This is a genomic window from Micromonospora sp. NPDC049529 (assembly GCF_055586685.1).
On the sequence record NZ_JBVJHT010000010.1, the window covers coordinates 263698 to 319107 of the forward strand.

Annotated in this window: 54 protein-coding genes and 1 pseudogene (2 of these 55 cut by a window edge); 31 read left to right on the top strand and 24 right to left on the bottom strand. The window is 71.0% G+C overall.

Annotated features, from left to right (window positions below):
- On the bottom strand, positions 1-933 hold the 5' portion of the coding sequence (otsB, locus tag ACZ6QQ_RS19500) for a trehalose-phosphatase (RefSeq protein ID WP_465877979.1). The gene continues 1641 nt to the left of window position 1, outside the view; only the first 933 of its 2574 coding nucleotides appear in the window; the start codon lies at positions 931-933; its stop codon lies beyond the left edge, outside the window.
- 26 nt (positions 934-959) lie between these two features.
- A complete protein-coding gene (locus ACZ6QQ_RS19505) occupies positions 960-2360 on the bottom strand; it encodes a trehalose-6-phosphate synthase (protein WP_396815277.1) in 1401 nt (466 codons plus the stop codon).
- Between the two features lie 311 nt (positions 2361-2671).
- Between ACZ6QQ_RS19505 and ettA the strand changes: the two genes are divergently transcribed.
- The 4 genes from ettA (at position 2672) to ACZ6QQ_RS19525 (ending at position 6309) form a co-directional block, all read left to right on the top strand.
- Positions 2672-4348 (top strand): energy-dependent translational throttle protein EttA, encoded by a 1677-nt coding sequence (gene ettA / locus ACZ6QQ_RS19510; RefSeq protein ID WP_465877840.1) that lies wholly within the window; start codon positions 2672-2674, stop codon positions 4346-4348.
- Positions 4341-4805: an acyl-CoA thioesterase gene (locus ACZ6QQ_RS19515; protein ID WP_465877842.1), complete on the top strand. Its 465-nt coding sequence runs from the start codon at positions 4341-4343 to the stop codon at positions 4803-4805. Before ettA ends, ACZ6QQ_RS19515 begins: the two co-directional genes overlap by 8 nt.
- Complete coding sequence (locus ACZ6QQ_RS19520; RefSeq protein WP_465877844.1) at positions 4802-5557, top strand: DUF8185 domain-containing protein; 756 nt, start codon at positions 4802-4804, stop codon at positions 5555-5557. The genes ACZ6QQ_RS19515 and ACZ6QQ_RS19520 overlap by 4 nt, the downstream gene beginning before the upstream one ends.
- A 149-nt stretch (positions 5558-5706) precedes the next feature.
- Positions 5707-6309: a type III secretion system chaperone family protein gene (locus ACZ6QQ_RS19525; RefSeq protein WP_465877845.1), complete on the top strand. Its 603-nt coding sequence runs from the start codon at positions 5707-5709 to the stop codon at positions 6307-6309.
- Between the two features lie 31 nt (positions 6310-6340).
- On the opposite strand, the gene ACZ6QQ_RS19530 is transcribed toward ACZ6QQ_RS19525, so the two are convergent.
- From ACZ6QQ_RS19530 to ACZ6QQ_RS19540, 3 genes are all read right to left on the bottom strand, one after another.
- Positions 6341-6805, bottom strand: coding sequence for a globin (locus tag ACZ6QQ_RS19530; protein WP_465877846.1), 465 nt, complete (start codon positions 6803-6805; stop codon positions 6341-6343).
- 33 nt (positions 6806-6838) lie between these two features.
- A complete protein-coding gene (locus ACZ6QQ_RS19535; protein WP_465877847.1) occupies positions 6839-8224 on the bottom strand; it encodes an MFS transporter in 1386 nt (461 codons plus the stop codon).
- A gap of 269 nt (positions 8225-8493) precedes the next feature.
- Positions 8494-9552, bottom strand: a complete 1059-nt coding sequence (locus ACZ6QQ_RS19540; RefSeq protein WP_465877848.1) for a mechanosensitive ion channel family protein — start codon at positions 9550-9552, stop codon at positions 8494-8496.
- Positions 9553-9920: 368 nt separating this feature from the next.
- On the opposite strand from ACZ6QQ_RS19540, the gene ACZ6QQ_RS19545 reads away from it, so the two are divergent.
- Complete coding sequence (locus ACZ6QQ_RS19545; RefSeq protein WP_465877849.1) at positions 9921-10457, top strand: HNH endonuclease; 537 nt, start codon at positions 9921-9923, stop codon at positions 10455-10457.
- 134 nt (positions 10458-10591) lie between these two features.
- On the opposite strand, the gene ACZ6QQ_RS19550 is transcribed toward ACZ6QQ_RS19545, so the two are convergent.
- The 3 genes from ACZ6QQ_RS19550 to ACZ6QQ_RS19560 form a co-directional block, all read right to left on the bottom strand.
- The gene (locus tag ACZ6QQ_RS19550) at positions 10592-11431 is read right to left on the bottom strand and encodes a class F sortase (protein WP_465877850.1); all 840 of its coding nucleotides are present in this window, start codon (positions 11429-11431) and stop codon (positions 10592-10594) included.
- A 13-nt stretch (positions 11432-11444) separates the two neighbouring features.
- The gene (locus ACZ6QQ_RS19555) at positions 11445-11981 is read right to left on the bottom strand and encodes a hypothetical protein (protein ID WP_465877851.1); all 537 of its coding nucleotides are present in this window, start codon (positions 11979-11981) and stop codon (positions 11445-11447) included.
- Between the two features lie 137 nt (positions 11982-12118).
- A complete protein-coding gene (locus tag ACZ6QQ_RS19560; RefSeq protein ID WP_465877853.1) occupies positions 12119-12592 on the bottom strand; it encodes an Lrp/AsnC family transcriptional regulator in 474 nt (157 codons plus the stop codon).
- A 147-nt stretch (positions 12593-12739) separates the two neighbouring features.
- On the opposite strand from ACZ6QQ_RS19560, the gene ACZ6QQ_RS19565 reads away from it, so the two are divergent.
- The 4 genes from ACZ6QQ_RS19565 (at position 12740) to ACZ6QQ_RS19580 (ending at position 15937) form a co-directional block, all read left to right on the top strand.
- Positions 12740-13618, top strand: coding sequence for a tryptophan 2,3-dioxygenase (locus tag ACZ6QQ_RS19565; RefSeq protein ID WP_465877854.1), 879 nt, complete (start codon positions 12740-12742; stop codon positions 13616-13618).
- A 48-nt stretch (positions 13619-13666) separates the two neighbouring features.
- Positions 13667-14938 carry a kynureninase gene (gene kynU, locus ACZ6QQ_RS19570; protein ID WP_465877855.1) on the top strand — a complete coding sequence of 424 codons (1272 nt, stop codon included), beginning with the start codon at positions 13667-13669 and terminating at the stop codon, positions 14936-14938.
- A gap of 269 nt (positions 14939-15207) precedes the next feature.
- Complete coding sequence (gene ctaJ, locus ACZ6QQ_RS19575) at positions 15208-15519, top strand: aa3-type cytochrome oxidase subunit CtaJ (RefSeq protein WP_465877856.1); 312 nt, start codon at positions 15208-15210, stop codon at positions 15517-15519.
- On the top strand, positions 15506-15937 hold the full coding sequence (locus ACZ6QQ_RS19580) for a DUF5130 family protein (RefSeq protein ID WP_465877857.1): 432 nt from the start codon (positions 15506-15508) through the stop codon (positions 15935-15937). The genes ctaJ and ACZ6QQ_RS19580 overlap by 14 nt, the downstream gene beginning before the upstream one ends.
- Positions 15938-16067: 130 nt before the next feature.
- Here ACZ6QQ_RS19580 and pepN read toward each other — a convergent pair whose 3' ends face one another.
- The gene (pepN, locus tag ACZ6QQ_RS19585) at positions 16068-18617 is read right to left on the bottom strand and encodes an aminopeptidase N (protein ID WP_465877859.1); all 2550 of its coding nucleotides are present in this window, start codon (positions 18615-18617) and stop codon (positions 16068-16070) included.
- A 240-nt stretch (positions 18618-18857) separates the two neighbouring features.
- On the opposite strand from pepN, the gene ACZ6QQ_RS19590 reads away from it, so the two are divergent.
- From ACZ6QQ_RS19590 to ACZ6QQ_RS19605, 4 genes are all read left to right on the top strand, one after another.
- Positions 18858-19463 carry a mycothiol-dependent nitroreductase Rv2466c family protein gene (locus tag ACZ6QQ_RS19590; protein ID WP_465877981.1) on the top strand — a complete coding sequence of 202 codons (606 nt, stop codon included), beginning with the start codon at positions 18858-18860 and terminating at the stop codon, positions 19461-19463.
- A 179-nt stretch (positions 19464-19642) separates the two neighbouring features.
- Positions 19643-19909, top strand: coding sequence for a hypothetical protein (locus tag ACZ6QQ_RS19595; protein ID WP_465877861.1), 267 nt, complete (start codon positions 19643-19645; stop codon positions 19907-19909).
- Between the two features lie 87 nt (positions 19910-19996).
- A complete protein-coding gene (locus ACZ6QQ_RS19600) occupies positions 19997-21196 on the top strand; it encodes a DUF1015 family protein (RefSeq protein ID WP_465877862.1) in 1200 nt (399 codons plus the stop codon).
- A gap of 84 nt (positions 21197-21280) precedes the next feature.
- On the top strand, positions 21281-21751 hold the full coding sequence (locus tag ACZ6QQ_RS19605) for a ribose-5-phosphate isomerase (protein ID WP_465877863.1): 471 nt from the start codon (positions 21281-21283) through the stop codon (positions 21749-21751).
- A 120-nt stretch (positions 21752-21871) separates the two neighbouring features.
- Here ACZ6QQ_RS19605 and ACZ6QQ_RS19610 read toward each other — a convergent pair whose 3' ends face one another.
- Positions 21872-25924, bottom strand: a complete 4053-nt coding sequence (locus tag ACZ6QQ_RS19610; protein ID WP_465877864.1) for a S8 family serine peptidase — start codon at positions 25922-25924, stop codon at positions 21872-21874.
- A gap of 342 nt (positions 25925-26266) precedes the next feature.
- Positions 26267-26452: pseudogene (locus tag ACZ6QQ_RS19615) on the bottom strand (hypothetical protein); the annotation flags it as partial.
- A 614-nt stretch (positions 26453-27066) separates the two neighbouring features.
- On the opposite strand from ACZ6QQ_RS19615, the gene ACZ6QQ_RS19620 reads away from it, so the two are divergent.
- Positions 27067-27606, top strand: a complete 540-nt coding sequence (locus tag ACZ6QQ_RS19620) for a hypothetical protein (protein ID WP_465877865.1) — start codon at positions 27067-27069, stop codon at positions 27604-27606.
- Between the two features lie 110 nt (positions 27607-27716).
- Here ACZ6QQ_RS19620 and ACZ6QQ_RS19625 read toward each other — a convergent pair whose 3' ends face one another.
- Positions 27717-28202: a RidA family protein gene (locus ACZ6QQ_RS19625; protein WP_465877867.1), complete on the bottom strand. Its 486-nt coding sequence runs from the start codon at positions 28200-28202 to the stop codon at positions 27717-27719.
- A 299-nt stretch (positions 28203-28501) separates the two neighbouring features.
- Here ACZ6QQ_RS19625 and ACZ6QQ_RS19630 point away from each other — a divergent pair, with 299 nt between their 5' ends.
- A complete protein-coding gene (locus ACZ6QQ_RS19630) occupies positions 28502-29596 on the top strand; it encodes a glycosyltransferase family 2 protein (protein ID WP_465877868.1) in 1095 nt (364 codons plus the stop codon).
- Here the strand turns inward: ACZ6QQ_RS19630 and ACZ6QQ_RS19635 are convergent.
- The gene (locus tag ACZ6QQ_RS19635) at positions 29562-30350 is read right to left on the bottom strand and encodes a polysaccharide deacetylase family protein (protein WP_465877869.1); all 789 of its coding nucleotides are present in this window, start codon (positions 30348-30350) and stop codon (positions 29562-29564) included. The genes ACZ6QQ_RS19630 and ACZ6QQ_RS19635 overlap by 35 nt on opposite strands.
- A gap of 320 nt (positions 30351-30670) precedes the next feature.
- On the opposite strand from ACZ6QQ_RS19635, the gene rpmG reads away from it, so the two are divergent.
- The 4 genes from rpmG to ACZ6QQ_RS19655 all read left to right on the top strand — a co-directional run bounded on the left by rpmG (position 30671) and on the right by ACZ6QQ_RS19655 (position 32552).
- Complete coding sequence (gene rpmG, locus ACZ6QQ_RS19640) at positions 30671-30802, top strand: 50S ribosomal protein L33 (protein WP_465877871.1); 132 nt, start codon at positions 30671-30673, stop codon at positions 30800-30802.
- Positions 30802-31107, top strand: a complete 306-nt coding sequence (gene rpsN, locus ACZ6QQ_RS19645; protein WP_465877872.1) for a 30S ribosomal protein S14 — start codon at positions 30802-30804, stop codon at positions 31105-31107. Before rpmG ends, rpsN begins: the two co-directional genes overlap by 1 nt.
- A 210-nt stretch (positions 31108-31317) precedes the next feature.
- Complete coding sequence (locus ACZ6QQ_RS19650; protein WP_465877982.1) at positions 31318-31719, top strand: Fur family transcriptional regulator; 402 nt, start codon at positions 31318-31320, stop codon at positions 31717-31719.
- A complete protein-coding gene (locus ACZ6QQ_RS19655; protein WP_465877873.1) occupies positions 31716-32552 on the top strand; it encodes a TIGR02452 family protein in 837 nt (278 codons plus the stop codon). The genes ACZ6QQ_RS19650 and ACZ6QQ_RS19655 overlap by 4 nt, the downstream gene beginning before the upstream one ends.
- Here ACZ6QQ_RS19655 and ACZ6QQ_RS19660 read toward each other — a convergent pair.
- From ACZ6QQ_RS19660 to ACZ6QQ_RS19670, 3 genes are all read right to left on the bottom strand, one after another.
- Positions 32512-33366 carry a helix-turn-helix domain-containing protein gene (locus tag ACZ6QQ_RS19660; RefSeq protein WP_465877875.1) on the bottom strand — a complete coding sequence of 285 codons (855 nt, stop codon included), beginning with the start codon at positions 33364-33366 and terminating at the stop codon, positions 32512-32514. The two genes, ACZ6QQ_RS19655 and ACZ6QQ_RS19660, sit on opposite strands and share 41 nt — an antisense overlap.
- 636 nt (positions 33367-34002) lie before the next feature.
- Positions 34003-35052: an SMP-30/gluconolactonase/LRE family protein gene (locus ACZ6QQ_RS19665; protein WP_465877876.1), complete on the bottom strand. Its 1050-nt coding sequence runs from the start codon at positions 35050-35052 to the stop codon at positions 34003-34005.
- Between the two features lie 113 nt (positions 35053-35165).
- Positions 35166-35630, bottom strand: a complete 465-nt coding sequence (locus tag ACZ6QQ_RS19670) for a MarR family winged helix-turn-helix transcriptional regulator (RefSeq protein ID WP_465877877.1) — start codon at positions 35628-35630, stop codon at positions 35166-35168.
- A gap of 79 nt (positions 35631-35709) precedes the next feature.
- Between ACZ6QQ_RS19670 and ACZ6QQ_RS19675 the strand changes: the two genes are divergently transcribed.
- From ACZ6QQ_RS19675 to ACZ6QQ_RS19685, 3 genes are all read left to right on the top strand, one after another.
- A complete protein-coding gene (locus tag ACZ6QQ_RS19675) occupies positions 35710-36243 on the top strand; it encodes a hemerythrin domain-containing protein (protein WP_465877878.1) in 534 nt (177 codons plus the stop codon).
- Positions 36244-36311: 68 nt separating this feature from the next.
- The gene (locus ACZ6QQ_RS19680) at positions 36312-36950 is read left to right on the top strand and encodes a hemerythrin domain-containing protein (protein ID WP_465877879.1); all 639 of its coding nucleotides are present in this window, start codon (positions 36312-36314) and stop codon (positions 36948-36950) included.
- 209 nt (positions 36951-37159) lie between these two features.
- Positions 37160-38050, top strand: coding sequence for a hypothetical protein (locus ACZ6QQ_RS19685; protein WP_465877880.1), 891 nt, complete (start codon positions 37160-37162; stop codon positions 38048-38050).
- A gap of 67 nt (positions 38051-38117) precedes the next feature.
- Here ACZ6QQ_RS19685 and ACZ6QQ_RS19690 read toward each other — a convergent pair whose 3' ends face one another.
- From ACZ6QQ_RS19690 to ACZ6QQ_RS19700, 3 genes are read right to left on the bottom strand one after another with little or no spacing between them, the layout of a single operon-like run.
- The gene (locus ACZ6QQ_RS19690) at positions 38118-38393 is read right to left on the bottom strand and encodes a hypothetical protein (RefSeq protein WP_465877881.1); all 276 of its coding nucleotides are present in this window, start codon (positions 38391-38393) and stop codon (positions 38118-38120) included.
- Positions 38394-38433: 40 nt separating this feature from the next.
- Complete coding sequence (locus tag ACZ6QQ_RS19695) at positions 38434-38661, bottom strand: hypothetical protein (RefSeq protein ID WP_465877882.1); 228 nt, start codon at positions 38659-38661, stop codon at positions 38434-38436.
- Between the two features lie 49 nt (positions 38662-38710).
- On the bottom strand, positions 38711-38875 hold the full coding sequence (locus ACZ6QQ_RS19700) for a hypothetical protein (RefSeq protein WP_465877883.1): 165 nt from the start codon (positions 38873-38875) through the stop codon (positions 38711-38713).
- 68 nt (positions 38876-38943) lie between these two features.
- On the opposite strand from ACZ6QQ_RS19700, the gene ACZ6QQ_RS19705 reads away from it, so the two are divergent.
- Positions 38944-39594 (top strand): hypothetical protein, encoded by a 651-nt coding sequence (locus ACZ6QQ_RS19705; RefSeq protein WP_465877884.1) that lies wholly within the window; start codon positions 38944-38946, stop codon positions 39592-39594.
- A 230-nt stretch (positions 39595-39824) separates the two neighbouring features.
- Positions 39825-40193, top strand: coding sequence for a YciI family protein (locus tag ACZ6QQ_RS19710; RefSeq protein ID WP_465877885.1), 369 nt, complete (start codon positions 39825-39827; stop codon positions 40191-40193).
- A 114-nt stretch (positions 40194-40307) separates the two neighbouring features.
- Here ACZ6QQ_RS19710 and ACZ6QQ_RS19715 read toward each other — a convergent pair whose 3' ends face one another.
- The gene (locus ACZ6QQ_RS19715; protein WP_465877887.1) at positions 40308-41885 is read right to left on the bottom strand and encodes a GNAT family N-acetyltransferase; all 1578 of its coding nucleotides are present in this window, start codon (positions 41883-41885) and stop codon (positions 40308-40310) included.
- A 266-nt stretch (positions 41886-42151) separates the two neighbouring features.
- Between ACZ6QQ_RS19715 and ACZ6QQ_RS19720 the strand changes: the two genes are divergently transcribed.
- Positions 42152-44398 carry an MMPL family transporter gene (locus ACZ6QQ_RS19720; protein WP_465877888.1) on the top strand — a complete coding sequence of 749 codons (2247 nt, stop codon included), beginning with the start codon at positions 42152-42154 and terminating at the stop codon, positions 44396-44398.
- Between the two features lie 114 nt (positions 44399-44512).
- Here ACZ6QQ_RS19720 and ACZ6QQ_RS19725 read toward each other — a convergent pair whose 3' ends face one another.
- Positions 44513-45388, bottom strand: a complete 876-nt coding sequence (locus ACZ6QQ_RS19725; RefSeq protein ID WP_465877889.1) for a DedA family protein — start codon at positions 45386-45388, stop codon at positions 44513-44515.
- Positions 45389-45642: 254 nt separating this feature from the next.
- Between ACZ6QQ_RS19725 and ACZ6QQ_RS19730 the strand changes: the two genes are divergently transcribed.
- Genes ACZ6QQ_RS19730 through ACZ6QQ_RS19740 form a run of 3 tightly spaced genes read left to right on the top strand, consistent with a single transcriptional unit; the run spans position 45643 to position 49433 of the window.
- Positions 45643-46164 carry a (2Fe-2S)-binding protein gene (locus ACZ6QQ_RS19730; RefSeq protein ID WP_465877983.1) on the top strand — a complete coding sequence of 174 codons (522 nt, stop codon included), beginning with the start codon at positions 45643-45645 and terminating at the stop codon, positions 46162-46164.
- Positions 46151-47173: an FAD binding domain-containing protein gene (locus ACZ6QQ_RS19735; RefSeq protein ID WP_465877890.1), complete on the top strand. Its 1023-nt coding sequence runs from the start codon at positions 46151-46153 to the stop codon at positions 47171-47173. The genes ACZ6QQ_RS19730 and ACZ6QQ_RS19735 overlap by 14 nt, the downstream gene beginning before the upstream one ends.
- 22 nt (positions 47174-47195) lie before the next feature.
- Positions 47196-49433, top strand: coding sequence for a xanthine dehydrogenase family protein molybdopterin-binding subunit (locus ACZ6QQ_RS19740; RefSeq protein WP_465877891.1), 2238 nt, complete (start codon positions 47196-47198; stop codon positions 49431-49433).
- A 21-nt stretch (positions 49434-49454) separates the two neighbouring features.
- Here ACZ6QQ_RS19740 and ACZ6QQ_RS19745 read toward each other — a convergent pair whose 3' ends face one another.
- On the bottom strand, positions 49455-50030 hold the full coding sequence (locus tag ACZ6QQ_RS19745; protein ID WP_465877892.1) for a MarR family winged helix-turn-helix transcriptional regulator: 576 nt from the start codon (positions 50028-50030) through the stop codon (positions 49455-49457).
- Between the two features lie 158 nt (positions 50031-50188).
- Here ACZ6QQ_RS19745 and ACZ6QQ_RS19750 point away from each other — a divergent pair, with 158 nt between their 5' ends.
- Positions 50189-50848, top strand: a complete 660-nt coding sequence (locus tag ACZ6QQ_RS19750; RefSeq protein ID WP_465877893.1) for an FMN-dependent NADH-azoreductase — start codon at positions 50189-50191, stop codon at positions 50846-50848.
- A gap of 118 nt (positions 50849-50966) precedes the next feature.
- Here the strand turns inward: ACZ6QQ_RS19750 and ACZ6QQ_RS19755 are convergent, their stop codons facing one another.
- Positions 50967-52166, bottom strand: coding sequence for a low temperature requirement protein A (locus ACZ6QQ_RS19755; RefSeq protein WP_465877894.1), 1200 nt, complete (start codon positions 52164-52166; stop codon positions 50967-50969).
- A gap of 221 nt (positions 52167-52387) precedes the next feature.
- Between ACZ6QQ_RS19755 and ACZ6QQ_RS19760 the strand changes: the two genes are divergently transcribed.
- Both ACZ6QQ_RS19760 and ACZ6QQ_RS19765 read left to right on the top strand, forming a co-directional pair.
- The gene (locus ACZ6QQ_RS19760) at positions 52388-52975 is read left to right on the top strand and encodes a SigE family RNA polymerase sigma factor (RefSeq protein WP_465877895.1); all 588 of its coding nucleotides are present in this window, start codon (positions 52388-52390) and stop codon (positions 52973-52975) included.
- Entirely contained in the window at positions 52905-54041 is a 1137-nt protein-coding gene (locus ACZ6QQ_RS19765) for a hypothetical protein (RefSeq protein ID WP_465877896.1), read from the top strand. The genes ACZ6QQ_RS19760 and ACZ6QQ_RS19765 overlap by 71 nt, the downstream gene beginning before the upstream one ends.
- Positions 54042-54133: 92 nt before the next feature.
- Here ACZ6QQ_RS19765 and ACZ6QQ_RS19770 read toward each other — a convergent pair whose 3' ends face one another.
- On the bottom strand, positions 54134-55410 hold the 3' portion of the coding sequence (locus ACZ6QQ_RS19770) for a glycosyl hydrolase family 18 protein (RefSeq protein ID WP_465877897.1). Its footprint extends 124 nt past the window's final position; the window shows 1277 of its 1401 coding nt (coding positions 125-1401); its start codon lies off the right edge, out of view; it ends in the stop codon at positions 54134-54136.

The window sequence follows — 55410 nt, forward strand, 5'->3', positions numbered from 1 at the left end:
GTGTCCGGCCGGCGGGCCGCCGACCAGGTCGGCGAAGATCGCCGAGGCGTCCGGCTTCGGGTGGCAGAGCCAGGTGACCTTCGCCTCCGGCGTGAGCAACGCGACGGTACGGCCGTTGGCCAGCATCGAGTGCCGCTCGATCGGCACCGCCCGCTCGCCGAACAGCCAGGTCCGGCGGACCTGGAGCAGCAGGCCGAGCACCCGGGCGGCCTCGATCGGGTCGGCGACCCGGTAGGTCGCCTGGGTCTCCCCGCTGCCGATCTTGATGCCGACGTCGGGGCCGTGCAGGTTGGCGAACGCGTTCTCGTCGGTCACGTCGTCGCCCATGAAGAGCACGGCGCTGGCCGAGATCTGGGTACGCAACTGGTCGACCGCGGTGCCCTTGTGGGTGGGGATCACCGACAGCTCGATGACCTCCTTGCCCTGAGTCACGGTCACCCCGGTCCAGCTCGCCGGACCCTCCTGCACCGCCTTGACCACCCGGCTGGCCACCTCGGGCTTCGCCCCCCGGGTGTGTACGGCGATGCTGGCCGGCTTGCTCTCCAGCCGTACGCCCGGCTGCTCGGCGACGATCCGGCGCAGTTCGTTGCGCAGCCGGGTACGGACCTCGACCAGCTCGGGTGCGAGCCGCTCCACGAAGCCGATGTCGAACTCGGATCCGTGGCTGCCGACCAGGTGCACCTCGCTCGGCAGCCGGGACAGGGTGGCCAGGTCACGCAGCGCCCGGCCGGAGACCACGGCGACCGTGGTCTGCGGCAGAGCGGCCAGCGCCCGGACCGCCGCGACCGACTCCGGCAGCGGTACGGCCTTGCTCGGGTCCTCCACGATCGGCGCGAGTGTGCCGTCGTAGTCGCAGGCGACCAGTAGCTGGGGTGAGCGGGCGATCCTGCCGATCGCGTCCCGCAGCACGGGATCGATCGAGTCCAGGGCCATGGCCCCGGTGTCCAGTACGGACGTGCTCACACTGCCTCCGTTTCGGGCACGCCCAGCTCGTTCAGGAAAGACCGGGCCCAGTGTTCGACATCGTGGGTACGCAGGTGGCGCTGCATGATCCGCATGCGCCGCCGTGCTTCCACCTTGTCGACGTGGACCGCGCGCAACAGCGCGTCCTTCACCCCGTCGGGGTCGTGCGGGTTACAGAGGAAGGCCTGGCGCAACTCGGTGGCGGCGCCGGCAAACTCACTGAGCACGAGCGCGCCGCCAGAGTCGGCGCGCGAAGCAACGTACTCCTTGGCCACCAGGTTCATTCCGTCTCGCAGTGGGGTCACCATCATCACATCTGCCGCGCAGTAGAGCGCGGCAAGTTCACTGCGACTGTACGACTGGTGCAGATAGTGAACAGCAGGCACGCCCACACGGCCAAATTCCCCATTTATCCGGCCAACTTCGCGCTCGACCTTCACGCGTAGTGCCTGGTAGTGCTCGACCCGTTCGCGGCTCGGCGTGGCCACCTGCACCATAACGGCGTCGGGAACTGTCAACTTTCCGTCAGCGAGAAGCTCGCGGAACGCCTTCAGTCGAAGCTCGATGCCCTTGGTGTAGTCGAGCCGGTCGACGCCGAGCACGACGGTCTTCGGGTCGCCCAGTTCGGCCCGGATCTGCTTGGCTCGCGCCTGCACCGCCGGGTCGGCGGCCATCCGCTCCATCTCGGCGACGTCGATCGAGATCGGGAACGCGCCGGCCTTCACCTGGCGGCCGTCGACCTGGATCATCTGGCCCTCGTACCGAAGGCCCAGCAGGTGCCGGGCCAGCCGGACGAAGTTCTGGGCGGCCAGCCGCTGCTGGAACCCGACCAGGTCGGCGCCGAGCAGTCCGCGCAGCACCTCGGCGCGTAGCGGCATCTGCATGAACAGCTCGATCGGCGGGAATGGGATATGAAGGAAGAAACCTATCCGTAGGTCCGGGCGGAGCTCGCGCAGCATCGCCGGCACGAGCTGAAGCTGGTAGTCCTGTACCCAGACGGTGGCGCCCTCGGCGGCCACCTCTGCGGCGGCCTCGGCGAACCGGGCGTTGACCAGCCGGTACGCCTCTCGCCAGCGGCGTTTGTAGGCGGGGGTTTCCACGGCATCGTGGTAGAGCGGCCAGATGGTGGCGTTCGACTGGCCCTCGTAGTAGCGCTCAAGTTCCTCGGCGCTCAGCGGGACCGGGTGCAACCCGATGCCGTCGAGATCGAACGGTTCCGGGGCGGCGCCGACACCACCGGCCCACCCCACCCAGGTGCCCTGGTGCTGCACGAGGACCGGGTGCAGGGCGGTGACCAGGCCTCCCGGACTCCGGCGCCATTGTCGTCCCTCTGGGGTGGTTACCTCGTCGACCGGCAGACGATTCGCCACGACCACGAACGAGCTACGTTCCGTCACGATCTGTGCACCTCCGGTGATTCCGCAGTCCACCGCTGAGCGTACTGAGCGTAGCTGTGGCTACTACCTCGCGGTGCCACTCTTACTGCCCTGCGGGACGGCGTGGGCAAACCGACAAGTGATCTTGACAATATCGTTCCCTTTCGTCCCTCGTCGGGTGCTCCGGCGGGGTGATGTGGGCGGACCGCGCTCCACCTGTCAGGATTGACGACGGCCCGCGCGGCGTTGACCGTGGCTCGCGCCCCGCGCCCGCAGGCTCCCGGGGCTCGGGCGAGCTCCCTGTTCCGCAGACTCTGGAGGTAGGCCGCACCGTGGCCCAGTACATCTACGTTCTGGAAAAGGCGCGCAAGGCGCACGGCGACAAGGTCGTGCTCGACAACGTGACGCTGAGCTTCCTGCCCGGGGCCAAGATCGGTGTGGTCGGCCCGAACGGCGCCGGTAAGTCCAGCCTGTTCAAGATCATGGCTGGGCTGGACCGGCCGAGCAACGGCGAGGCCCGGCTGATGCCCGGCTACACCGTCGGCATGCTCGCCCAGGAACCGCCGCTCAACGACGCCAAGACCGTCCTCGGCAACATCGAGGAGGCGGTCGCGGAGACCAAGGCCAAGCTGGAGCGGTTCAACAAGATCGCCGAGCAGATGGCCACCGACTACTCCGACGAGCTGATGGAGGAGATGGGTCGGCTCCAGGAGGAGTTGGACAACGAGGACGCCTGGGACATCGACTCCAAGCTCGAACTCGCCATGGACGCCCTGCGCTGCCCGCCGCCGGACGCCGACGTCGTCCAGCTCTCCGGCGGTGAGCGCCGCCGGGTCGCGCTCTGCAAGCTGCTGCTGGAGGCGCCGGACCTGCTGCTGCTCGACGAGCCGACCAACCACCTGGACGCGGAGAGCGTGCAGTGGCTGGAGCAGCACCTGGCCAAGTACGCCGGCACCGTCATGGCGATCACCCACGACCGGTACTTCCTGGACAAGGTGGCCGGCTGGATCCTGGAGCTGGACCGGGGCCGGGCCATCGGGTACGAGGGCAACTACTCCACCTACCTGGAGAAGAAGGCCGCCCGGCTGGCCGTCGAGGGTCGCCGCGACGCCAAGATGAAGAAGCGGCTCACCGAGGAACTGGAGTGGGTCCGCTCCAACGCCAAGGCCCGGCAGACCAAGTCCAAGGCGCGGCTGGACCGCTACGAGGAGATGGCCACCGAGGCGGAGAAGACCCGCAAGCTCGACTTCGAGGAGATCCAGATCCCGCCGGGCCCGCGCCTGGGCAACACGGTGATCGAGGCGAACGACCTGACCAAGGGCTTCGGCGACCGGACCCTGATCGAGCACCTCAGCTTCAGCCTGCCGCGCAACGGCATCGTCGGCATCATCGGCCCCAACGGCGTCGGCAAGACCACCCTGTTCAAGACCATCGTCGGGCTGGAGCAGCCGACCGACGGCGGGGTCAAGGTCGGCGACACCGTGAAGCTGTCGTACGTCGACCAGAACCGGGAGGGGCTCGACGGTGACAAGACCGTCTGGGAGGTCGTCTCCGACGGGCTCGACTACCTGATGGTCGGCAAGGTCGAGATGCCGTCCCGGGCGTACGTGGCGGCGTTCGGCTTCAAGGGCCCGGACCAGCAGAAGCCGACCAAGGTGCTCTCCGGTGGCGAGCGCAACCGGCTCAACCTCGCGCTCACGCTCAAGATCGGCGGGAACGTGATCCTGCTCGACGAGCCGACCAACGACCTCGACGTCGAGACGCTCTCCTCGCTGGAGAACGCGCTGCTCGAATTCCCCGGCTGTGCCGTGGTCATCTCCCACGACCGGATGTTCCTGGACCGGGTGGCGACGCACATCCTGGCCTGGGAGGGCGACGACGAGAACATGGCCAAGTGGTTCTGGTTCGAGGGCAACTTCGAGGCGTACGAGAAGAACAAGATCGACCGGCTCGGGGCGGACGCGGCGCGACCGCACCGGGTGACCTACCGCAAGCTCACCCGTGACTAGTCCGGTCGCGGCCGAGCACCCGCCGGCAGCCCGGTACGTCTACCACTGCGCGCTGCGCTGGTCCGACCTGGACGCGTACGGGCACGTCAACAACGCCCGCTTCCTCACCCTGTACGAGGAGGCCCGGGTGGCGTTGATGTTCGTCGGCGGGCGGGCCTGGGGGCTCAGCTCGTTCGCCGACGGCGTGGTCATCGCCCGGCACGAGGTGGACTACCTGCGCCCGGTCGACTACGCCCTCGGCCGGGCCACCGCCGAACAGGCGCCGACGGTCCGGATCGAGCTGTGGGTGGAGGAGATCAAGGCGTCCAGGTTCACCATCGGCTACGAGCTGTTCGACGGCACGGTGCTGGCCAGCCGGGCCCGGTCGGTGCTGGTGCCGTACGACCTCGAACGAGGGCGGCCGCGCCGGCTGACCGAGGACGAGAGCGCCTTCCTGCGGCCCTACCTGATGCCGTGAACTCCTCCGCCGAGTCCGGCCCGGTGTCGGCCGATGCGCTGCCGGCCGGGCACGGGCTGACCGGGGTGGCCGACGCGGGTGCCTTCCTGGCCCGGCTGACCCGGCTCGACCCGGCGGCGGTGGTACGCCTGCGTTCGGCGGGTCCGGCCGGCCGTACCACGCTCTGGGCCCGCCTGCCGTGGGCGGTGCTGGTCAGTCGTACGGTGGCCGGGGCCGGTCCGGGGGACGCCACGGTCGCCGCCGACGCGCTCCTGGCCGAGTTGGCGCGGGGTGGCGCCGGGTTGCCGGCCCGCCGCGACGCCGACTGGAAGTGGCCGCTGCCCGGCTCGACCGGCCAACTCGTCGAGACGATGCCGGGCGCCGACGTACGCCGGATCGCGGCGGCGGCGGCCGGCACCCTGCGCGACGCGGCGGATCACGGTGTCGCGGGCCGGGCGGTGGGGCAGCGGGTGCTCCGGGACGCGCTGCTGGACCACGTGGCGGTGGTGGTCACCGACTCGGCGCAGGTCGCAGCGACCGGCCGGATCGAGGTGCCGCAGCGACTGGTGCAGGCGGTGGTCCGGATGGGCTTCCTCGGGCCGGCCGGTCCGGTCGGGCCCGTCGGCGCCGATCCGGTGCAACCGGGGCGGGACCGGGTGGCCGAGGCGGATCTGGTGCAGGTGCGGGTCGCCGGCCGGTGGACCGGGCTGTCCGCGCCGTACGGAGCCGCCTGGTCACTCAAGGCGAGTCCCTTGTCGATCACGCCGGTCTGAGATCCGCTGAACGGCTGATGCTATATAGTTCCTCTGGTCATGGGCATCCGGTGGGGGGATGCTTCCGAACGGCTATCCGGGTACCGTCGTCCCTCGGATCCAACGCACCGTAGGCGACTGGATCCGCTGGGGAGCGAGGTGCGCGAGCAATGCCGTGGTGGTCATGGCGCCCCGGTCACACCGCCGCGAGCGGTGAGCCGGAGACTCGAAGCAGGATCTCCGTGGACGAGGCCGTCCGGGTAGGACCGCCCGCCCCACGGGAGCCGGAGCACGATTCCGATCAGACCGAGTTGTCCGGGGCAACCGAGCTACCCGCACCGGTCGCGCCCGCGATCGTCGCACCGGTGACCCTGCGCCGGCTCGGCGACGCACTCGACCTGCTCGACGTGCGCTACCTCGCCGACGGCGACGGCAGCCTGCTCGCCATGTGGGAGCGGCACGCGGTGCTGTTCACCCTGGAGGGTCCGGAGGACGAGATCCTGGTGATGCGCGCCCGGCCGTACTCCACCGTGCCGCCGGACTGGGCCGACCGCGCCTACCGGGTGGTCAACGAGTGGAACCACGCCCAGCGGTTCGCCAAGGCGTACGTGGGCGACCCGACCGAGCGCGGCCAGTTGCCGATCTACGCCGAGATGCAGGTGCCGATGCGGTCCGGGGCGCACGACGCACTGCTGGTCGAGGTGCTCGACTGCGGCGCCGCGATGGCGACCACGTTCGTGGACTGGTTGCACGACGAGGGCGCCCTGCTGTAGTCCGGGGGCCCCACCGGGCCCGGTCGGCGGCTCAGCCGATCCGCGGCGGGGTGGCCGGCTCCCCGTCGTCCGTGTTCACCATGAAGTACGCCGCCCGCTCCAGGTAGTCCCAGAGCGTCTGCTCGTACTCCCGGGGTAGGGCCAGGCTGTCGACCGCCCGGCGCATCGCCCGCAGCCAGGCGTCCCGCTCGGCCGGTCCGACCCGGAACGGCGCGTGCCGCATCCGCAGCCGCGGGTGTCCCCGCTGCTCGGAATAGGTGCTCGGGCCGCCCCAGTACTGCATCAGGAACAGCGTCATCCGGTCCGCCGCCGGCCGGAGATCCTCTTCCGGGTAGAGCGGGCGCAGCAGCGGGTCGCTGGCGACGCCGACGTAGAACTCGTCGACCAGCTTGCGGAAGGTCGGCTCGCCGCCGATCGCTTCGAACAGGGTCGCCGGGGTCTGCGCCCGGTCGCCCTCACCTGGAGACGTCACCGTTCCATCCTGCCAGGTCCGCATCGACCGGTCGCGGCGTGGTCGACGCGGCCTCGGTCACAGCGTGCTGACGCCGGTGGGTGACGCGGGGGACGTACCGCTCGCCCGGTCGCCTGCCGGGCGCGGCGGGGACTGTGCCCCGGCGCCCGCCGGGGACTTCCGGCCGGCATCCGCGATGGCGGCGTTGAACTCGTCGGTGCTGGGCCACTTGGTGGCGACCACCAGCATCAGCAGTACCCCGCCGACGCTCCACAGACCGACCACGAGCGGGATGCTGAACTGCCCGGCCAGGACCCCGGTGACCAGTACGGCACCGCCCTGGAGCACCTGCATCCCACTGCTCATCACACCGAACGCCCGAGCCCGGAAACCGGGCGGCAGCGCCTGCACGAACAGCCCGTTGGCGACCGGTAGCAGACCCGCCACGGCGAAGCCGCTGACCAGTGCCATCAGCGCGACCAGCGGCGGGGTCGGATTGAGCAGCGCCGGCACCAGGGCGAGCGGGGCCAGGACCGCGAACGGGCGGATCAGCGTGCGGCGCAGCGCCGGACGCAGGCCCCGCCCGATGGTCAGGCCGCCGAGGATGAAGCCGAGCGGGCTGGCGATCATGATCATGGCCTGGGTCAGCCCGCGTTCGGAGTGTTCGGCGTCCGAGAGCTTCGCGAAGTCGGCCGCCCAGCCGGCCGCCAGGCCCTCCGGCACGATCGCGAAGAGCATCGAGGCGAAGACCACGATGGCGATGGCCCGCAGCACCGGGGTGCCGAAGACCAGTCGGAAGCCCTCGGCGGTCTCCTGGAGCAGGTGACTGCGGTGCTCCTCGGTCATCGCCGCCGGTCGCTGCCGCACCCGGAACCGGATCAGTATGGCGGAGAGTGCGAAGGTGCCGGTGTTGATCAGCAGCGCGACGCTCGGGTTCAGCGTGGCGGCGGTGGCGCCGAGCATGTACCCGACGATCTGGGCGGCCTGGCCGGTGCTGGTGCTCACCGCCAGGCCCACCACCAGCCGGTCGCCGGTGAGCAGCATCGGCATCAACGCCGACCGGGCCGCCTGGCTCGGTGGGTTGGCCAGGGTGATGCCGAAGAGCAGGAGCAGGATGATCGGGACCGGCAGGCCGGGGATCGCGATGATCCCGATCAGCACCATCCGGGTGAGGTCGCAGACCACCATCACGGTCCGGTACGGATGCCGTTCCGCCACCGCGGCGAGCAACGGCCCACCGACCAGCCAGGGCAGGTAACTCACCGCGAAGGCGGCGGCGGAGAGCGTCACCGACCGGGTTTCCTGGAAGACGAGTACGGTGACGGCCGCCCGAGCCAGATAGTCGCCGAGCCACGAGAACGCGTTGGCCGTGTAGAGCGCCCGGAACTCCGGCTGCGCGAACACCTCGCGGAAGGTAGCCGGCCCTTCGGGCGTACGTGTCGCGTCGGACACGGGGGCCTCCATCGTTCTCGACCGCTGACCACTCAGGATGGAGCCGTCGGGGAACGTTTGTCAGACGTAGGGGGCAACGTGCTCGTTACGCTCCGAGAGGAGCTTGTCCCGGATTCTGCCCGATCGTCAGACATCTGGCTAGGGTGGATGGGTAGATCGTCGCATCGTTGACTGAACGAACGGACGATACCTGACCACCCGTGTGGTTCGCGACCCCCGCTCGCCGGCGACCTGACCCCCGTTTTCGGTAATCACCCCGTGAACGCCCGCGAAACCGCTGCTCAGGTGGCACCACCCTGGCCGGTCTCGGTGCCCTCCGGCGGCGGTGACGGCGACCGCAGGTACATCCGGGAGGCCGCGATCTGCGCGGTGATGCCCGAATTTTCGAGCGCCTCGGCCAGCCGCCGACGCAGTTCGCGTCCGACCGGCAACTGACCGTCCGCGGTCGTCTTGACCACCGTACGGATCACCGCTCCGTCCACCGTGACCTGTTCGACGCCGAGCACCTCCGGTGCCTCCACGATCTCCGGCGCGAGCTCCGGATCCAGCGCCACCGCCGCCGCCGCGGTACGCAGCACCGCGGTCGCCTCCTCCGTACCGGCGAAGCCGATCGGCATGTCGACCACCACCATGGCCCAGCCCTGGCTCTTGTTGCCGACCCGGATGATCTCGCCGTTGCGGATGTACCAGAGCACGCCCCGGCCGTCCCGGATCGTGGTGATCCGCAGCCCGACCGCCTCGACCACGCCGGTGGCCTCGCCGAGGTCGACCGTGTCACCCACCCCGTACTGGTCCTCCAGCAGCATGAACAGCCCCGCGATCAGGTCCTTGACCAGCGTCTGGGCACCGAAGCCGAGCGCCACCCCGGCGATACCCGCGCTGGCCAGCAGGGGCGCCAGGTCGAAGCTGAGCTCACTGAGCACCAGCAGCACGGCGATCCCGAAGACCACGGCCGTGACCAGGCTGCGCAGCACCGAGCCGATCGCCGCGGCCCGTTGACGCCGCCGTTCCGGCACCACCAGCGAGGGATCGACCGCCGCCGTCGGGATCCGCTCGCGCAGCGGCTTCAGTACCGTCGGCACCCCCTCGGCGGTGGCGTCGACCAGCCGACTGATGGTCCGGTGCAGCAGCCACCGGATCAGCATCGCGACGAGCACGATCGCGATGATCCGCAGCGGCTTGACCAGGATGTAGTAGCTGCCCTCGGCGAACCAGGTGGTGTCGGTCGCGTCCAGCACCGCCCGGCACAGGAAGCTGTCCAGGCAGCTCTGGCTGGGACGCGGGGTCGAGGTCACCGACGGGCTCGGTGTCGGTACGGCGAGCAGGAGCGCGAGATTCACGCCTGCTTTCGTACCGCACCGGCGGGTACGGCTGCCCGGCGCCCCGCCGCGCGACGCCGCCCGCCGATGTGTCCGGGTACGGGTCCGGGCCGTCGCAGGGTCGACCCGGCCGGCGACGGCACTCGGGTCCAGCCCCGGGCGACGCTCGGGTTAACCGGACGGAACCGGTCATCCTGCCACAGGACACAAAAGCTTCATGAGGGACCCCGGATTAGTACGTGCAATCGGGGGTCCCATCGGGGACTATTGGCGCACGGACGCCGGTGATCTGCCGGCGTCGGCCGCGGTCGGTGACGAACCGCGCCGTCGGTCGACACACGGCAGATGACAGGAGCGGGGCGTCAGACACAACCGGAAGGGTGATCGCGATGCCTGACATACGACCCACGGTGGGCTCCGGCTCGTTGGTGCTCAACGCTACGTATGAGCCGCTGTGTGTCGTTTCGGTGCGTCGAGCCGCGATCCTCGTCCTGTCCGCGAAAGCGGTCTGTGTCGCCGACGGCGAGGGCATGCTGCACAGCGCCCGCAACTCGTTGCCGGTCCCGTCGGTGGTCCGCCTGACCCGCTTCGTCCGGGTCCCCTACCGCAGCCACGTCGGCCTCTCCCGCCGGGCGATCTTCGCTCGGGACGGCTGGCGGTGCGCGTACTGCCGGGGGCCGGCGGAGACCATCGACCACGTCTTCCCGCGCAGCCGGGGCGGCCGGCACGCCTGGGAGAACGTCGTGGCGGCCTGCGCCAAGTGCAACCACAGCAAGGGCGACAAGACCCCGGCCGAGCTGGGCTGGCGGCTGCACGCGCTGCCGGCCCCGCCGAAGGGCACCGCCTGGCGGGTGCTCGGCCACCGCGCCCCCGACCCACGCTGGGCGGACTGGCTAGACCTCCGCGACGCCGACCTGGCCGCCTGACCACCCCCTCCACCCCCTCCACCCACTCACCCCACCCCGAACAGCCCGCACACTTTCAGAGAAAGAGTGCTTATTCCGTCGTGGATAGGCACTCTTTCTCTGTATTGGTGGCGCGCCCTCGGCGGGGAGAGGGGTTATGGCGGGCGGGCGGAGACGAGGGAGGCGAAGACGACCACGTTGTCGGCGTACCCGGTCGCGCCGCCGACCCAGCGGCCACCACAGGTGATCAGGCGCAGGCCGGGGCGGTTGAAGTCGTCGAACACCCGGTCGGTCGGCAGCTCCGACTTGTCGAACCGGTTGACCGAATTGACCTCGAAGACGGCCACCGACCGGTCCATCCGGGTCACCTCGATCCGGGCACCGGGCCGGATGTCGGCCAGATCGTGGAAGACCGCCGGCCCGGTCCGGGTGTCGACGTGGCCGACGATCACCGAGGGGCCGTACTGGCCGGGGGTGGGACTCTGGTCGTACCAGCCGGCCTCCTGGTAACGGTCGGGTGGCGGTACGGCGATCGAACCGTCCGGTGCGATCCCGACCCGGTGCACCCGGGCCCGTACGTCCAGCGACCCGATCGAGATGGCGGTCGGCGGGCTCGGCTCCAGCACCGGGAACTTGCGCGGCGGCGGCCGGCTGCCGGAGCTGAATCCGGGCAGGAAGTTCGTGCCGGTGACGTACTGCACCCCGAACCCGGTGATGATCAGGCCCATCAGCACGATGACGATCGGGATCGGTCCAGGACGTCGCCGTACCCCGGAACGGACGCGGGTGACCCGCTGGCCGGGCGGCGCGACGGTGCTGGCCGCCCGCGCGGTGCCGACCGCACGGTCCGAACCGGGTCGCAGCGTTCCGGGCGCGGTACGGTCGGCGGTGTCCGGGGTGACGATGCTCGCCGCCGACGCCTCGACGGCGAGCCGCCGGGCGAGGCGGCACACCCGGCTGTGCGCCGCCCGGACCGGCGCGAGGCGCTCGCTCATCGGCCGGGGTGGCTCAGGGTCCCGTCTCGGGCCGGCGCCGCGCGCTGAGCAGCCAGAGTCCACCGCCGAGCACGATCACGGCGAGGCCGCCGGCGAGCACGAGGGGGCCGCCGAAGCCGCCGGCCGTACCGCCGCCACCGGTGGCCGGACCCTGGGTCGGCTTGCTCATGTTCACCACGGTCAGGGTGGTGTGTGCGGTGTTGCCGTTCGGGCAGTTCAGGTTCACGTCGAAGGTGCCCGGTGTCCGGTTGCCGGGGATCGTCACCGCGCCGGTGAGGAAGCCGTTGTTCGGGCGTACGACAACCCGGCCGAACGCCTGCGAGTCCACCGTCGCCTGGTTGTTGTTCGCCTGGTCGCAACTGGCCCGGATGTTCACCCGGGTGCCCGGTTGGGCGGTGTTCGGGGTGACCTCGACGAACGCGTTGCCGCTCTGCGTCGGGGTCGGGACGACCGGTGTCGGGGCCGCCGCCGCCGGTGCTGCCGGCGTGGCCAGCGCGATCACTCCGGCCGTCGAGACGAGTGCCCGACGGACTGCTGCGCCACCCTGCATGACCTCCCCCTTCCGGCCGTCCGGCCGGCCACCGCGTGGTCCGCGTCGCCCACGGTGTTCCCACCCGGCTCCGCGAATCACGCCCGATCGCCGGCCGGGTGCGATTCCGGTCCGGTCCGGCTCCGGGGTCGAGCGGCTCAGGGGTGACCGGCTGCGGGGTCGACCGGCTCGGGTGGCGGCAGCGGGGTGACCGGGTGCCAGTTCAGCGGGGACGAGAGGACCATCGTGCTCGACGGCTGCCCGTACGGGGCGAGCCGGTCGATCACCTGCTCGAACGCGTCGATCGACCCGGCGGCGACCTTCAGCACACTGCACGCGTCACCGGTGATCCGGTGGATCTCCAGCACCTCGGGCCAACCCGCCACGGACGGGTCGCGCAGGATGCACCGGGGGCCGTAACAGGACATCCGGATCAGCGCCACGACGGCGCGGCCGGCCCGAGCCAGGTCGACGTGCGCGTGGTAGCCGGTCACCACGCCGGCCTCCTCCAGCCGCCGGACCCGCTCGGCGACCGCCGGTGGGGACAGGTGCACCCGGCGGGACAACTCGCTGTACGACAGCCGGGCGTCGGCCTGTAGTTCGCGCAGCAGTGCCCAATCCATGTCGTCCACGCCACACACCTTTCCTTCGTGAGGTGATTTTCCAAACTAGCCGCAGAACTAGATGGTCGAAACGGTCAGGTGCCGTTGGTTCGGCATTCCCCGCCCGGCTGCCGAGAGAGATCATGACGTTGTGCCGATGGACGGAAGGGGACGGCGATGACACACGACGCGGTGATCCGTGCGGTGAACGCGGACGAGCGGGCCGCCCGAGCCGAGGCGAACGCGGGCGAGCCGACGCTGGAGTTCGCCGACCGTACGCCGTACGACGCGTACGTGCACGCCAGCACGTTGCACACGTTGCAGCAGACGCTGAGCAAGGATCCGGGCGAGATGTCGTTCCTGATGGTCAGCCAGATCATGGAGCTGTACTTCGGCCTCACCTGCTTCGAACTGCGCGAGACCCGGCAGCGGCTGCGCGACGACGACGTCTGGGGTGCGCTGCCCCCGCTGCGCCGCGCGGCGCTGCACCTGGAGGGGCTCAACGCCGCCTGGCGCGGCCTGCGCTGGATGACCCCGGCCGACTTCAACAAGTTCCGGGACCTGCTCGGCGAGGGCTCCGGCTTCCAGTCCGCGATGTACCGGCAACTGGAGTTCCTGCTCGGCCTGAAGACCGCCTCGCTGGTCCGCCCGTTCCGCCGCCAGCCGGCCGTGTACGAGGCCCTGGTCGACGCCCTGAACGCACCGAGCCTCTGGGACGAGACGCTGACCCTGCTCGCCCGCCGGGGCTTCGCCCTGTCCGCCGCACCGCTGGACCGGGACCTGACCGAGCCGGCCGAGCCGGACCCGGCGGTCGAGCTTGCCTGGGTCGAGATCTACCGGGACACCGGCCCGGACAACCTGCTGCGCCCGCTCGGCGAGGCGCTGGCCGAGGTCGCCGAGCAGTTCGGCGACTGGCGTTACCAGCATCTCAAGGCCACCCAGCGGGCGATGGGCGCGAAGGCCGGCTCCGGCGGCTCCGGCGGTGTGACCTGGCTGCAACGGAGCATGGCCCGTACGGTCTTTCCCGAGCTGTGGTCGGCCCGCACGCTGATGTGACACCCGACCGGGACCCGGAACCACCCCTTTCGTGAAGTGGACGAACCGATGCACGCTGCCGAAGAAGAAGCCCACCGTCTCGACGCCGCCGACCCGGGGCACCGGGACCTGTTCCTGGTTCCGCCCGCCGAGGGCGGCCGGTACGCCGACAGCGCCTACCTGGTCGGCAACTCCCTCGGCCTGCAACCCCGGGCGACCCGCACCGAGCTGCTCCAGGAGCTGGACACCTGGGCCCGGCTGGCGATCGAGGGCCACTTCGAGGGCGACCGCCCCTGGACCCCGTACGTCGGGTTGCTCACCGAACCGGCCGCGCGACTGGTCGGCGCCCTGCCGGCGGAGACCGTGGTGATGAACACCCTCACGGTCAACCTGCACCTGCTGATGGTCTCGTTCTACCGCCCGTCCGGTGACCGGTTCCGGATCGTCATCGAGGACACGGCGTTCCCCTCGGACAGTTACGCGGTCCGCAGCCAGGCCGCCTTCCACGGGCTCGACCCGGACGACGCGGTGGTCCGGCTGCGGGCCCGGCCGGGCGAGGAGAACCTGCGCACCTCCGACGTGCTCGACTACCTCGACCGGGAGGGCGACCGGGTCGCGTTGGTGCTGCTCGGCGGGGTCAACTACCTGACCGGCGAGCTGATGGACATCGAGGCGATCACCCGCGCCGGTCGGGCGGCGGGCGCCGTGGTCGGCTGGGACCTGGCCCACGCCGCCGGCAACGTGCCGCTGCGGCTGCACGACTGGGATGTGGACTTCGCCGCCTGGTGCACGTACAAGTACCTGAACTCGGGGCCGGGGTCGGTGGCCGCCGCGTTCGTGCACGAGCGGCATCTCGGCAACCCCGACCTGCCCCGGTTCGACGGCTGGTGGGGCAACGAGCCGGCGACCCGGTTCGAGATGACGCCGCGGATCCGGCCACCGGCGACCGCCGACGCCTGGCAGGTCTCCAACCCGCCGATCCTGGCGATGGGCCCGGTCCGTACCTCGCTGGAACTCTTCGACAAGATCGGCATGGCCGCGCTGCGCGAGCGGAGCGTCCGGTTGACCGGGTACGCCCAACGCCTGCTCGACGAGGTCGTCGCGACCCGGCCGCTGACCCTGCTGACCCCGCGTGACCCGGACCGGCGCGGCGCCCAGCTGTCGCTGCGGATCGGTCGGGGCGGTGCCGCGGAGCTGGCCCGCCGGCTGCGCTTCGAGCACGGGGTGCTGACCGACTCGCGTGAGCCGGACGTGATCCGGGCCGCCCCGGTCCCGCTCTACTCGACGTACCACGACTGCTGGCGGCTCGCCGACGCGCTCGCCCGTACCGTCGGGGAGTAGCCCGGCCGGGTGGTATGGCGCCGTCCGCCGGGCGGTGTCCGGTTGTCCGCGATGCGGCGAAACCCGTTCGCGGTACGGCGACAACGGCCGATCCACGCTGTCGTCGCCGTACCGGGCGCAGGTCAGCGGGGGGTGGGATCGCCACCCCGAGATACGCGGCGCGCCGCACTCCGATACCGTTGACAGCGTCTGAGTCGGAGCGGACCGGCAGCCTGGCCGCCCACCCTGGGCCGGGTGTTTGGTCCCTATCACGCCTGGGAGCGTTGAGGTTGTCTGCTACCGAGCAGTGGACGGTTACCGACACCTTGCTGTATTTCGTCGGGATCCCGGCTGCCGTGGTGTTGGTGATCGCCGTACTGGCGCTCGCCGGCAGCGGCCGGAGCACCCGGCGGTATCGGCCGGGGCGGCCATTCGACTTCACCCCGGTCTGGTTCCTGTCCGCGCCGGAGAACCTGGCCGGTTCCGCCGCCGCCGCCCTGCGGGGCAGCGGCCGGACCGCCGAGCTGACCGGCGCGGAGACCGAGTCCACGGGTACGCCGAGTCAGGCGGGCACAACGGGAGGCGCAAGTGACCGCTGGTGAGCAGACCATGACGGAGTTCAGCCCGGCGCAACCGGAGCAGACCGGTCATCCGGACGTGCTCGACGGTCCGTTCTCGACCCGGCAGCTGCTCCGCATCGACGAGGCGCTGCGCCTCGCCGACCAGGGCAGCGAGCTGGTCTTCACGGTCTACGTCGGCGCCCTCGACGAGCCGACCCGCGAGCACGCCGTACGGCTGCTGGAGCAGCTCGCCGAGCCGGCCCGTTCGGTGCTGATCGCCGTCTCGCCAAACCAGCGGCTGCTGGAGGTCGTCACCGGTGCCGAGGCCCGCAAGCGGATCCCGGACCGGGACGCCAAGCTGGCCGCACTGTCCATGGTGGCCGCCTTCGGTGGTGGCGACCTGGCCGGCGGCATCATCAGCGGTCTCGACCAGCTCGCCAGCCGCGCCGGCAAGGCGTAGCGCAACGGCCGCTGTCGAGGCGTAGCAGGCGGCGCACCGCCGCCACGTTGACACGAAGCCGCCACGTCGACCCGAAAAAGCCGGCCCCGGCACCGAAGCGAATCGGTGCCCGGGCCGGCTTTCGACGTACTCAGGCGCTGGCGGCGTCCCGGGCGCGGGCATTGATCGCCCGGACCACACCGTCGCGGCCCTCGGACACCAGCCGGCGCAGCGGTGCCGGGTGCCCCGGCTGGGCCAGCCACTCGTCGGTGGCGGCGATCGTCTCCGGGCTCACCTGGTAGGCCGGGTAGGCGAGGATGACGAACTCCTGCGCGGGCTCGCTGTCCCGGCTCGCCCAGACCCGGCTGAGGGTCTCGAAGTACCGACTCGTGTACGGCGCCGTCAGCTCCGTCTGCGCCGGGTGCTGGAAGCCCTGCAACAGTGCCCGACTGCGCCAGTTCGGCAGGATCTCGTCCCCGGTCAGCGCCGCCCAGACCTCGGCCTTGTGCTCGGCCGTCGGCACCAGCGCGCGGGTCAGCGCCGCCTCCCGCTCACCACTGGCGGTCCGGTCCCCGGCCAACTCGGCGTCGATCTCGGCGACCCCGGCGGCACCACCGGCGACCAGGGCCCGCAACACGGTCCAGCGCAGCTCGGTGTCGATGGCGAGCCCGTCCGGCACCTCGACGCCGTCGAGCCAACCGCGCAGCGTGGCCAGGTCCTCCTCGGACCGGGCCGCCGAGGCGTAGGTACGGGCCCAGGCGAGTTGTAGCCCACTGCCCGGCTCGGCCAGCCGGACCGCGGTCCTGGCCGTACGCGCCAGGTCCGCCCAGCCGGTCGGCGCCCAGTCCGGGTCGGCGTACATGGCCAGCGTGCTGGCGGCCTGCCGCAGGGTCTGGGTGACCAGGTTGATGTCACTCTCGGCGGGCAGCCCGGCCAGCACCAGCGCGACGTAGTCACGGGCGGACAGCTCGGCGTCGCGCACCATGTCCCAGGCGGCGGCCCAGCACAGGGCCCGGGGCAGGGACGACTCGAACGCGCTGACGTGCTGCACCACCGTCGCCATCGACCGCTCGTCGAGGCGCAGCTTGGCGTAGGTCAGGTCGTCGTCGTTGAGCAGCAGCACGTCCGGCGCCGCCACCCCGGCCAGCTGCGGCAGCTCGGTCGCCTCACCGGCGACGTCGACCTCGATCCGGTCCCGCCGGACCAGCCGGCCGTCGCGCAGGTCGTACAGGCCGACGCCGATCCGGTGCGTACGCAGGGTCGGGTAGTCGGCGGGTGCCTCCTGCCGGACGACCACCCGCTCGTACGTGCCGTCGGCGGCGATCGTCACCTCCGGGCGCAACGTGTTGACCTGCGCCGTCTCCAGCCACTGGGCGGCGAACTTGCGCAGTTCCCGGCCGGACGCCGACTCCAGTTCGGAGAGCAGGTCGTCGAAGGTGGCGTTGCCCCAGGCGTAGCGGGCGAAGTAGCTGCGCAGACCGTCCCGGAACGGCTCCTCGCCCACGTACGCGACGAGCTGCTTGAGCACGCTGGCACCCTTGGCGTACGTGATGCCGTCGAAGTTGACCTCGACCGCCTCCAGGTCCGGCATCTCGCAGTAGACCGGGTGGGTGGAGGAGAGCTGGTCCTGCCGGTAGCCCCAGTTCTTCCGGATGGACAGGAAGGTGGTCCAGGCGTCGGAGAACCGGGTGGCGTGGGTGTTGGCCCAGTGGCTGGCCCACTCGGCGAACGACTCGTTGAGCCACAGGTCGTTCCACCACCGCATGGTGACCAGGTCGCCGAACCACATGTGGGCCAGCTCGTGCAGGATCGTGTTCGCCCGCTGCTCGTACTCGAAGTCGGTGACCTGGGAGCGGAAGATGTAGTGCGTCTCCGAGTGGGTGACGCAGCCGAAGTTCTCCATCGCCCCGGCGTTGAAGTCGGGCACCCAGAGCTGGTCGTACTTGGGCAGCGGGTAGCGGACCCCGAACTGCTCGTGGAAGAAGTCGAAGCCCTGCGTGGTGATCAGGTGCAGGTCGTCGGCGTCCATGTGCTCGGCCATGCTGGCCCGGCAGTAGTAACCCATGCTGATGCCGTCGTGGCTGTACCGGACCTCGTGGTACGGGCCGGCGCAGAGCGCGGTGATGTAGCTGCTCATCCGGGCCGACTCGGCGAAGTGGACGGTCTTCGTCGGGCCGCCGTCGGTCTCCTCGGCGGTCACCGGCATGTTGGAGATCGCCCGCCAGTGCACCGGGACGGTGGCGTGCCAGGTGTAGACGCTCTTCAGGTCGGGCTGGTCGAAGCAGGCGAAGACCCGCTGCGCGTCGGCCGTCTCGAACTGGCTGTACAGGTAGGTCTCGCCGTCCACCGGGTCCACGCTGCGGTGCAGGCCCTGCCCGCTGGCCGAGTAGAGGAAGTCGGCGTCGACGACCAGGGTGTTCTCGGCCGCCAGGTCGGTCAGGGTGAGGCCGTTCTCGGCGGACCAGGTGCCGAGGTCGACGGGCGTCCCGTTCAGGGTGGCGGTCCGGACCGAGTCCGCGGCCACCTCGATGAAGGTGCTGGCCCCCGGCTCGGCACAGCGGAACCTGACCTCGGTCACGGACCGGAAGGTGCGGTTGTCGGCGGCCAGGCCGCCGGAGGTCAGGTCCAGGCTGATGTCGTACCCGGCGACGTCGAGCAGGCGGGCCCGCTCGGTCGCCTCGACCTGGGTAAGGTTACGCACTCCCGGCACGTCATATCTCCATCTTCAGCTCGCGCTGTCCCCACTGACAGCGAAGATCCACCCCCGGTGGCTCCCGGTCGAGTGTTTCACGTGCGGGAGCGGGCGGGGGTGGTCCAACTCACGGTCTCATCTCCGTGCTGTCCCGGTGTTCCCGGGGTGAAGATTTGCTGAGGTGGATTGCAATTCGCCTCATCTTGGATATTGAAGGGAGTCGCCGTGCCCGAGCGCGCGCGCGTCACGATGTACTTCGACCCGGCCTGTCCCTGGGCCTGGATGACCTCCCGCTGGCTGCTGGAGGTGGAGCAGGTCCGCCCGGTCGACGTCGAGTTCCGGGTGATGAGCCTGGCGGTTCTCAACGAGGGCCGCGACGAACTGCCGGAGCGATACCGGGAATTCCTCAAGACCGCCTGGGGTCCGGTGCGGATCTGTATCGCCGTCGAGCAGAAGTACGGCCAGCAGGCGGTGCGGGACCTCTACACCGCGCTCGGCACCCGGATCCACCCCGGCGGCGAGCAGCGCGGCCCGGAGCTGTACGCGGCGGCGCTCGCCGACGTCGGCCTGGACCCGGCCCTGGCCGCCGTGGCCGACTCGACCGAGTACGACGAGGCGCTGCGGGCCAGCCACGAGGCCGGGATGCGGCCGGTCGGCACCGACGTCGGTACCCCGGTGATCCACGCCCCCGGCCCGGTCGACGGTGAGACGGTCGCCTTCTTCGGCCCGGTCGTCACCCCGGCCCCCAAGGGCGAGGCCGCCGCCCGGCTCTGGGACGGCGTGCTCCTGGTCGCCGGCACCCCCGGGTTCTACGAGCTCAAGCGCTCCCGGACGATCGGCCCGATCTTCGACTGACCGGTTCCGGACCGGTCCGATCTCCGACCGACCGATTTTCGGCTGATCGGTCCGGGCCGGCAGCACCGGGCGGCCCGGCGGTACGGCGTGACCGGGCGGCGGCTCCGCTCGTTGGACCAGCGTCCGTCGCGGCGGTGCCAGCGGCCGCTCGGTCACGTCGACCCACCGGAGAGGCCCACATGCCGAAGCACCACCGCGACCGTGAGCAGCAGCCCGCCACCACCACCCCGGAGGCGGTGGCCCGGAACCTCGGCGGCGCCTACTGGTCGGTGGACGACTGCCGGTGGCCGGCGCTGCACCCCGGTCTGCCCGAGCACCTGGCCGACCTGGTCGCCCCGCCGATCGTGGTCGGGGCCGCGCCGGTGCCGGCCAGCGCACTGGTCGCCACGGCACCGGTGGTACGCCACCGGACCGGTCGGCACCGCCGTACCACGTCGGCCGGCTGAGCGCCGGTCGCGGCACCCGTCCAGCCGGTGGACACGCGCGGGGGATCCAGGCTCCGTGCTCCCGGTGGCCCGGTAGCGTCACCGGGCATGACGGTCGTACACCCGATCAACCGGGCCTGGATCACCACCGGTGGCACCGGTGCGCAGAACTACGACGAGTTCGCCGACGACGCGGAGATCACCGCGATCATCGAGGCGAATCCGCACAGCGCACTCGCCATCGAGATGCCCCACCGGGCGCCGGAGAGCCTCGGTCGCTCCTTCGTCGAGGCCCTGCCCGACGCGGTGGCCCGGCTGACCGAGGCGAAGGCCGACGGCAGCTACACCCCGGCCGACCGGGTGGTGGTGCTGTACCGGATCAGCTCACCGCTCGACGAGCCCGCTTACGGGATGTTCGCCCTGGTCGACACCGACGAGATCTCGACCAGCGCGGACGAGCCGGGCCTGGTGATCCGCAACGAGGACGTCTTCATCGCGAAGGTCCGGGAGCGGGTGGCCCTGGCCGAGGCGACCGGGCACCTGCTCTCACCCGTACTGCTGCTCCAGACCGGGCGCGGCGACGAGCTGCACGCCGCGCTCGCGGCGGCGACCGACGCGGCCGGGGCGCCCGCCGCGACCGACACCGACCAGGCCGGCCGGACGCACGCCATCTGGTTGCTCGGTCCGGGGGCGGCGCAGGACGAGCTGTGCGCGCTCGCCGGGGCCGGTGAACTGGTCGTCGCGGACGGCAACCACCGCAGCCTGGCCGCCCAGACCGGCGGCCTGCCCCGCTTCCTCGCTGTGATCACCACCCCGGCCTCGGTGGCCATCCAGCCGTACAACCGGCTGGTCAGCGAGCTGACCAGCAGCCCGCAGGAGCTGCTCGGCCGGCTCCGGGAGGCGGGTGCGCGGGTCGAACCGGTGGCCGGGCCGCCCGCCGTGCCGGCGCCCGGTGAGCCGGTCCTGCTCTACCTCGCCGGGCAGGCGTACGCGGTCAGCCTGCCGGCCGGGTCCGGCGCGGTGGTGGAGAACCTCGACCACGCCCTGGTCGAACGGGTGCTGCTGCGCGACGCGCTCGGACTGGATCCGGGCGACAAGCGGATCACCTACGTCGGCGGCGACTACCCGGCCGGCTGGCTGGCCGGTGAGGTCGACTCCGGTCGGGCGGAACTGGCCGTCCTGATCGCCCCGGTCACCGTGGACGACTTCGTGGCGGTGAACCTGGCCCGGCAGAAGATGCCCCGCAAGAGCACCTGGTTCACCCCGAAGGCCCGTGGCGGCCTGGTGCTGGCGGAGCTGAAGGCATGAGCCGGCCGGGCCCGGATGTGAGCAACACCGGGTTGTCGACGCCTGCGCGTCGCCCCGTCGGGGCCGGCTGAGAGACTGCCTGTCATGCGCGTCTACCTGGGATCCGACCACGCCGGCTTCGAGTTGAAGGTGCACCTGGTCAACCACCTGGCCAAGCAGGGCTACGAGGTGGTCGACGTGGGTCCGCACGTGTTCGACCCGGACGACGACTACCCGGCGTTCTGCCTGCACACCGGCGACAACGTGGTGGACGACCCGGACAGTCTCGGGGTCGTCATCGGCGGCTCCGGCAACGGTGAGCAGATCGCCGCGAACAAGGTCACCGGGGTCCGCGCGGCCCTCGCCTGGAGCGTCGAGACGGCTCAGCTCTCCCGGCAGCACAACGACGCGAACATCGTCGCGGTCGGCGCCCGCCAGCACACCCTGGACGAGGCGGCCGCGATCGTCGAGGCGTTCCTGACCACGCCGTTCTCCGGCAACGAGCGGCACGCGCGGCGGATCGCCCAGGTCACCGAGTACGAGGAGACCGGCGCCCTGCCGCACCTGCCGTCCTGACCCGCACGGCCGGGGACACCACACCGGCCGCGATCACGTTCGAACCGGAACCGGTGGCCGTCGGAGCTGTGGAGCCCCGGCGGCCACCGGCGGTCGCGGACCGGCTCGGGAATCCGTTGGTCAGAGGCCGCCGACCCGGGTTCCGCAGGGGCGTACCGGTTCGAGGGTCACGTCGACCGTCGAGACCAGGCCGGGCGTGATGGACACCGGCTGGACCTGCGGCTGCCAACCGTCCCGGGCGACGATCATCTCGTACCGGCCGTGGGGCAGCCAGATGGCGTACCGGCCCTGGTCGTCGGCGCGGAGCGAGTGGTCGGTGCCCGGATCGACAGCCGCGTTGACCTGCACGGTCGCCGGCACCGGCACCGGGTCACCCGTACACGGCTTCCCCCGCACCGTCCCCTGGAGCTTGCCCCAACTCGGCGGCGGCGCGACGTTCGTCCGTACCGCCACGGTCGGTGTCGGGTACGGCACGGCGGCCCGTACCCCGACCGCCGCCGCGTACGCGCCCGGCTGGTCGACCCCGTTGCCGGCGGTCGCGGTCAGGGTGACCGTGACCGCCCTCGACTCGCCCGGTGCCAGGGTGAACGCGCCCGGCACCAGGGCCAGCCACCGTACGTCCAGCGCCTCGTCGCAGGACTCCAGGCCGTCGAGCAGTTCGGACTCCACCGACGGGGCCCACGCCTCCGGCATGCCGCCGAACTTGTACGCCCCGCACGCGCCGGCACCCCGATACTGGGCGAACTGCGACGCTGGCAGGTCCCGCCAGCTGTTCAGCACCGGGTCGTAGGCGATGGTCCGGTTCGTGATGGCGTCCTGGTCGGCGAGGATCCCGCCGTTGATCACGAGCAGGCCACCGGCGGCGGCGTACTGGGAGCCCCAGAGCGCCACCGGCGGCGCCGGCAGCGGTGACCAGGTGTCGGTCGCCGGGTCGTAGACGTACGCGTCGTTGGTCGGCTCGTCGGCGCTGCCACCGGCGCAGTAGACCTTGCCGTCGATGCCGCCGCAGGACACCCAGGAGACCTCGTGGGGATAGTCGGCGCCGGTGCTGAACCCGCCCGTGACCGGGTCGAAGACCACGAGGTCGACGGATTTCGTGCAGACGGCGTCGACGCAGCCGCCGACCAGGTAGAGCTTGCCGTCGGCGACGGCGGTCCCGGCCGCCGCCCGGGGCGCGGGGTTGACCACCCCGGCCAGCCGCTGCCAGGCCCCGCCGGTGGCCAGGTCGTAGGTGACGACGTCGGGCAGCGGGGGAGCATCCCAGTCGTCCTCGTCCTCCTCCCAACCGCCGACCACGAAGATCGTGTCGCCGGAGATCGTCACCGACGCCTTGGCCCGCCCGACCGGCAGGTCCGGCAGCGGACTCCAGGCGTTCGTCGCCGGGTCGTACACGTCCGCCCGGCGGGCGGTGCCGATCCCGATGCCGCCGCCGACGGAGTAGACCTTCCCGTCCCGGACCGCCGCCGAGTTGTCGAACGAGGCCGAGGGGAGATCGGCGATCCGCTGCCAGCTCTCGTCGGCGGCCGTGCTCCCCGCCCCGGACCCCGCCACCGAAGCCGGCAGGGGCGCCGGTGCGGGTGCCGGTACGGGTGCGAACGGACCCGGTCGGGTCGGTCGGGAGGCCGTACTGACACCGCTGACCTGGCGTTGCACGAGTGCCCCGCCGGGGCGGGAGAGCAGGTCGAACGAACCCGGCCGCTCCAGTAGTTCCACCTCCGCCGGGGCGGTACCGGTGTTGCGTACGGTGACCGTGGCGGTGCGGGTGCTGTCGTACGGTTGGTGGATCTCGACACTGCCGGGGCTGACGGTGAGCCGCCCGGCCGGCAGCGCGAAGTCGGCCCGACTGACGCCGTCCGCGACCACGGTCACCGCCCCGCCCGCGGTCGCGTATGCCGCCCGGCTGGCCCGGAACTGGAGGCTGCCGACCCGGTCGGAGAAGAGCCAGTAGAACCCGTCCGGCCGGTTCGGGTCGTCCGGGGTGGGAGCCGACAGCCCGTACGGGTGTCCCGCCGCCCAGTCGGCCCGGACCACCCGGACGGCGTTCAGTGCCGTACCCGTGTTGTGGTCGGTGGTGAAGCCGGCGACCAGGCCGCCGGGCACCGGCGTGCAGCGGCCGTCGGTGGCGCGGTAGCCGGGGGCGGTGCAGTCCGCCCCGACCGGTACGGCGATGTTCGTGGTCGTGCCGGTGGCGCCGAGCGTCAGTTCGGTGGGGACCGGCGGGTAGCCGGGGTACCGGGCGGTGGTGGTGAGCTGGTAGGTCGTGCTGCCGGGCACGGTGAAGCTGAACTGTCCGGTGATCGGGTCGGTGAAGACCGGCCCGCCGGGTCGGCCGGCGATCTCGATCGCGGCGTAGAGCGGCCAGCGGTGGCCGGAACCGTCGACGACCCGGCCGGTGACGGTCACGGTCGGCGCCGCGACCAGGGCGAAGTTGACGGTGACCACACCGTCGGCGGGGACGGTCACGGTTTCGGTCCGGGCGACGTAGCCGTAGGCGGCGGCGGTCACCGGGTGTCGGCCGGCCGGCAGGGTGAGCGTGTACCGACCGTCGGGACCGGTCGTGGTGGACCGGCCGGCGGCGCTGACCGTGGCGCCGGGGATCGGGGCGCCACCGGCCGCGGCGGTCACCGTGCCGTCGACCTGACCGGCCGGTCCGCGCGGGGCGGCCTTGACCGCCTGGTACGCGTTCAACCGGCCCTCGCCGAAGGTGTTGTTGTCGTCCACGGTGCCGCCGCACTCGACCGCGTCGACGTCGGTCGCGGTGTTGTCGAGCAGCGCCTCGGTGCCGGCCGGGTCCCCGCGCAGGGTCGGCGCCGCCGACCAGATCAGCGCCACCGTGCCGGCGACGTGCGGGGCCGCCATCGAGGTGCCGCTGAACACCGCGTACGTGTTGTCCGGTGTGCTGGAGCGGATCTCCTGCCCCGGCGCGGCGACGTTCGGCTTGGTGCCGCCGTCGACCGCCGACGCGCCCCGGCTGGAGAATTCGGAGATGCTGTTGTCGGCCGCGTACGAGCCGGCGGCGTAGGAGCCGGGGTAGTCGCCGGGGGAGCCGGCGGTGCCGCAGTCGGGGCCGGCGTTGCCGGTGGAGAAGCTCGGGAAGATGCCGGCCGCCCGCCAGGCGTCGACGGTGTCGGCGTACCAGCGGTCGCCGGAGCCGCCGCCCCACGAGTTGTTGACGATGTCGGCGTGCAGGTCGGGGCGGGGATTGCGGCCGTCGCGGTCGGTCGGGGCGAGCACCCACTGGCCGGCGGCGAGCAGCGAGGTGTCGGAGCAACTGCTGTTCTCGCAGCCCTTGGCGGCGATCCACTTCGCGCCCGGCGCCACCCCGATCTGGTTCTCCGGGCCGTCGTCGCCGACCATGGTGCCCATCGTGTGGCTGCCGTGCCCGTCGTTGTCGCAGGGAAGGCCGTCGGGGCAGACGGCGGCCGGGTCGTACCAGTTGTAGTCGTGGTCGAAGGTGCCGTCGCCGAGGTTGCCCCGGTAGCTGCCGACCAGTGCCGGGTGTTCGTGGTCGACGCCGGTGTCGATGTTGGCGACCACCACGTCCGCCCCGCGTACGCCCAGTTCGGTCCAGACGCGGGGCGCTCCGATGCTGGTCAGGCCCCACTCGGGGGCGTTCACCCCGGAGCGCGCGACCGGCTTGGCCGGCTTCGGCCGGACGAGTTCGTAGCTGCGTGACGGGGTGATCCGTTCGACCTCGGGGCGGGCCGCGATCGCGTCGACCAGTGCCCTGTCCCCCTCGACCCGGACAGTGTTGCTGATCCAGTACGCGGTGTGCCGCGCCTTGCGTCCGGTCAGCTCGGCGAGCAGGTCGCGCTGGCTGCGGCGGGCGGTGTCGGTCAGTCGGCGGTGCACCTCGGTGGCCCGCGCGTCGGAGCCGCCGAGCCGGGCCGCGCCGGTCAGGTCGGCCCGCTCACGCAGGTAGACCAGGAAGCTGGTGCTGGTACGCGTCTTCAACGCCGCCGACACCTCGGGGCTGACCGGTGCGGGTGCGTGCCGGGTTCCGGTGGCCGCCGTACGCGCGGTGCCCGCCTCGGCGGCGCCCGTACGGCCGCCCGGTTGCGCGGCGGCCTGCGCCGGTTGCGCGGTGCCGGCGAGTACGACGGCCAGCATCACGGCGAGTGAGCGCCAGCGTCTGCTGCCGTTCTCGCCGACGTTGGGTTGTGGATCCGACATCCGTGCCCCCTGCCTGAGCCCCCGGCCCGGGGTGCCGGTTGCGGGGTGCCGATCAGGCCCGGAGAGTGACCACCGTTGGCACGCCGTAATGTCCGGCTCGGACGGGCTTGGGACATAGTCCTGTGCGGAACGTACGGATCGGATTTACGCAGGGTTACCATGCGGGCGGCAACACGAGTGACCGATCTACGACAGTCACCCGGTCCGATCGGTGGGCGTGCTCCGGCGACCGGTTGCCACGGGCCACCCGATCGCCCGCGTGTTGCAGCCCGTCCCCGACGACCGCGCCGGCTACCCGATCACCCAAAGCGACGGTTCGCCGCACCCGGAATCCCGGTACGATCAGCGGCCGTTGCGGGGCAGGTCCTCGCGCGGCACCCAGTTGCGCCGGATCACCACCACCCGCTGTTCGGCCTCGGCCAGGTCGGCCTCGGTCGGCCGGGACGCGTCGCGGGCCCGCATCGCCGCACTGACGCCGACCTGCGAAGCCCCCGAACCGACCAGTCCGCGCAGGCCACGCTCACTGTCCCGATCGTCGCCCCCACCATGACCGCCCCCGCCGTGGCTGGCTCCACCGTGACCGCCCCCGCCGTGACTGGCCCCACCTTGACCGGAGCCGCCGTGACCGCCCCCACCTTGACCGGAACCCGCATGACCGGACCCGCCCTGGCTGGCTCCGCCGTTACCGGAGCCGCCGTTACCGCCACCGCTGCCGGGATGCTGGCCGGCGGGACCGGACCAGCGGCGGGGAGTTTCCCGTTCCGGAGTCGGGTCGTGCACCTCCGAGGTGGCCGCCGTCCGACCCTCCGGAGTCGGGTCGTCGCCACCGGGTTGGTGTCGCAGCCGGCGCCGCCGACGTTCGGGATCAGCCATCTGCCGACCGTACCCGCCCGGCGGCCGACCCGGGCGACTCCGCGGCCCCGGCCCGGACCGGATCTCGTCCACGAGAACCCGCCGGACGGTAGGAACCGGCGGAGGAAGTAGGAACCGGCGGAGGAAGCCGGCCGAATAGCCCGCGCGGACCGGTTCGCGCGACGGCTCGGAAGCGCCGCCGATCGATGCCGGCGCGGCGGATGGTTCGCCGGCTGGTTACCCTCGAATCGGGACGGGTCACCGGCCCCGATCGGGGAGGACAGGGACAGATGGCAGACCAGACGCAGCCGTGGGCCGAGAGGACCGTCGAGGTACCACCGCAGCGGGACGGCTTCCGTCGCGGGGTGGCCGCGGTCGGCCCTCGGGCCCCGCGCACCGAACGGAGCACCGAGTCGTTTCCCGTCGCTCCGCACGAGGAGACCGGGACCGGCTGGCCGGTGGTCGACGACGAGCCACGGCAGCGGATGCCGCTCGCGTACCACCTGCGGCAGTTGCGCATCGGCGGGCACTGGAGCGCGCTCGGTGGGCTGTTCGCCTTCGTCTGCTGGGGGATCTGGGCGATCTCGGCCCGTGGCGACTTCACCAGCCCGGTGGTCGCCTTCCTGCTGACGCTGCTGGTGGCGGTGGGCCTGTTCGCTCTGGCCCGGCTGCTCGGCCGGGTCGTGCTGGAACGGCAACTGGGCCGGGTCCGGCGCAGCGCCCGGGGCGCCCACCTGCTCGCCGGGGTGTTCCTGACCGGCGTGGGCGTGGCCTACCTGCGCCAGACCGAGTGGGTGGTCGACGCCTGGAACTGGATCGCCGGCCTCTGACCCGACCGACCCGGCTGCCCCACCCGGCTACCCGACCTGGGTGACCCAGCGCTGACCCGACCGCCCCAGACCTGGCCGGACCAGGCCGGTCCGCTCCGGGGCGCGGCGGGTCAGGGGTGCAGGGCGACCTCGGCCTCGATCTCCACCGGGATGCCGAACGGTAGCTCCGCCATGCCGACCGCGCTGCGCGCGTGCGCGCCGACCTCCGGCCCGAAGACCTCCAGGATGAGGTCGGAGCAACCATTGATCACCGCCGGCTGCTGGCTGAAGTCGGGTGCGCTGCGGACCATGCCGAAGATCCGTACCCAGGCCCGGATCCGGTCCAGGTCACCGAGGGCGCGGTGCAGGCTGCCCAGCATCGACAGTGCGGTGAGTCGGGCCGCCTCGTATCCGGCCGGTATGTCGAGGTCGAGGCCCACCCGGCCGAGCGGTCCGCCGATCGACCCGTCCGGGTTCTGCGGCGAGTGCCCGGAGATCACCGCCCGGTCGCCGAGGATCCGTACCGGCCGGAAGGGCAGCACCACGCCCGGCGGGGGCTGCATCGCCGGTGGCAGGACAAGTCCCAGCGAGTCGAGTTTGCGCTGCACATCGCCCATCCCGTCGTACCCCGTCCCGATCACCCCAACAGATGACCATGAACCTACCCGCCCCTCGACCGCCCCCCACCACAAGAGACCGCACTAATACAGAGAATGTGGCCCTAGCCGACCGTGGATAGGGCCACATTCTCTGTATTTGGGCGGGGCTTTGTGGGTGGTGGGGTGGGGTGGGTGGAGGCGTCCTCGGGGTTTCGGTCGCGCGACGACCCGAGGTCCTGGGTCGTTGACCAGGTGCCTGGTTCCAGGCCGGTCGGGGCCCGCCGATCCCGGCCCGTGCTCCCCGGAGGTCGAGACCGGTGGCTCTGCTCAGTGTGGTGATCCCGGTCTACCGGGTCGAGGAGTACCTGACCCGGTGCCTGGACTCGGTCCTGCGGCAACCGTTCACCGATCTTGAGGTGGTCGCCGTCGACGACGCCTCGGACGACGGCTGCGCCGCGATCCTGGCCCGGTACGCGGCCACCGAACCCCGGCTCCGGATCGTCACCCTCGACCAGAACCGGGGGCTGGGTGCCGCCCGCAACGCAGGCCTGGCCCGCGCGACCGGCACGTACGTCTGGTTCGTGGACAGCGACGACTGGCTGCCCGACGGCACCCTGGCCGAGGTCGCCGACCGACTCCACCGGACCAACCCCGACCTGCTGGTCACCGGTTTCAGTCGGGTCTGGCGGGACGGGCGGGTCCGGACCGAGTCGGTCGCCCGCGCCGCCGGCCCGCCCGGCTCCCCGCCGGTGTTCGCGCTCCGGGACCGGCCGGTGCTGCTCTCGGTGCTGCACATCGCCTGCAACAAGGTCGTCCGGCGTCGCTTCCTCGCCGACCTGGGCCTCACCTTCGCCGACGGCTGGTACGAGGACGTCTCGTTCAGCTTCCCGCTGATGCTCGCGGCCGAGCGGATCAGCGTGCTCGACCGGACCTGCTACGTCTACCGGCAGCGCCCCGCCGGCGGGATCACCCACACGGTCAGCGGTCGGCACTTCGAGCTCTTCTCCCAGTGGGACCGGGTCTTCGCCTTCATGGCCGCCCGCCCGGAGATCCCGGACGGACTGCGCGGGCTGGTCTTCCAGCGGATGATCTGGCACTTCCTCCAGGTTCTCGGGCACGCCCAGCGGGTGCCGGCCGCCTATCGCCGGGAGTTCTTCGTCCGGATGGTCGAGCGGTTCCGTCGACACCGGCCGGTGACCGGCCACCCGGTGCCACCGGGCGCCGCCGGGATCAAACACCGGCTGGTCGCGGGTGGGGCGTACCGGCTGTTCGAGGCGTTGCGCCGGGCGAACCGGGTCGGCGGCGTGCTGGCCCGCCGACGTACGCCGGTGCGCGGCGGTGCCGGCGTACATCCGGGTTCGGTGCCCGGAAAGAAGGTCAATCCCGGCGAGGTGCCGGACCGGGTGCGCTGACCCGAGCGGTACGTTGTCCGTCCGATGCCGAGGGGAGGCGCGACCCGTCCCGCCCCGGTCGGCGCGGTGGCAGCCCGTGCTCGCCGAGCGGCCCCACCCGCCACCCCCGCCGGGCACACTCGTCCAGGAGGTACGGCAGCGCCGCCAGGCTCGACCGCCAGGAACCGGGTGCGGAGGCGCAGTCGGAGTCGTGCAGCAGAATGGTGCCGCCACCACCGAGTCCCGAACGCAGCGTGGCGAGCACCGAGGCCGGCGTCGCCGTACGGGTCCAGTCCCGCCCCCAGCAGGTCCAGAGCACCGGGCTCAGCGCCAGCCGACGGGCCGCCAGCAGGGCTGCCGCGCTCAGCACCCCGTACGGCGGGCGGTAGAAGCGGGGCGTCTGCCCGGTGGTCTCCTGGACCAGGTCCCGGGCCCGAGCCAGATCGTGATGGGTCGAGTACGGCCCGCGCAGCAGCAGGTTCCGGTGCGCCCACCCGTGTACGGCCACCTCGTGACCGGCCGCCGCAAGGTCCCGCCCGACCGAGGGTGCGTCGGCGAGGGTGGAGCCGAGCATGAAGAACGTCGCCCGTATCCGGTGGGCGGCGAGCGCCTCGGCGAACCGTGGCGTGGAGGCCGGGTCCGGCCCGTCGTCGAAGGTGAGCGCCACATGGTCGGTGGCGCCGAAGCCGCTGAGCCGGGGAAAGAGCCGCAGTCGCAGGCTGGGTAGCACGGTGACCGCCGGTACGGCGTTCGCCACCGCCCCGAGGGTCGCCATCAGCGCCGCCCGTCGCCCCGACCGATGCGTCTGCCCGTTCACGCTGTCGGCCCGCCGGGCCCGGGGGTGGCACCGGGCCCGGAGTCAATCGCCGCGGAGCGCCCTGCGGCGACCCCACCAGTCGTCCTCCACCAATCCACGCCGCTCCTTACCCGCTCCCCACCCCCGTACACCTCCCCGCTACTGAACCCGTTGATCATGAAGTTGGCGACCGTTCCCGGCGCCGGATCCTGTGCCAACTTCATGATCAACGGCATCGATCAACGGCATCGACCAACGGCATCGACCAACGGCGGTCAGCGGTTGTGGCGGGCGTATTTGTGAATAGCACCGCCGGCACCGGCTACACGTACGTCACCCGGCGCAACCGCCGCAACAACCCGGATCGCCTGGTCCTGCGCAGGTACGACCCGCTCGTCCGCCGGCACGTCGACTTCCGCGAGGAACGCTGATGGCACGGCGTGGCCTCGTCAACCGGCAGATCCGGCGGGCCGACCTGGTGACCCGCTACGCCGACCGGCGGGGCACACTGAAGCGGGCGATCAGCCACGCCGACACCGACCCGGACCAGCGGGCCGAGGCGGTACGGGGACTCAACCGGCTGCCCCACGACACCAGCCCGGTCCGGTTGCGTAGCCGCGACCAGGTCGACGGCCGTCCGCGCGGGGTGCTGTCCCGGTTCGGACTGTCCCGGGTCCGGTTCCGGGAGCTGGCCCTGCGCGGCGAACTGCCCGGCATCCGCAAGGCCTCCCGGTAACCCGACCGACCGAGCAAAGGAGAGGACATCGCCTTCAGCAACTATTTGCTGCTGGAGGCGCAGTCCGTGGTCAGGACACTCGATGCCGACCGTCGATCCGGTCGACAGGGTCCGGCGCGCTCGACGTGAATCACGCCACGGCGGGACCCGTACACTTGGCGGCGCTCGTACGCCGGAGTCGGGGGAAGGTGTCCACTCGTGATCAATTCCATGCCCGGGGCGACTCGTCACACCCGGCAGCGGGGCGAGGTCGTCGCCCTGCTCGGTGAGGTCACCGAGTTCCGCAGCGCCCAGCAACTCCACGCCGACCTGCGGCAACGTGGTGTCGGGGTTGGACTGACCACGGTCTACCGGACCCTGCAGACACTGGTCGACGCGGGCGAGATCGACGTCATGCGGCTGCCGAACGGGGAGCAGCTCTACCGCCGGTGCAGCCCGACCCATCACCACCACCTGGTGTGCCGGCACTGCGCCCGTACGGTCGAGGTGGCCGGACCGGCGGTCGAGACCTGGACCAAGCGGGTCGCCGACGAGCACGGCTTCACCGAGGTCGGGCACACGCTGGAGATCTTCGGCACCTGTGCCCAGTGCGCCGCCCAGCGACAGGGGTGAGCGGTCGACTCGCCGAGATCGCCCGGCAGACCGTCGAGATCGCCGAAGCCGGTTCCTACACCAACCCCGCCGGTGTCCGGATCGACATCGCCGAGGCCGTCACCGCCGCGGTCGCCGGCACCCGGCACTACCTGCCCGAGACCCCACTGCCCCCGCCCGCGCCATCGCTGGACCCGGTGGCGGGGCCGGTCGTGACGGTCACCCGTGAGTCGAGCCTGGTCGCCGCCGCCCGGCTCGGCCCGGACGTGGCCTGTCTGGTGTTCGCCTCGGCGAAGAATCCCGGCGGTGGTTTCCTCGGCGGCGCGAAGGCGCAGGAGGAGGACCTTGCCCGCGCGTCCGCGCTCTACCTGTGCCAGCGCACCGCGCCGGAGTTCTACGAGTTCCACCGGGGTCGGGGGGACCTGCGCTACAGCGACCGGGTGATCTACTCACCGGGGGTGCCGGTGTTCCGGGACGACCGGGGCAACCTGCTCGACCGGCCGTACCGGACGACGTTCCTGACCTCGGCCGCGCCCAACCTCGGCGCGATCCAACGCAACCAGCCGGCGTACGCCGCCGACGTGCCGGCGGTGCTGCGGCGACGGGCGGAGCGGGTGCTCCGGGTGGCGGCGGCGCACGGTCACCGCCGGTTGGTGCTCGGCGCCTGGGGCTGCGGGGTGTTCCGCAACGATCCCGGCACGGTGGCGGGCGCCTTCGTCGAGGCGCTGCGCGTGGTCGACCGGTTCGACGAGGTGGTCTTCGCGATCTACGACCGGCTGCCCGGCACCCCGGTCCACGCCGCGTTCGACGAGGTCATGCGGGGGTGGTCAGACCGGCCAGGGTTGCCTGGATGAGTTCGCGGGCGTCCTCGCCGTGCCGGGCCACCTCGTGCAGCCGGTCGAAGATCCGGCCGAACCGCTGGGCGTCGGCCGGGGTCTGCCAGGTCTGTTCCTCGGCCCAGGTCTCCACCGTGACGGTGTCGTCGAACATGACGAAGCCGTGCAGCGGGGCGAGCGGCAGCCGGGCCGTGGTGGGGATGACGCCGAGCTCGACGTTGCCCATGCCGGTCAGCGCGGTCAGCCGGTCGAGCTGCCCGCGCATCACGTCGACCGGGCAGAGCGACATCCGCAGTACGGACTCGGTCACCACGAACCGGAACTGCTTGCTGGAGTCGTAGAGCACCTGCTGGCGCTGGATCCGCAGCAGGAGCGCGTCCTCCAGGTCGTCACCGGGTGCCCCGTGGAACTCGACGTTCTCGGCGAGCCGGACGCGGGCGTAGTCGGTGGTCTGGAGCAGGCCGGGCACCACCCCGAGTTCGAAGTTGCGGACCAGGGTCGCCTCGGCCGCCAGCTCCATCATGGAACGTTGGGTGCCGGTCTGGGCCGCGTCGGCGGCACCGCGCCGCCAGGCGATGTGCTCCCCGCGCAGTTCCCGCAGCTGTCGCAGCAACTCGTCCAGCAGGGGCTCGTCGGCGCCGATCACCGCACCCCAGGCCCGCACGTCGTCCTCGGTGGGCAGTTGCCGGCCGGTCTCGATCCGGGAGACCTTCGACTGGACCCAGCCCAGCCGGCTCGCCAGACTCACCCCGGAGATGCCCTCGCGGGCGCGAAGCTCCCGGAGCCTGGCCCCCAGCGCCCCTCGGTCGCTGCCGGTCTGGTTGCTGGACATCACCCGCTCCTCAGCTGCGCTTCGGGTAGGCGTCACCGTACCGCTCACACACCGTCACAGGTGGTAGAGCCGCCGCGTTGACCGGCCGGTGTCGGGTCGCGCCGACCGGGTACGGCATCGGCCCGGTGGCGGATCCTGCGCTCCAGCTTAGGGCGATCGGCTCACCGGCGGGTCCCCGGCCGGCACGGGTACCCCTGGTCGGTGAGCCGATCTCCGGTGATTACAGCGACTTCGCGATCTCCGCCAGTACGTCGACCGGAACCTCGACCACTGTCTCGTGCGCGGGTACGTCGAGCTGCGCCAGGGCTTCGGGATCCGACACCCGCCATCCCTGGACGACGAAGGTGTCTCGGTCGGTGCGATATAGGGACGGGCAGTTGTTCACCTGAGACAACGCAGTCTTGCGAACGAAGGTGAGCTTCACGACTCCACCTCTCACTCTAGGTATGTCGCTTTTGGCCGGATGGCTGGCGACCTGCGTTGCATTATGCGTCTGCGCGATCCGTGGCTAACCCACTTTAGGGCGCGACACGGCATCAAAACTGCCTTAACTTTGGCTCAGGCGAACATATCCGACACGTACTTCTTTCATGCATGATCCATTCGTGCCGCACCATGCATGATTCGCGCATCGGATCAGTGATGATCGTTCGGCGCGGGCGCGGCACCAACGTGCATTTTGTAGATCCACACCGGATACTCGACCGCCTGCACGCCCCCGTTGAAGCCGGCGGTGCGGTTGATCTGGGGCACCGGGATCCACAGGTCGCCGGCATGATCGAGCCACATCGCGTCGGCCCAGACCAGGCGCGGATCGGCGACCACCGTCTCCACCTCGCGGTCCGGGCTGATCGCCAGCACCCGCCGCTGGTTGGTGTCGCTGAGGTAGATCACGCCGTTCGCGTCGATCGCCGTCCCGCCCGTGGTCGGCGTGTCCAGCCACTCCTCCACCTGGTCGGCCAGCTCGCCCGGCGTGACCGAGGGATCGTCCAACCACCGGGTGCCGATCCGGGACATCGGTCCGGACGCCGGCTGGTAGTACAGATGCCGGCCGTCGGGGGAGACCTCCAACTGGTCGGCGTGGACCAGCAGGTCGTCCCCCTCCGCGCTGCGGGCCTTGCGGTGGTCGGCGTAGAGCGGGCGCTGGTCGGTGGTGCTGGGATGGTCGTCCAACAGCCGGCGGAGCTGGCCGGTGCTCAGGTCCAGCACGATCAGTCCCGGCTCCCCGGCGTCGGTGACGTAGATCCGGTCACCGTTGAACCGCAGGTCGTCGAGGTAACTGCGGGGTCGGGTCGCCGGACTGAGGTCGTAGACGTCGCTGACGGTGTCGGTGGTCAGGTTCACCACGATGAGCCGGGCGGCGCCCGCAATCGTCGGCCGACCGACGCCGGGCGCGCCCGCGTCGATGATCCAGAGCCGCCCGTCCGGCCCGATCCGCAAGCCGTTGACCTGGACGAACGCGCCTTCCGGGTCGTGGTCGTCCCGGACGGCGTTCCAGGCGGCGTTCGGGTACGGCACGTGCTGGCCGTCGGGACCGAGCTCGGCCACCTGGATTCCGGGCCGGTCGGCGTTGGGGAAGCTGACGAAGACCCGCCCGTCGCCGCTGGTGGTCACACCGCTCCAGACCCGGTCGGAGCGGTACGTCGCCTCCAGGCGAGGGTCCTCCTCGGTCGGTAGCTCGATCATCGCGCCGGCTCCTCCCCGTACGACCGGAGCGCTCGGCGCGGCCCCGGTGCTCGTCGCTGGGGCGTACCCGCTGTGGGTCGGCGTACCCCTGGGGCGCGGGTGGGGTGGGCGGGTCAGTGCTCGCGGCAGGCGTCGTCGTCGACGGCGGTGTTGATCCGGATCAGCAGCGCGTGCAGGGTGGCGATCTCGTCGGCGTCGAGATCGGTGAGAAGTTCCCGCTCCACCGCCGCCATCACGGCGTCGACCCTGGTCAGGGCCGAGGTGCCGGCCTCGGTGAGCACGACGATGTGCCGGCGCCGGTCGGCCGGGTCGCGGCGCCGTTCGACCAGGTTGTCCCGTTCGAGGTCGTTGAGGATGGCGACCAGGGCGCTGGGATCGACACCGAGTGCCTCGACGAGCGCCTGCTGCCCGATCGGGCCGTTCTCGGCGAGGTGCATCAGGGTGATGCCGGCGCGGGTGCTCAGGCCGGTAGCCTCCAGCGCCTGGCGCATCCGGGCGTTGCTGATCCCGCCGTGCCGCGCCAGCAGCAGGCCGATGCGGTCCACCGCCCGCCGGGACCGGGTCTGCTCGACCGTCATGCGGTTATGTTAGCAGAGGCAAAATGATTTACCACACCTAATTATTGGTACGCATCAACGATCTGGTACGGTCGGGCCCATGAGTCGCGCACACGCTCCCCGGTCGGGCGCTTCCCGACCGGCGCCGGGGGAGCACCTGGTCGCCGAGCTGAAGTGGATCCACGGCGTGCTGCGCCGTGACCTCAACCAGCTCCGCAAGCTCGCCGACCAGGTCGGCCGGGGCGCGTCACCGGACCGGGTCCGCTCGACCGTGCGCGCGTTGCAGACCCGTGGCCCGCTCTGGCAGCTCCGCACCAACTGCCTGACCTGGTGCCGCCTGGTCCACTCGCACCACGGCAACGAGGACGTCCGACTCTTTCCGGCCGTGCGCCGGTCCAATCCGGCGCTCGCCCCGGCGGTCAAGCGGCTGGAGGCCGACCACCGCCGGATCTCCGACCGCCTCGACCAGGTCGAGGCGCTGGCCGACCTGCTCGGCGGCGACGACCGGCCGGAGACCAGGAAACGCCTGATCGCCGCCTTGCGTGAGGTCGGTGACGACCTGCTGGCCCACCTCGACTTCGAGGAGAAGACCATCGGTCCGACACTGCGACAGTGGCGGAACTGGCCCCGCTGACCGTGTTCGCGAGCCGATTCACACCGCAGAGACGCGAGCTGATTCACACCTCAGAGACAGGAAGACCCGTGACCGACACCGACCACTGGGTGACCAGCCGTACCGGACTCACGCCCACGCCGCCGCCCCGGACCCGGCACAGCAGCACCGAGGTCTGGGACGAGAGCACCCGGCCGAGCGTGTCCGAGCCCGCCGAGGAGGTGCGGTTCGACGGCCGTGGACTCTCCGCCGGCAAGCACCTGATCGAGGTGCACGACCACTACCGGGAGGAGCTTGTCCGGGTACGCGACATCCTCGACCAGGTACGCGCCAACGCCCTGGACGTCGGAGCCGCTCGGGGCGAACTGAATACGATGACACTGCGGTCGAACAACTGGACCCTGGGCTCCTTCTGCCAGTCGTACTGCGTGTCGCTGACCCAGCACCACACGATGGAGAGCGGCAGCATTTTCCCGTACCTGAAGGCATCGGACCGGAACCTGGCCGCGGTGATCGACCGGCTCGACCAGGAGCACCAGGTCATTCACGAGGTGCTCGAAGGGGTGGACCGCGCCCTGGTCGACCTGGTGACCCATCCGGACGACCTTTCCGGCATCCAGGAAGCGGTCGACGTCCTCACCGATGCCCTGCTGTCGCACCTCGCCTATGAGGAGCGTGAGCTGATCGGTCCGCTCTCCCGCTTCGGCTTCTTCGGCGGCCAACTCTGAAACACATACTTTGCGGCATCTTCGGACGTGTCAGGAAAGGCTGCCCTCGGCAAAGAAAATCAGTCACGCGACACTGGAACTGACCCGCTACCCTCTAGGTCCGGGCTTCCCGCTACAGGGAAACCCCACCGGAACCTCGTCCTGAGTGCGTACAGAGATTGGCCACGATTCAGCCGTCATCTGTTTGGAACGAGAGGAGCGGCCAAGACATGTCCCAGAGATTCCTCGGTATGGTGTTCGCCGGGACTATTCTGCTCGTTGCGGGTCACGGAGTCGCCCAGGCATCCACCCCACCCGACGCGGATGTCGTTCAACGGATCGGTCCGGGCGCCAACCAATGCGGGGGGAACACGAACACCACCCTCTGGGCTCGGAACAACATCGCGTCCGGTGACGTCAACGGCGGCGACGGTGGCAGCCTGACGGTCACGTTGACCGACCCGGACCGCGCCCCCGTTCGCCTGCATCTACAGGCCGGCGACGGCGGCGACGGCGGCGCGAGTGGCGCTGGACAAGGCGCCGACCAGGCAGAGGATCTGGGAGAGTACGCGGGTCAGACGAACCCGCAGAACAGTAACAACCAGATTCAGAACAGCACCGATGACGAAGACTCGGAGGCTGACCCGGGAGACACCGAGCAGGACGTGGAGCCCTCCGACGATCCTTCGGAAACCCTTCGGCCGGGGGCCGCTCCCGAAGCGAGTGCCGATACCGCTGTCGACGCCCCCAACAGCGGCAACGTGGCGGCTACGTCGACCGACCCCGACGGCGCCCCCGTCCAAGTGCATCTCAAAGCCGGCAATGGTGGCAACGGCGGCGAGAACGGTGAGGGACAGGGCGCCGACCAGGCGGAGGATCTGGGTGAGTACGCGGGTCAGACAAACCCGCTGAACAGCAACAACCAGATTCAGAACAGCACCGGTCGAGAAAACGCGGCGGAGCCCTCCGCCGCTCGGCCGGACGCAATTCCGTCAGGAACTGCATGCAACGGGACCAGCGGGAGTACCGACACCTCCGTCGACGCCGTCAACGGCATCTCTTCCGGAAGCGCCAACGGCGGCAATGGCGGCGACATCTACGTCATTATCAACGCGAGCTAGCTTTCTCGACGTGAGGACGGGTGCGGTCGAGGTTGACCGCACCCGTCGGCCGCTTGTCGGGTCGTCGTCAGATCGCGCGGAGTCGGCGGCGGGTCGGAGGATCCTTTATCCAGCCAATGAACCGGTCCTCGACCTGTTTGGCGGTTAGTTCCGGCAATGCGGGTGCCGCCTTGTCCCGAAAGTGGCGCATGAAGGCGGCCAACCGATGGGGATCATTGGGATAGAGCACCCACATCCGGCGCCGGAAGATCGCGCACGGCCACTCCAGGCCATCGTCGCGGCAGAGCCAGTCGTCTCCGGGTCGATGCGGTGCACTCAGGTCGTCGTCGTCCTCGTCCGTCACCAGCAAGCTCCTTCCGTCGTGCTCCGTGGTCCGCTCCCCATCAGGTACGGCGCACGGGTACCCAGCCGATGAAGCGCTCGTAGAGGACGCGCGAGTCGGGCGGCCTGCCCAACTCGGGGTCGATGGCGTTGAGGTCGCCCAGCGCCTCGACGAACTGGCCGGCGAGGTACAGGGTCAGACTCAGCGTCCGGTCGCGGAAACCGTCGACCAGGTCAAGCCGTGCCTGCGCGCAGGGCCAGGGCTGGGCGTCGAGGCGACAGATCCACAATGGACGCAAGGGTAGATGCGGCGCGGGAGCGATGATCGACCGGGCCACCTCACACCCCGCAGGAGGATTCCGAGACGGCGGCCGACGCGTACGCCGGTAGTGCCCGCACCCAGACGACCAGGACGCACTCCGGGCCGTCGACCCCGTTCGGCGCGAGTGGGACGCCGACCAGCGAGATCCAGCCACCCTCGATGTCCGGGGCCACGATCGACACGATGTGTCGATGCTCTCGGGGTCCGGGCGATCGGAGGGCTGGTTCGACGGGGCGAACGGGGACACCGAGTGCATGTCATCGAGGAGTCGCGGCGGAATCGGCCGCGTCGGGTCCGTACGGCGTTGGCCGCCCTCGCGGCGTCCGCGATCGTCGCCGTCAGCGCGGCCCTGTGGGAGTACGGCCGGCGGATGGGTGCCGCCGCCCCCGATGTCGAGTTCGTCGTGCTGGTCAGCGCCGGTCTGCACTTCGCCGGCACCCGCTGGCTGCGCACCCGGAAACGGCGGGCGGATTTGCGCTGGCAGGCGGCACTGGTCCTGCCTGACGGCGTACATCCGGGTCTGCTCGGCCGGTGGTCGTGGGGCGCGGTCGCCATCAACGCGGTCGGGACCACCGGTTTCGCCTGGAGTGGGCTGTTTCTCTCCGGCGCGCGGGTGGGCGCGGACAGTACCTGGTTCGGTGTGATCGGGTCGACCATCACCGGTGCGGCGGCCATCGCGCTCGCCATGGGCGCCTTCGAGCGGCTGCGCCGGTCCGGGCACGTCGCCATCACGGCGCAGGGCGTCGCGGTCGGCGGTGACGTCATCGGTTGGGAGCGGATCGAGACGGTCTACCGCGCCCGGAAGGGCGTTCACCTGCGCCGGAAAACACCGAAAACCGACGGTACGTCCAGCTCGGCGCCCCGGACTGTGCCGTCTCCGACGACCGTCTCGCCGAGGTGATCGAGTTCTACCTCGCCAACCCGCACCGCCGGTCCGCCCTCGACACCGGGCCCGACCAGTTCGCCCTGCCGGCCCGTCAGGCGCTGGAAACCGGCCGGTAGCGGCCGCCGAAAATTTCTTCGGTGGAAAATGTCGAGACGGGGTGCCGTCGTACGACGGGGTTGTGACGGCTGGTCACGACGTCCGGGGCGGCCCGGACCACAGCCCGATACGACAACATGGGAGCGGTAATGCGGTTTTTGATGATGCACCGGCTCGACGAGCGCGCCCCGGAGGCGTGGAACCCCAGCCAGGAGTTCATCGGCAAAATGGGGGCGTTCATCCAGGATGCGGTCGAGAAGGGCATTCTGATCACGGCCGAAGGCGTCCACCCGTCCGAGCGGGGTGCCCTGGTCCGTAAGTCGCGGGGTGCGGGCACCGCCGTGACCGACGGGCCGTTTGTCGACGCCAAGGAGGTCATCGGCGGCTTCGCGCTGCTGAACTTCAAGGACCGGGCCGAGGCCGTCGAGTTCGCCCAGCGGTACGCCGACCTGTTCGACGAGGTCGAGGTCGAGGTGCGCGAGATCTTCGAGTTCGACGCCGAGCAGGCTCCGGCCTGATCCGACGCCCGGCTCCGGCCGGTGGTCGATTCGGGGCCGGTCCGCCCGTCACGACGAGCGGACCGGCCCGGCGGCCGTTTTTCGGGCCCAGCAGCCCGCCGGGCCTGGTGGTGGTCAGACTGAACGGCTCAGGGCGGTGGCGTCCGGCCAGGTCATCCGGAACTTGCGCGGAGCGCCGTTGAGCCGGGCCGGCTCTCCGCCCGGTGCCTCCGCCAGCGCGGTCTCCGCGTGCGTCGCCCCGCGTGCGCGGTAGAACCGCTGCGCGTCGGTGTTCTGCTCCAACACCCACAGATACATGTTGTTGCCGGTCGCCCGCTCGGCGACGGCTCGGGCGGCGTGACCGAGCAGCCGGCTACCGACGCCCGCCCGGTGCCGGTCGCCGACGACGTGCAGGTTGTCGACCAGGCTGCCCCACACCGGGTCGTGGTCGAAGATGACGTGGACGAAGCCGGCCAACCGGCCGTCCTGCTCGGCGACGACGGTCTCGCTGTTGGTCGCCGCAGCGAGCCGGGCCGACCACACCGCGCGGCGTTCGGTCGTGACGTCGCCGTCGAGGTACGCGTCGGCGTACGCGCCCCGGTAGTGGCGGCGCCAACTCTCGGCGTGCAGGACCGCGATCTGCTCGGCGTCGTCGGGTCCGCCGAGGCGGAAACGTACCGAACCGGTGCGGGTGCTTCGCCCGCGAGCGGCGTACTCGGGTAGGCGGCGGGCGACCTCGTCCGGGGAGGGCATGGCGGCGATCTCCTCGGCGATGGCACGGGCCGCGTCGCGGGGACCGGTCCGCCCGTACTGCGGCAGCAGCTTCCTGACCTGCTCGGCGACGGCGTCCGCACTCACCTCGTCGGGGAGCAGGCGCAGTCCGGCGCCGGCCCCGCTGACCGCGTCGGCGTTGGCGAACTGGTCGGCCCCCTGGGGCAGGAACAACTGCGGGACGCCGACGCTGAGCGCGCCGAGGGTGGTGCCGCTGCCGCCGTGGTGGACCACCGCGTCGACGTACGGCAGCAGTTCCGCCTGCGGCACCCACGCCCGTACGGCAACGTTCTCCGGTACGTCGCCGAGCTGCTCCGGGCGCAGTCGGCCGGTCGCGACCACCACGCGCGCGTCGAGCCCGGCCAGTGCCTCGATCGCCGTGGTGAGCAGTTCCGGGGTTCCGAACGCGGTGCCGAGCGTCAGGTACACCAGTGGCTTCGAATCGTGCCGGCCGCTCCAGGTCGGCAGTACGCCCGGCGCGGAGTAGGGCACGGGACGCAGGACGATCCGGTCCTCGCTGGTGAGGAAGTCCTTGTCCTGGAGGGAGGGTGGGCAGATGTCGAGGTGTGGCCGTCCGGGAGCCTCGGTGTTCCGGGTGGGCAGCTCGAAGCCGATCCCTTCGGGAATCATCCGCCCGAATCCGTGCCAGATGCCGGGGATTCCGGCGCGGGCCGCGGCAACGGCGGCTCCCGGCACACCCCATTCGTGTACGACGAGATCGGGCCGCAACCGTGCCAGTTCGGGTTCCAGGTCCTCGGCGTACATCTCGTAGAACGAGTCCGCCGGACGGAACGGCCGCAGCCCGTTGGCGATCAGCGGTCCGTGCACGTCCTCACCGGCGGCGAAGTGCACCTCGTGGCCGGCGTTGCGGGCGGCGATCGCCAGCGGGATCAGCGGATAGGTGTGCCCGACCGAGGCGAGGCTGGCGAACAGTACGCGCATGCCGACGAATCTACGTCCGATGTCCCCCGCAGGGCGGTCCGGAAGGCGCGACCTTCGGGCGACCACTCCCGACAGCTGAACCTCGACAGCTGGATGACGGTCGGACCACGCTGCCCGACATCGTTGGTGGAGACACCCGGCGCGTACGGGTCCGGGTGAACCCGTACGGGTCGGGTCTGCCCTACCCCGGCGGCCCGGACAGCCCTACCGGCAACCGGGGTGTGAGCTGGATCGATCCGGAACCGCCCGGCTCATAGCGTCGAGGCATGACCACGACGACCGTTCTTCCGCCGCCGTCACCCCGGCCGGACCCGTACGCCCGACCGCGCCACCAGCGGCCCGGCAACCTCGCCGCCCGGATCGCCGGCTGGAGTGCCCGGCACCGGACCACCGCCATCGTCGGCTGGCTGCTGTTCGTGGTCGTGGCGACCGCGCTCAGTGCCGGCATCGGCACCGTGCAGGCCGCCGACAGCTCCTACGGCCACGGCGAGTCGGGTCGGGCCACCGAACTCATCGCCGACGCCGGTTTCCCCGACCGGGCCGGCGAGATGGTGCTCATCCACAGCGACGACCAGCTCGCCGACGCGCCCGCCTTCACGAGCGCCGTCGCCGCCACGGTCGCCGCGGTCGAGGGTACCGGCCGGGTGGAGAACGTCACCGCCGCCGCGATCTCGGCCGACCGGCACTCCGCCCTGGTCACGTTCGACCTGTCCGGGCCGGCCGACACCGCCGTCGACCGGGTCGACGCCGTACGCGACGCCGTCGCGGGGGTGCAACGGGAGCATCCGGACCTGCTGGTGGCCCAGACCGGGGACGCCAGCCTGGACCAGTCGATCAACGAGATCCTGGCCGGCGACATGCACCGGCTGTCGCTGCTGTCGATCCCGGTCACGCTCGGGATCCTGATCGTGGCGTTCGGCGCGCTGCTGGCCGCCGTACTCCCGATGGGCCTGGCCCTGACCGCGTTCCTGGCCTCCCTCGGCCTGCTCGCCGCCGCCAGCCGGCTGGTGCCGGCGGTCGACACCACGATGCACCTGATGCTGCTGATGGGGCTCGCCGTCGGCGTCGACTACTGCCTGTTCTACCTGCGCCGGGAACGGGAGGAGCGGGCTCGGGGCGCCGACCCGGAACGGGCCCTGGCGATCGCGGCGGCCACCTCCGGCCGGGCCGTGCTGATCTCCGCGCTGACCGTCATCATCGCCACCTCGGGCATGTTCCTCACCCGCGACACCGTCTTCGCCAGCCTCGCCACCGGCACCATCCTGGTGGTCGCGATCGCCGCCCTCGGCTCGCTCACCGTGCTGCCGGCCGTGCTGTCCAAGCTCGGCGACCGGATCGACCTCGGCCGGGTGCCGGGGCTCTACCGGCGCGAGGCGAACAGTCGGGGCTGGGCCCGGTTCCTCAACCTCGTGCTGCGCCGGCCCGGCTTCTCCGCGATCGTGGCAGGCGTCGCGCTGCTCGCCCTCGCCCTGCCGGCACTGGGCATGCGCACCGCCGAGGAGGACATCACCGCGCTCAAGACCTCCGCCCCCGCGCTGGACACCTACCTGCGGGTCGGGGCCGCCTTCCCCGGCGGCGGCGACCCGGCCGTACTCGCCGTCCACGCCGACGATGTCACCACCCCGGCACTGACCGCCGCCATCGACCGGTTCAAGACCGAGGCGCTGGCCAGCGGGGCACTGCACGAGCCGGTGACAGTCGAGGTCAACCCCAACCGGACGCTCGCCGTGGTCAGCGCCGGACTTTCCGGCACCGGCATCGACACCACCTCCGAGCAGGCCGTACGGACCCTGCGCGAGGACGTCATCCCGCGTACGGTCGAGGGCGTCGACGGGGCCGAGGCGCTGCTCACCGGACGGGCCGCCGACTCGGTCGACTACAACCGCGCGATGGGTCGCAGCGCCCCGCTGGTGTTCGGCTTCGTGCTCGGCCTGGCCTTCCTGCTGCTGCTCGTCTCGTTCCGGTCACTGGTGGTGGCACTGACCGCGATCGTGCTCAACCTGCTCTCCGTCGCCGCCGCGTACGGGCTGCTGGTGTTGGTCTTCCAGCACGGCTGGGGGGAGAGCGTGCTCAACTTCGAATCAGCCGGCGCGGTCACCAACTGGGTGCCGCTGTTCCTCTTCGTGATCCTGTTCGGGCTCTCGATGGACTACCACGTCTTCGTGCTCAGCCGGATCCGCGAGGGCCACGACCGGGGCTGGCCGACCAAACTCGCCGTCTCCCGGGGCATCCGGGGCACCGCCGGCACCATCACCAGCGCCGCCCTGGTCATGGTCGCGGTGTTCGGGCTGTTCACCACCGGCTCGCTGGTCTCGATGAAGGAACTCGGCTTCGGCCTGGCCATCGCCGTCCTGATCGACGCCACCATCGTCCGGGCCGTACTGCTGCCGTCGGTGATGGTCCTGCTCCGCGAACGGAACTGGTACCTGCCGCGCTGGCTGTCCTGGCTGCCCACCCTCTCCCACGGCGAAGCCCACGACGACGGTGTCGTGCGGCAGCCGGTCGGCGTCTGAACGGGACGCAACGGGGGCGGACGCCGTACGGGGCCGGGGGGCTCGTACGGCGTCCGTTGCCGTCCACAGTGGTCCCCGATGCCGGCTATCGTGATCGATTCACCACTGGTCGATTCACCACTGATCGGTTGGCCGGCGCGGGGTGCCGTAGAGGGTGCCCCGGGAGGCGCGGGCCTGCGCCACCGGATCGGGCTGCCCCTGGTGACCGGGGTAACCGTCCGGTGTTGGATAACCGGCATACGCGTCCGGTGCCGGGTAACCGGCGTAGGCGTCCGGCGTCGGCCGGTCCTGCGGCGTCTCCGGCTCATCCTCGGGCGAGAGTCGGGCCCGGCGGGCCCGGAGCAGCCGGGTGGTGACGAACCAGCCCACCGCGACGACGCAGACGACGATCACGACGTTCTGGAGGATGCCGACGTAGCCCTCCACCACGTGCCAGTTCTCGCCGAGCAGGTAACCGGCCATCACGAAGACCGTGTTCCAGATCAGGCTGCCCAGCGCGGTGTAGAGCAGGAACGTGGTGACCCGCATCCGTTCCACCCCGGCCGGGATGGAGATGAGGCTGCGGAAGACCGGAATCATCCGACCGAAGAAAACCGCCTGCACGCCGTGCCGGAGGAACCACGCCTCGGTCCGGTCCACGTCGGCGAGCTTCACCAACGGCAGTTTCGCGGCGATCGCGCGTACCCGGTCGCGGCCGAGCAGCGCACCCACGTAGTAGAGGGCGAGCGCGCCGACCACCGAACCGATGGTGGTCCAGATGATCGCGCTGGCCAGGCTCAGGTCGCCCTGGCTGGCGGTGAATCCGGCCAGCGGCAGGATCACCTCGCTCGGGATCGGCGGAAACAGGTTCTCCAGGGCCACCGCGAGGCCGGCCCCCGGACCACCGAGTTTCTCCATCAGGCCGGTGACGAAGCCGACGATCCCGCCCGAGTCGGGCGATGGCTCGGCGGCGAGCAACGAGCTGGTGTTCCACTCCCAGGTTCCATTCACCCGGAAAACGGTACGGGTCCATCCTGAGCGTCACCATGAGGCGGGCCTCCGTTGGTGAACCGGTAACCCGCAGCCCTCGACTGCGGTGAACCACACCCCCGAGTGCCCCGCCAGCATTGAGGTTTTTGTCGGATAGAGGCGGAATTCTGGATACCCTCGCCTGGACCGGGAAGCGGGGGTGGTGCGGGATGAAGTCGTACGTCGGGGCGGTGGGCACCGCCGACACGGCGGTCGTACGCGGCCCGGGAGAAGTGATGATCACACTCTCGGTCAACGGCGTGCCGCGTACGTTCCCGATCGAACCCCGGGTGAGCCTGCTCGACGCGCTGCGCGACCGGCTCGACCTGACCGGCACCAAGAAGGGCTGCAACCAGGGTGCCTGCGGTGCCTGCACGGTCTGGGTGGACAAACGGCGGGTGCTGGCCTGCCTCACCCTGGCGATCACCTGCGAGATGCGGGAGATCACCACGATCGAGGGGCTCGCCGGCAACGGCGAACCGCATCCCATGCAGACCGCGTTCATCGAGCGGGACGCCTTCCAGTGCGGCTACTGCACCCCCGGACAGATCATGTCGGCGGTCGCCTTCCTCGCCGAGGGGCACCCGTCGGACGACTCGCAGATCGCCGAATGGATGAGCGGCAACCTGTGCCGCTGCGCGGCGTACCCGAACATCCGAGCGGCGATCCGCCAGGTACGCGACGCCGCCTTCGACGGCGGCAGCGGCAGCCGGAGCGGGAGCGCGGGCAGTGGCGGGGGGAACGATGCGGCCGGTTAGCTACTCGCGGGTCGCGGACGTGGCCACCGCGGTCGGCGCGGTCAGCAGCGACCCCGACAGCACCTTCCTGGCCGGTGGCACCACCCAGGTCGACCTGCTGCGGATCTACGTCGAACAGCCCGCCCGACTGGTCGACATCAACGACCTGCCGCTGCGCCAGATCGAGTCGATCGACGGCGGCGGCGGGCTGCGGATCGGCGCCACCGCCCGGATGAGCGACGTGGCCCAGGCCCAGCTGGTCCGGCAGCAGTTCCCGGTGATCTCCCGGGCTCTGTTCCTCGGCGCCTCCCCGCAACTGCGCAACATGGCCTCCATCGGCGGCAACCTGATGCAACGGGTCCGCTGCGGCTACTTCCGCGACCTCGCCGCCGGCTGCAACAAGCGGGCCCCCCGCAGCGGCTGTGCCGCACTGCACGGCGTCAACCGGGGCCACGCGATTCTCGGCACCAGCGAACTCTGCATCGCCACCCACCCGTCCGACCTGGCCGTCGCCCTGGTCGCGCTGGACGCGGTGGTGCACACCGAGGGTCCGTCCGGCCGGCGGTCGATCGCCATCGACGACTTCTTCCTGCTCCCCGGCGACACCCCGGAACGGGAACATCCGCTCGAACACGGCGAGCTGATCGTGTCGGTCGAGGTACCGGCCACACCCGCCGCCGCCAGGTCGCACTACCTCAAGGTCCGCGACCGGGAGTCGTACGAGTTCGCACTCGTCTCGGTCGCCGTCGCGATCCACCTGCACGGCGGGATGATCAGCGAGATCCGGCTGGCCCTCGGCGGTGTCGCCACCAAACCGTGGCGGGCCCGCCAGGCGGAACGGATGCTGATCGGGGGCCGCCCGACGACGGAGAACTTCATCGCCGCCGCGCGGGAGGAGTTGCAACCGGCGGTCCCGCACGGCATGAACGAGTTCAAGATCGAGCTGGCCCGGCGGTCGATCGTGCGCGCGTTGCAGGCGATCACCGACGACAACTGGCAGACCGCGACGGCCATCGGGGGTACGACATGAGCCCGGCCACCGGAGGCACGACATGAGCCCGGCCGTCGGTCTCGCGCTCGACCGGGTCGACGGACGGGCGAAGGTCAGCGGGGCGGCCCGGTACACCGCCGAACTGGTGTTCCCCGGACTGGTGCACGCCGTCCTGGTCGGTGCCCGGATCGCCAGTGGCCGGGTGATCGCGATCGACACCGGCCGGACGGACCGGACCGAGGGCGTGGTCGCCGTACTGAGCCACCTCAACCTGCCGAAGATCCCCGGCCGGCCGAGGCTGCTGCCGTCGCTGGTCGGGCTCGCCGCACCGGGGGAGAGCTTCTTCCCGATGCAGGACGAGATGGTGTACTACGCCGGGCAGCCGGTCGCGATCGTCGTCGCCGACAGCGTCGAGCGGGCCGAACACGCGGCCAACCAGCTCCGGATCGACTACGCGGAACTGCCCGCCCACACCGTGCTCGACGAGGTACGCGACCAGGCGTACGAGCCGCAGCGGATCTTCGGCGGCATGCTGCCCGGCCGGAGCCAGCGCGGCGATGTCGAGGCGGGGCTCGGTCAGGCGAAGCACCGGCTCGACCTGACGTACACGTTCGCGCCCAATCATCACAACCCGATCGAGCCGTCGGCGACCACCGCGATCTGGGACGACGTCGACCGGCTCACCCTCTACGACAGCACCCAGGGGCCGACCGCCACCCAGATGACCGTCTCCACCCTGCTCGGCCTGGCCCCCGGTCAGATCAGGGTGGTCAGCGAGTACGTCGGCGGCAGCTTCGGCTCCAAGGCGATGATCTGGCCGCACGTCACCCTGGCCGCGCTCGCCGCCCGCCAGGTGAACCGGCCGGTCCGGCTCGCCCTGAACCGGGAGCAGATGTTCCACTCCTGCGGCCACCGGGAGGAACAGGAGCAGCGGATCACCATCGGTGCCCGTTCCGACGGCCGGCTCACCGCGCTGCGCCACCACAAGCTCTCGCTCACCTCGCCGTTCGACGACTGGGCCGAGCCGTCACTCCAGTCGCCCGGGGTGTTCTACGACTGCGCGAACTACGAGGGGGTCTACCGGTTGGCGCGCGGCAACACCATCACCCCCACGTTCATGCGCGCCCCCGGCGAGGCGTCCGGCATGTTCGCCCTCGAATGCGCGATGGACGAGTTGGCGCTGGAGGTCGACGTCGACCCGGTCGAGCTGCGGCTGCGCAACTTCGCCGAGACCGACCCGAGCACCGGTAACCAGTGGTCGAGCAACGGCCTGCGGGAGTGTTACCGGCGGGCCGCCGACCTGTTCGGCTGGGCCGGTCGGGACCCGGCACCGGGCCGCCGCCGGGAGGGGAACTGGCTGATCGGGACCGGGATGGCCGGGGCGGCGTACCCGCACGCGGTGCCACCGAACCAGCAACGCGCCCGCGCCCGGCTCTACGCCGACGGCAGCGCGGTGATCGAGGCGGGCGTGTCGGAGTTCGGCACCGGGGTCACCACCGCGATGCGGCAGGTCGCCGCCGACGGTCTCGGCCTGCCGGTCGGACGGGTGCGGTTCGTCGGCGGCAGCAGCGACCTGCCGAACATCACCGCCGCCGTCGGGTCCGCCGGCACCGGTGCGGTCAGCGCCGCCGTGCACCTCGCCGCCACCGAACTGCGCCGGCAACTCGTCGCGCGGGCCGTCGCCGACCCGCGTTCGCCGTTGCACGGGGCGCACCCCGAGACGGTCACCGTCGCCGACGGCCGGATGCGGCTCTACGACCAGGCCGGGGTCGGCGAGACGTACGCCGAGATGCTGGTTCGCGGCATGACGCCGGACGTCGAGGCGCTCGGTGTGTGGACCCCGCCACCGCTGACCACGCCGTACGGCATGCACACGTTCGGTGCGCAGTTCGCCGAGGTCGCCGTCGACGCGGACCTGGGCCTGATCCGGGTACGCCGGATGGTGGGGGTCTTCGCGCCGGGCCGGGTGCTCAACCGCAAGACGGCGCACAGCCAGTTGATGGGCGGCATGCTGTGGGGGATGAGCCAGGCGCTGCTGGAGGCCACGTGGATGGACCCGCGCACCGGACGGTGGGCGAACCCGAGTTTCAACGACTATCTGATCCCGGTGAACGCGGACGCGCCCGACGTGGTGGTGGAGACGATCGAGGGCGTCGACCGGGTGGTGAACCCGCTCGGGGTGAAGGGGGTCGGGGAGATCGGTCTCGTCGGGGCCGCCGCCGCGATCGCGAACGCCGTACACCACGCGACCGGGCGCCGGGTCCGCAAACTACCGATCAGCCTCGAAGACCTGCTCTGACCGTCGTACGTCCGTCGACCGTCAGGTGCGGCTCGGCCGGCGGCGGGGGCGCGGACCCCGGTCCTCGGTGAGGTCCTCGACCACCTGGCAGGCGTTGTTCACCGGGTCGAGGCGGTCGGCGTGCATCGCCACCCGTTGCAGCAGTTCCTTGAAGGCCGCCTGGTCGTTGCCGAGCACCGACAGGATGTCCGCCTCGGTCTGGGCGAAGGCGTTGTGCCGGTCCCGCCAGAGGGCCTGTCCGGCCTCGGTGGCGACCACCCGGCGACTGCGCCGGTCGGTCGGATCGGGCTGGCGGGTGACGAGCCCGGCGGCTTCCAGGTCGTCGATCAGGTACGTCAGCACCGTCCGGTCGATGCCCAGTTGCGCGGCCATGGCGCCCTGGTTCACGGCGAGGTTCTGTATCGCCGAGTTGATCACCTGGTAGCCCCGTGGACCGCCGGGTACGTCGGCGACGATCTCCTCCACCGCCCGCAGGTATCGCCGCAGGATCACGCCGAGCGACCAGCCGAAGTCGTCCTTGAGCAACGCGGCGGCCGTCTGCTCACCGCGGTCGACGGATCCGGGGACGGCTGGCGCGGTAGCTGCTTCCTGAGACACGGGGACCAGTGTACTCACCGTGCAGATAATCTGTAACAAAGATGTTCTGCGTAACAACTCTGCTGTCACTCAGATGATGTAAATCACAGCTATGGGGTCTCGGAGATGTTCTGTGCTTAATTTAATCGTCAACACAGACGATTTTACAGGAGGTAGCAGTGACCCTGTTCCGACTCGACTCGAGCATCCTCGGCGAGCGGTCCACCAGCCGCGCGGTCGCCGACACGGCCGAGAAGGCGTGGTCCCGTACCCACCCGACCGGTCGGATCATCCGGCGCGACCTCGCCGCCGCACCGATCCCGGTGCAGGACTGGACCGCGGCGGTCTCGGCCGGGTTCGTCCCCGCCGACCAGCGCACCGAGGAGCAGACCCGGGCCACCGCGTTCGCCACGTCCCTGGTGGACGAACTGCTTGCCGCCGACGCGTACCTGCTGGCCGTCCCGCTCTACAACTACGGCGTCTCCCAGCACGTGAAGGCCTGGATCGACCTGCTGCTGACCGAACCACGGGTGCTCGGCGGGTCGGAACCGCTGCTGGCCGGACGTCCGGCCGCACTCGTCACCAGCCGGGGCGGCGGCTACGGCCCCGGCACCCCGCGCGAGGGCTGGGACCACGCCACCCCGTACTACCGGCGGATCTTCGGCGACCTGCTCGGGCTGGACCTGCACGTCAGCGAGGTCGAACTGACCCTGGCCGAGGTCAACCCGGCGATGTCGGCCCTGCGCGACCAGGCCCGCCAGCAACTCGCCGACGGCCACTCCTCCGCCGACAAACACGGCGAACTCCTAGCCCAACACGCCCTCTCCCAAACCCACTAACGCCCCCACCCCCCTCACCCCCCCAAGATCGCGCAATTGTAGAGAAAGAGTGGCTTCCCGCGCGGGAATAGCCACTCTTTCTCTACAAGAGTGGGCGGTTCTGCGGAGGAGGGAGCGGTCAGGTGGGTGGGGTGGGGGTTTCGGGGGTGGAGCGGCGTCGGGAGCGGAGGGCGTCGGCGACCGCGACCGCCAGCAGTACCGCCGCCGCGGCGGCGCTGACCGTCAGCGGTGGTACGTGCACGAGCACCGGTACCAGCAGTCCCAGCACCACCAGCCCGCCGATCCGGGACCGGGAGACCCGCGCGAACACCTGGTACTCGAACTGGGCCCGGCCGGCGAGGAAGAGCGCGGGGCCGCCGAGGATGGTGTAGAGCCAGACCGGGGTGGTGTGCCCGAGCGGATGGGCGATGGAGAGTTCGTAGCCGACCGCGGTGAGCACGATGCCGGCGATCATGAACAGGTGGGAGAAGGACATTGCCCGGCCGAACCGGGCCGGTTGGCGGGCGGTGGTGATCGCCATCGGCAGCAGGTGTCCGGCCTGGTGGAAGTAGACCCGCCAGAGCAGCACCGTGGTCAGGAACGCCAGCAGGAAGGCGGCGGTCCGGTCGCCGGCGAAGCTGGAGCCGCTGAAGGTCAGGCCGATGACCAGGATCGACTCACCCAGGGTGACCAGTAGGAACTGCTGGTAACGCTCGGCCAGGTGCTCACCGGCGATCGGCAGCTCGGTGGTGGGCGCCCGGCCGAGCTTCGGGATGGGCCAGCCGGTGACCGCGCCGCCGTAGTCGAGCAGGATGGCGATGGTCCAGAGCACGCCGCGTACGGCCTCGTCGTCGACCACCCCGCCGAGCAGCCAGGGCACCGCGCTGAGCCCGAGCCAGACGAACACCCGGGCGGGGACGTCCCGGTCGCGTCGATGGGCGAGGAAGAGGAAGAGCGTACGGCCGATCTGGACCGCCATGTACGCCGTGGCGAAGACGATCGCCCGTTCGCCGAAGCCCTTCGGCACCGCGACCGCCATCACCATCGCGCCGAACATGCTGCTGACCACCACGAACTGGATCGCCGGCTGGTCCGGGTCGAGCCGGCTGGTGACCAGTGCGGTGAACGTCCAGATCAGCCAGAGCGCCAGGAAGAGCAGCAGGGTCTGCCCGGCCTCGGAGAGCAGGATCCGCCGCTCGGAGTTGAAGTCGGTGATCAACCGCTGCGAGATCCGGGTCAGCGCGAAGACGAAGACCAGGTCGAAGAAGAGTTCGAGGAAGGTCGCCCGTTGTGAACTCTCCGCGCTGCGGAGGACCCCGGCTTCGTCGGCACCGGTCACCGTGCGGCCAGGCCGAAGACGTGCACGGCGCCCCCTCACCGATCGGCGATCCCCAGATCCCAACGAGCCAGCACCCGTACGGACGCTGGGTCGTCGGTCCGACCCGGTGACGGCTTTGGTAAGAGGTCGGCGGTCTGTTAACGGGGAGAGATTCCTGCCCGGTCGGTGCAACCCCCACGGGGGCGGCGACCGTCTTCGGGCGACGAAAGGAGCCGGTACGGGTGAAAGAACAGGACGAGGAGGACTTTCGGCAGTTCGTCGCCACGCGGATGGACTCGTTGCGCGGGGTCGCGTACCTCACCTGCGGTGACTGGCACCGGGCCGAGGACGCGGTGTCGAACGCGCTGACCAAGCTCTACACGCGCTGGGGGCGGGTCAGTTCGCCGCATGGCTACGCGTACCGGATGGTCATCCGGGCCGCGATCGACGAGGTGCGGCGGCCCTGGCGACGGGAACGCTCCGCCGGCCACACCCCGGTGGAGCGGTCCGAGTCCGACCGGTCCGACGTGGTCGCCGAGCGACTCCGGATCCAGGCCGCGCTGCGCCGGGTGCCACCGGGTCAGCGCGCGGTGCTGGTGCTGCGGTTCTTCGAGCAGCTCAGCGTCGAGGAGGTGGCCGAGGTGATCGGTCGCAGCCCGGGGACGGTCAAGAGCCAGACCGCGCGGGGCCTGGCCACCCTGCGCTCGGTTCTGTCCACACAGGACGCCCAGTTCATTGTCGAGGAGGGAGACGGAACCAATGACAAACGATCTGAACCGGTTGTTGACCACCGCTCAGTCGGATCAGCCGCCCGCGCCGTACACCGTTGACGACATCGTCGCGGCCGGGCGTCGGCGACGCAGCCGGCGGGTGTTCGGGCAGTGGACCGGCGCGACCGGCGGCCTCGCCGTCGTCGCGGTGGCCGTGGCCCTGGTCGCCCAGGGTGCGGTCCCGCTGCCGGGAGGGGCGCCGGCCACGACGACCGGTGCCGGGCTCGCGGCGGCGGGGACGGCCGCGACCGCCGGCCCGACCCCGCTGACGTACGCCTTCGCCGGCTACCGGGTCGGCGACTTCCGGGTCACCGACCCGTCGATGGCCACCCCCGGATACCAGAGCGCCATGATCTACCAGGACAACGTCTTCGTCGGCGACGGGCCGCCGATCGCCGACCACCTCGGCACGCTGACCGTCTTCGGTACGGGCGTCTTCCGGCCGGACCGGTTCACGGCCGGCACGCCGCTCACCGTCGGCGGGCGCCCCGGATTCCAGGCGGAACTGCCCCGTCAGGTCCAGCTCGGGGTGGCCACGGGACCGGACAGCCGCGAGGTGGTCACCAGGACGATCCAGGCCCCCGCCGTCGCCTGGCAGTACGCCGACAACGCGTGGGCGGTGATCGAGGCGCACGGGACCGGTCAGCGCAGCCTGCCGTTCACGGCGATCCAGCAGCTCGCGGACGCGTTCCGGGCCACCGCACCGAAGCCGGTCACGATGCCGTACGAGATCACGTACGTGCCGGCGGGCTGGCGGGTGGTGGCGGCGGGCAGCCACAACCTGGTCCCCGGCGACGAGGCGATCTCACGGGTGGTGCTGGTCCGCACCGACACGTCGTTCGACTCGCTGACCGCACCGCTGAACTTCGAGGACGGTACGACGCCGACCGTGCAGATCATGGTCGCGCCCGTCGGCACGGAGGGCCCGTACCCGCACCCGGTGACGCCGGCGTGCCCGGAGGGGCAGTTCTTCTGCGACCTGCCGATCGGTGACAGCGGCTACTACGTCGAGGTGCACGACCAGTCGAGCACCCTGTCCGGCGTCGACATCCGGAAGATCGCCGACGGGCTCGTCTTCGCCACCGTCGACCAGCCGAACACCTGGCACGCCGCCGTGACCGGCTGATCGGTCAACTCGACGGGTAAGTCGAAGGGCCCCCGGTCGACGCGGTGAGCGCCGGCCGGGGGCCCTTCGAGCGGGGCCTTCCTTCAATCAGGTCAGGGGAGCTGCCAGATCTGGTTGCTCGTGTTGTAGCAGTCCCAGATCTGGAGCCGGGCACCGTCGGCGGTGCTCTTGTCCGTGACGTCGAGGCACTTGTTCGACGCCGGGTTGCGTACGGTGCCGTTGGACTGGCCCTGCCAGACCTGGGCGCCGCTGCCGTTGCAGTCCCAGAGCTGGATCTTGGCGCCGTTGGTGGTCGAGGCGCTGGTCACGTCCATGCACTTGCCCAGGCCCCGGATGGTGCCGTCGGTGCCGACCGTCCAGCGCTGCGCGGTGCTGCCGTTGCAGGTGTAGAGCTGGATCGGGGTGCCGTTGGCGGTGCTGGCCGCCGCGATGTCGACGCACTTGCCGGCGAGGCCGGTGATCTGGCCGGTCCGGCCGGACGGCGGCGGGGTGGTGCCACCCATCACCGTGTCGTAGATCGCGCTGACCAGCGATGTCGAGGTGTTCGTGTCCTGCGACAGCTCCCAGTTCATCATGCCGCCGGCGTTGGCCAGGGCCCACTGGGTCTTGCGCTTCACCGTCGGGATGCCGTTGTAACACTGCTGGGCGCCGTTGGCGGTGGTGCAGTCCCGGTTGGCGTTCGCCGGGTCGAGCGCCACCAGCTGGTTGTACGTCAGGTAGCCGGGGCGGCTGTAGAACGGCACGCCGAGCACCGTCTTGCTCGCCGGCAGGCCCCGGTTCTTCCAGCCCTGGGCGTTGCTGATCGACCAGTCGTAGTTGGCGTGCGGTTCGCCGCCGTCGTACAACATGATGTTGAGGAAGTCGACGTAGCCGAAGACCGCCGGCTGGACGCCGTTGGCGGTGCCGCCACCGGAGACAACGGCCGCCGTGAGCAGCTTGCCGCGACTGTGCATCGCCGTGCTGAGCTGCTGCATCAGCAGGGTGTAGTTGTTGGCCGAGGTGCCCGGGTCCGGGTACTCCCAGTCGATGTCGACGCCGTCGAGGTTGTACTGGTTGACGAAGTTGACCATGTTGTTGACGAACGTCGTACGGGTGCCGGAGTTGGCCGCCAGCGCCTCGAAGGCGGAGTCGTTGCCGTCGTTCCAGCCGCCGACCGCGATCAGCACCTTGACGTTGTTGGCGTGCCCGAGCGAGACCAGCTGCTGGAGCTTGCCCGGCTGGTCGACCGCCTGGAGGCTGCCGTTGGCGTTCGGCAGCACGAACGAGTAGTTGATGTGGGTCAGCTTGCTGTACTGGATGTTCGCCACGTTGCCGGCCCACGACGGCATGTAGCCGACGCTCTTGAACCCGTTGGGCAGTACGGCGGCGG

Excerpts from the sequence above, each read along its gene's own strand:
- ACZ6QQ_RS19525 (WP_465877845.1), top strand. The coding sequence starts at position 5,707 with ATGCCGTGGTGGTCATGGCGCCCCGGTCACACCGCCGCGAGCGGTGAG.
- ACZ6QQ_RS19530 (WP_465877846.1), bottom strand. The coding sequence starts at position 6,805 with ATGCGGACCTGGCAGGATGGAACGGTGACGTCTCCAGGTGAGGGCGAC.
- ACZ6QQ_RS19535 (WP_465877847.1), bottom strand. The coding sequence starts at position 8,224 with ATGGAGGCCCCCGTGTCCGACGCGACACGTACGCCCGAAGGGCCGGCT.
- ACZ6QQ_RS19545 (WP_465877849.1), top strand. The coding sequence starts at position 9,921 with ATGCCTGACATACGACCCACGGTGGGCTCCGGCTCGTTGGTGCTCAAC.
- ACZ6QQ_RS19550 (WP_465877850.1), bottom strand. The coding sequence starts at position 11,431 with ATGAGCGAGCGCCTCGCGCCGGTCCGGGCGGCGCACAGCCGGGTGTGC.
- ACZ6QQ_RS19555 (WP_465877851.1), bottom strand. The coding sequence starts at position 11,981 with ATGCAGGGTGGCGCAGCAGTCCGTCGGGCACTCGTCTCGACGGCCGGA.
- ACZ6QQ_RS19565 (WP_465877854.1), top strand. The coding sequence starts at position 12,740 with ATGACACACGACGCGGTGATCCGTGCGGTGAACGCGGACGAGCGGGCC.
- kynU (WP_465877855.1), top strand. The coding sequence starts at position 13,667 with ATGCACGCTGCCGAAGAAGAAGCCCACCGTCTCGACGCCGCCGACCCG.
- ACZ6QQ_RS19590 (WP_465877981.1), top strand. The coding sequence starts at position 18,858 with ATGTACTTCGACCCGGCCTGTCCCTGGGCCTGGATGACCTCCCGCTGG.
- ACZ6QQ_RS19595 (WP_465877861.1), top strand. The coding sequence starts at position 19,643 with ATGCCGAAGCACCACCGCGACCGTGAGCAGCAGCCCGCCACCACCACC.
- ACZ6QQ_RS19600 (WP_465877862.1), top strand. The coding sequence starts at position 19,997 with ATGACGGTCGTACACCCGATCAACCGGGCCTGGATCACCACCGGTGGC.
- ACZ6QQ_RS19605 (WP_465877863.1), top strand. The coding sequence starts at position 21,281 with ATGCGCGTCTACCTGGGATCCGACCACGCCGGCTTCGAGTTGAAGGTG.
- ACZ6QQ_RS19610 (WP_465877864.1), bottom strand. The coding sequence starts at position 25,924 with ATGTCGGATCCACAACCCAACGTCGGCGAGAACGGCAGCAGACGCTGG.
- ACZ6QQ_RS19620 (WP_465877865.1), top strand. The coding sequence starts at position 27,067 with ATGGCAGACCAGACGCAGCCGTGGGCCGAGAGGACCGTCGAGGTACCA.
- ACZ6QQ_RS19625 (WP_465877867.1), bottom strand. The coding sequence starts at position 28,202 with ATGGGCGATGTGCAGCGCAAACTCGACTCGCTGGGACTTGTCCTGCCA.
- ACZ6QQ_RS19635 (WP_465877869.1), bottom strand. The coding sequence starts at position 30,350 with ATGGCGACCCTCGGGGCGGTGGCGAACGCCGTACCGGCGGTCACCGTG.
- rpsN (WP_465877872.1), top strand. The coding sequence starts at position 30,802 with ATGGCACGGCGTGGCCTCGTCAACCGGCAGATCCGGCGGGCCGACCTG.
- ACZ6QQ_RS19650 (WP_465877982.1), top strand. The coding sequence starts at position 31,318 with ATGCCCGGGGCGACTCGTCACACCCGGCAGCGGGGCGAGGTCGTCGCC.
- ACZ6QQ_RS19660 (WP_465877875.1), bottom strand. The coding sequence starts at position 33,366 with ATGTCCAGCAACCAGACCGGCAGCGACCGAGGGGCGCTGGGGGCCAGG.
- ACZ6QQ_RS19665 (WP_465877876.1), bottom strand. The coding sequence starts at position 35,052 with ATGATCGAGCTACCGACCGAGGAGGACCCTCGCCTGGAGGCGACGTAC.
- ACZ6QQ_RS19670 (WP_465877877.1), bottom strand. The coding sequence starts at position 35,630 with ATGACGGTCGAGCAGACCCGGTCCCGGCGGGCGGTGGACCGCATCGGC.
- ACZ6QQ_RS19675 (WP_465877878.1), top strand. The coding sequence starts at position 35,710 with ATGAGTCGCGCACACGCTCCCCGGTCGGGCGCTTCCCGACCGGCGCCG.
- ACZ6QQ_RS19685 (WP_465877880.1), top strand. The coding sequence starts at position 37,160 with ATGTCCCAGAGATTCCTCGGTATGGTGTTCGCCGGGACTATTCTGCTC.
- ACZ6QQ_RS19710 (WP_465877885.1), top strand. The coding sequence starts at position 39,825 with ATGCGGTTTTTGATGATGCACCGGCTCGACGAGCGCGCCCCGGAGGCG.
- ACZ6QQ_RS19715 (WP_465877887.1), bottom strand. The coding sequence starts at position 41,885 with ATGCGCGTACTGTTCGCCAGCCTCGCCTCGGTCGGGCACACCTATCCG.
- ACZ6QQ_RS19720 (WP_465877888.1), top strand. The coding sequence starts at position 42,152 with ATGACCACGACGACCGTTCTTCCGCCGCCGTCACCCCGGCCGGACCCG.
- ACZ6QQ_RS19730 (WP_465877983.1), top strand. The coding sequence starts at position 45,643 with ATGATCACACTCTCGGTCAACGGCGTGCCGCGTACGTTCCCGATCGAA.
- ACZ6QQ_RS19735 (WP_465877890.1), top strand. The coding sequence starts at position 46,151 with ATGCGGCCGGTTAGCTACTCGCGGGTCGCGGACGTGGCCACCGCGGTC.
- ACZ6QQ_RS19740 (WP_465877891.1), top strand. The coding sequence starts at position 47,196 with ATGAGCCCGGCCGTCGGTCTCGCGCTCGACCGGGTCGACGGACGGGCG.
- ACZ6QQ_RS19765 (WP_465877896.1), top strand. The coding sequence starts at position 52,905 with ATGACAAACGATCTGAACCGGTTGTTGACCACCGCTCAGTCGGATCAG.